Origin of the sequence: Dactylosporangium siamense (genome assembly GCF_016862795.1) — a bacterium.
Classification (GTDB): domain Bacteria; phylum Actinomycetota; class Actinomycetes; order Mycobacteriales; family Micromonosporaceae; genus Dactylosporangium; species Dactylosporangium siamense.
The window spans coordinates 1-56,241 of record NZ_BONQ01000155.1 but is presented as its reverse complement, the minus strand read 5'-3'; the positions used below and the strand labels follow the sequence as shown (position 1 = coordinate 56,241).

The window sequence follows — 56,241 nt, the reverse complement described above, 5'->3', positions numbered from 1 at the left end:
CTCGCCGAGCCGGTGCCCACCGAGGAGGTCATCGGCCTGCACGACTACTACGCCCGGGTGCACTGGATCGGATCGGACCTGGACGACCCGTTCAACGTCCTCATCCGCACCAGCGGCGAGGACGACGCCGCGGACGGGCCGGCCGACCTCGCCGCCCGGGTCGAGGCCACCGTCGCGTCCCTGCGCACGGCGCTGCCGGCCGCGCCGGACCGGCCGGTGCGCCGCCCCACCTGGGGTGCGTGGTCGATCGCCCTGGACGACTTCGTGGCGAGCCGGCTGCTGGAGGTCGTCGTGCACAGCGACGACCTGGCGCACAGCATCGGCGTCACGACGCCGGAGTTCCCGCCCGCCGCCGTGGAGACCGTCGTGGACATCCTGTCCCGCATCGCCCTGCGCCGCCACGGCCAGACCGACGTGCTGCGCGCGCTGAGCCGGGCGGAGCGGGCGCCGGCCTCGATCGCCGCGCTGTAGGCACCTTGCGGCCGTCCACCACGATGGACGGCCGGGGGTGCTGGCATGGAGTTCGGCGATACGGTGGCAGGGTTGGTGCGTACGGCGGCGTACGCCGCGGCGCGCAACGAACCGGCGAACCGGGTGGTGGACGCCTCGACGCTGCTCTGGCTGGCCGTGCCGGGTGAGTCCGGGCGCGTGCCCACGATCCGGCAGGTGGAACGCCAGGTGCACGCCGGCTCGGCCTGGCGGGTGCCGTTCAAGGCGTCGACGGACGGCCTGCTGGCGCAGGACCTCGCGGGCGCCGATCCGGTGTCGCAGCTGCTGCGCCAGGCACGACTCAGCGTGCCGCCGGACCGGTTCGACCGCGGCCCGGTGCGATGGCACGGGTCCGTGATGGCCGGGCTGCTGGCGACCCTGGACGAGGCCCGGGCGGCCGGGGTCGAGACGACCGGTCACCTCCACCTGGTGGCGGGGCTGCTGCGGGCGTGCACCGAGACGCTGAGCGGGCAGCCCGCGGACGAGCACCTCGCCGGGTTGCGGGCCGAGCCGGCGTGGCGGGAGCCCGGCCGGCCGTACACGCCAGTGGTGTCGCAGCTCGCCCCGGCCAGGGAGATGAGCGAACGGACCGGCCTCGGCGGCTGGTTGGACCGGAAGCTGCGCCGTGCCGAGGTCGGCGACAGCCGCTACGGCGGTGCGGTCACCCCCAGTGTCATCCGGGAGGCGATGCGCCAGACGGTCCGCCTCGACGACGGCCCGGTGACCGCCGCGCACCTGCTGCTCGGTATCGCCGGGCTGGGCGAGCAACTGCGGACCGCCGGGCGGCGCCTGCGCTCGCCCCTGCTGCCCTTCAACGGCGCGCCGGACCTCCTCGACGCGCACGGCGTGACCCTTGAGCGGGCGGTCGCGGCGCTGCCGGCCGCCCGCCCGGAGCACCCGGTGATCGCGCCCACGGGGCGTGTGCAGCTGGTCATCTGGACCCCCTGGCCGCAGTGGACCGCCGAGGCGGTCGACGCGGTCAACCGGGCGGTGGACCTGGCCCGCGAGGCGGGTCACCCCGAGACGGGCACGACGCACCTCGCCGTCGCCGCCCTCGAGCCGGAGGACGGCACCGCGGCCCGCCTGCTGCTGGCGCTCGGCGTCTCGCGGGCGGAACTGTTGCACCAGTTGCGGGAAGCCGCACCTCCGCCGGAGAGACGCGCCGATCGTTCCCCGGCGAAGGCGCGGCGGCTCAGCCCTTGACCGATCCGGTGAGGCCGCCGACGATGTGCCGTTCGGCGAACACGAAGAAACCGATCGCGGGGATCATCGACGCCGCCGTGTAGGCCAGGATCCGGGCGGTGTCCTGCGAGAACTGGGACTGGAACGCGGCGACGCCGAGCGGCAGGGTGAAGTTCGACGGGTCGCTGAGCACCAGCAGCGGCAGCAGGTAGGCGTTCCAGCTGGTGACGAACGCCAGGATCGCCACGGTCGTCAGCGCGGGCCGGCTCAGCGGGATCAGGATCCGCCAGAAGAACCCGAGCCGGCCGGCGCCGTCCATCGCCGCCGCGTCCTCCAGCTCGGCGGGGATCGCGGCCATGAACGGGCGCAGGATGACGATCGTGATCGGCAGGGCGAACGCGGCCTGCGGCAGCGCCACCCCGAGCGGGTTCTCCAGCAGGTCCAGCTCGCGCAGCAGCAGGTACAGCGGCAGGGCCGCGGCGGTGAGCGGGAACAGCAGGCCCAGGGTGAACAGGGTGTACAGCGACTCCCGCCCGGCGAACGTGTAGCGGGACAGCGCGAACGCCGCCATCGCGCCGACGCCGACGGCGAGGCCGGTGGTGATGACGGAGATGAGCGTGCTGTTGCCCATCGCCTGCCAGAAGACGTCGGAGCTGAGCACGTCGGTGTAGTTGCCCAGGTTCCACGGCGACGGCCAGCCGACCGGCTCGTTGTTGATCTGCGCGTTGGTGCGGAACCCGCCGAGGATGGTGAACAGCAGCGGCACGACCGTCACGCCGACGACGAGCAGCACGACGAGATACGTGAACGGCGTCCCCAAGGACAGGCGTCTCTTCATGCCGGTCACCCCTTGGTCCCGGTCAGTGCGCCCCGCAGGTCGCGGCGCAACGCGAAGCGCTGATACAGCAGGGCGAAGATGAAGCACACGACGAAGAGCACGACGGCGACGGCGCTGCCGAACCCGAACTCGTAGCGGCTGAAACCGTGGTCGAGCAGGTACGTGGCCATGGTCGCGGAGGCGCTCGCCGGACCGCCGAGCGTCATGATCCACACCAGGTCGAACAGTTGCAGCGAACCGATGACGGACAGGAAGATCCAGATCCGGATGGTGGGCCCGAGCAGCGGCAGCACGATGTGGCGGGTGGTGTCCCACGGCGACGCGCCGTCGGTGGAGGCGGCCTCCCGCAGCTCGGCCGGAATGCTCTGCAACCCGGCGAGGAGCAGGATGACGCCGAAGCCGATGTACTTCCAGGTGATGACCACGAAGAGCGTGTAGAGCACCAGGTCACCGTCGGCGAGCCAGTGCTGGATCAGGCCACCGAGCCCGGCCGCGTTGAACAACTGGTCGACCAGGCCGCCGGGCTGCAGCATCAGCAGCCAGACGACCGCGGTGATGGCCTCCGACAGCACGTACGGCGCGAACACCACCAGCCGCAGCACCGCCCGCCCGCGGATCTTGCGGTTGAGCAGCAGCGCCAGCGCGATCGACAGCGGCAGCTGGATGACGACGGACAGCGCGGCGATGATCAGGTTGTGCAGCAGCGCGGACCGGAAGACCTCGTCCTCCAGGACCCGCTGGTAGTTGCCCAGCCCGTACGGGGTGCGGGGGCTGAACCCGGTCCATTTGTAGAAGCTGTAGTAGACGGCGACCGCGATCGGCAGCAGCACGAACCCGACGAACAGCACGAGCGCCGGGGTGAGCAGCAGCGCGAGCTCCAGCCGGGTGCCGCGGCGCCCGGGCCGGCGGGCCGGCCGCGGGTCAACGCGGCCGGCCTCGCTCTGTGGTGCCGTGACTGCGGATGCGGTCACTTGTTCGCGACCGCCTTGTTGAAGGCGTCGACGATGCCCTGCGGGCTGCCCTTGCCGGCGAAGAAGTCGGCGATGGCGTCGTTGAGTGCCTGCCCGACGCTCGTGGGCAGCGCCTGGTCGAAGTACACCTGGATGTATGGCGCCTTGTTCAGGTACTCCTGCACGGTCTTGAGCGTGGGGTCCTGGATGGCGGAGATCGCCGCCGGGTTCGCCGGCAGGCTGATCGTGTTGCTCTGCACCAGTTTCTGCTGCACCGGGGCACTGGCGATGTACTTGAGGAAGTCGGCGCACGCCGCGCCGGCCTTGATGGCACAGGAGTAGCCGTCGCCGCCGCCGAGCGCGGTCCCGGGGGTGCCCTTGCCCCCGGCGACGGCCGGGAACTCGAACCAGCTGAGCTTCTTGGCGTATTCCTTGTCCTCGGTCAGCGGGATCATCGTGGGCAGCTCCCAGTCGCCCTGCAGCTCCATCGCCGCCTTGCCGTTGGCGAGCAGACCCGCCGAGCTGCCCGCGCCCTGCTGGGCGGGGGTGCCGAGGAAGGCGTCCTGGAACGGCTTGGTGTCGAGGAACGCCTTGAGGTCCTCACCGGCCTTGACCCAGCACGGGTCGTCCATCTTGAGGTTCTTCACGGTGTTCTTCACGGTGTCCAGGGCGCATTCGCGGATCGCGAAGTAGGACCACCAGAACGCGTCGGGCCACTTGTCCTTGCCGCCGACGGCGATCGGGGCGATGCCCTTGGCCTTCAGCTTGGTGACGGCGGCGTTGAGCTCTTCCATCGTTTTCGGGGGCGCGGTGATGCCGGCCTGGGTGAAGAGATCCGTGCGGTACCAGAAGCCGACGACGTGCAGGCCGAAGGGCACGCCGTACTGCTTGCCCTCGACCTGCCAGCCCTTGGCGCCGGCGCCGAGCTCCTGAATCCAGCTCGACGTCGCATCGGTGATGTCCAGGAGCTTGCCGGACTCCACCTGGGTGGCCAGGGCACCGCCACCCCACTGCTGGAAGATGCTCGGCGGTGTCGGCGACTGCAGCGCCACCGAGATCTTGGTCTTGAGCGCTTCGTTCTGTGCCGGTTCGACCTTGAACGACACATTCGGATGGTCGGCGTGGTACTGGTCTGCGATCGACTGCCAGACGCCCTTGGCGGGGTCCTGGGCGCCGTTGTGCCACCAGGTCAAGGTCGTGGCGGCGTTCGGGTCGCCGCCCGATCCGGTTTCGTCGTCGCCGCATGCGGTCAGGGAGGGCACGACCATCGCCAATGCGACGGTGATCGCGGCCAGCCTCCGTGGGGTGCTCAGGCGGACGTTCAAAGTGATCATCTCCTGACGGGGGCGAGCCGAGCCAAAGGGCTCGGCCCTCGATGACCGCAGAGTCTCCGCCTCAGGAACGAGGCTTGTCAATCGTTGTTGATATCGTTATCGGAAGTTACTCTGCCCTCGTGAAGCCCAGTTCTCGAATCACGATCCGGGACGTCGCCGCGACCGCGGGCGTCTCGGTGGCGACGGTGTCCAAGGTGCTCAACGCCCGTTACGGGGTGTCCGCCGCGACCAGCGCACACGTCCAGTCCGTCATCCGCGAGCTGGGCTACGAGGCGAGTCTCGTGGCGCAGAGCCTGCGCAACCACAAGACCAACGTCATCGGCATCCTCGTCGCCGACCTGGAGCCGTTCAGCACCGAGCTGCTCAAGGGCGCCGCGAAGGCGATCAAGGGCACCGGCTACGAGCTGGTCGTCTACTCCGCCGGCGGGCGCACCAGCGACCAGGCCGGCTGGGAGCAGCGCTACCTGTCGCGGCTGTCCGGCACGCTGATCGACGGCGCGGTCCTGGTCACGCCGACGGTGATCGACGTCGACTACGGCACCGCGGTGGTCGCCGTGGACCCGCACGCCGGCCCGTCCGGCCTGCCGACCGTCGACTCGGACAACCTCAACGGCGCCAGGCTGGGCACCCAGCACCTGCTCGACCTGGGACACCGCCGCATCGCGATGATCACCGGCCGGCCGGACCTGGAGTCGTCCCGGCAGCGCGAGCTGGGCTTCCGCGAGGCCATGGGCGACGCCGGTGTGCCCGTCGACCCCGACCTCATCCAGGTCGGCGACTACGACCCGGACTCCTCGGCCGCCGCGGCCCACCTGCTGCTCAGCGACCCGGACCGGCCCACCGCCATCTTCGGCGCCAACGACGTCTCGGCGATCGCCGCCGTCGAGGTCGCGGCGTCGATGGGGCTGCGGGTGCCCGACGACCTGTCCGTCGTCGGCTTCGACAACGTCCCCGAGGCGGCCCTGGCCAGCCCCGCCCTCACCACCGTCGAGCAGCCGATCCACGCGATGGGCCAGCACGCGATCGAGCTGCTGATCAAGCTCATGCACGGCGCGCCGGTCGACACGACCCACGTGCGGCTCACGACCCGGCTCGTCGTGCGCCGGTCGACCCGCGCGGTCTGAACGTCTGACCCGCGCGGTTTGAAAGTTTCACGGTGCCCCGCGACCGCGCCGTGCGCAACGGCGCACGCGGCGCGCGGTGCGACCCTGCCCAGCGCCACCCTGCACGAACATTGGAGCCCGAGCGTGACACTCGACAGCGGCGTCTCCTCGCCCACCACAGGCGGAACCTGGCGGGACACCACGGCGCCCGCGTCCGCACGCGTGGCCGACCTGATGACCCGGATGACCCTGCGCGAGAAGGTGGCGCAGATGTACGGCGCCTGGCTCGACGTCGACGACACCGCCGGCGAGGTCGCCCCGCACCAGCACGACCAGGCGCCCGACCCGATCGACTGGACCGCCCTCATCCCCCACGGCCTCGGCCAGGTGACCCGCGCCTACGGCACCACGCCGATCGCGCCCGCCGACGGCGCCCGGCGGGTCGCCCGCCTCCAGCGCGAGATCATCGCCGCCGGCCGCTTCGGCCTCCCGGCGATCGTGCACGAGGAGTGCCTGACCGGGCTGGCCGCCTGGCAGGCGACCATCTACCCGGCGCCGCTGTCGTGGGGCGCGAGCTTCGACCCGGACCTCGTGGAGCGGATGGGCGCGCAGATCGGCCGCACCATGCGCCGCCTCGGCATCCAGCAGGGCCTCGCCCCGGTCCTGGACGTGGTCCGGGACCTGCGCTGGGGACGCGTCGAGGAGACCATCGGCGAGGACCCGCACCTGGTCGGCACGATCGGCGCCGCCTACGTGCGCGGGCTGGAGTCCGCGGGCGTCATCGCCACCCTCAAACACTTCGCCGGCTACTCCGCCTCCCGCGCCGGGCGCAACCTCGCGCCGGTGTCGATCGGGCCGCGCGAGCTCGCCGACGTGCTGCTGCCACCGTTCGAGATGGCGCTGCGCGCCGGTGCCGGCTCGGTCATGAACAGCTACACCGACCTCGACGGCGTCCCGGTCGCCGCGGACCCGGCGCTGCTCACCGACCTGCTCCGGGACCGGCTGCGCTTCGACGGCACGGTCGTGTCCGACTACTTCTCCGTCGCGTTCCTGCAGACGCTGCACGGTGTCGCCGGCACCCGCGCCGACGCGGCCGCGCTCGCCCTGCGCGCCGGCATCGACGTCGAGCTGCCCGGCGCCAACTGCTACGGCGCACCGCTGCTGGACGCCGTCGAGGCCGGCGACGTCGACGAGGCCCTCATCGACCGGGCCGTCACCCGGATCCTGCTGCAGAAATGCGCCCTCGGGCTGCTGGACGAGGACTGGCAACCGTCGCCTCCCGCGCTGTCCGACGCCACTGTGGACATCGACCCGCCCGAGGCCCGGGACCTCGCCCGGCAGCTCGCGGAACGCTCGATCGTGCTGCTGCGCAACGAGTCCGCGCTGCCGTTGCGCCCCGGCGCCCGGCTCGCCGTCGTCGGTCCCGGTGCCGCGGAGTCCGGCGCGATGCTCGGCTGCTACTCGTTCCCCCGCCATGTCCTGGTGCACCACCCGGACGTGCCCGCGGGCGTGGCCGTGCCGTCGGTGCTGGACGCGCTGAAGGCCGGGCACGACGTCACCTACGCGCTGGGCTGCCCGGTCCTCGGCGGCGACGACGAGCAGATCGCCGCCGCGGTCGAGGCCGCCGCCGGGGCCGACGTGTGCGTCGCGGTCCTCGGCGACCTGTCCGGGCTGTTCGGCCGGGGCACGTCCGGGGAGGGCTGCGACGCGGTCGACCTCCGGCTGCCCGGGCGGCAGGAGGAGCTCCTCGAGGCGCTGCTGGCCACCGGTACGCCGGTCGTGCTGGTCCTGCTCGTCGGCCGCCCGTATGAGCTGTCCCGCCAGGTCGACCGGCTCGCCGCGGTGCTGTGCGGGTTCTTCCCCGGTGAGGAGGGCGCCACCGCGATCGAGGGTGTCCTCAGTGGACGGATCGACCCGTCGGGCCGGCTGCCGGTGAGCTTCCCCGGTGCCGGCGGCTCGCAGCCGTCGACCTACCTGGCCGCGCCGCTCGCCGGTCGCAGCGGCGTCAGCAACGTGGACCCGACGCCGCTGTTCGCGTTCGGCCACGGGCTGTCCTACACCGGCACGGCGTGGGGCGAGGTCACCCTCTCCCCCGCCGGCGGCTGGGCGACCGACGGCATCGTCGAGGTGGCGGTGCCGGTGCGCAACGACGGCGACCGCGCGACGAGCACCGTCGTCCAGGTGTACCTGCACGACCCCGTCGCCGAGGTGGCCCGGCCCGAGCGGCAGCTGATCGCCGCGGCCCGGGTGGACCTCGCGCCGGGACAGGACCGCACGGTCGTGTTCGGCCTGCACGCCGACCTGCTGTCGTACTCCGGCCGGGACGGGCGGCGCCTGGTCGAGCCGGGCGAGGTCGAGCTGCGCGTCGCACGGTCCAGTGTGGACGTCCACGCGGCGGTGCGGGTCCCGGTCGCCGGCCCGCGCCGCGTCGTCGGCCACGACCGGCAGCTGCACCCGGTGATTTCGTTGCACTGAGGCTTCGGCAAGCGCGAAGGGCGGGACCCCGGTTTCGGGTCCCGCCCTTCATCGTGCTGTCAGACGGCCGTGCAGGCGCTGCCGTTCAGGGTGAACGCGGCCGGCCCACCGGTGTTGCCGGAGTGGTTCGCCTGGAACCCGAACGACGTCGACCCGCCCGGCGGGATCGTCGCGTTGTAGCTCAGGTTCCGCGCCGTGACCGCGCCCGAGGTGGGCGTGACGGTGGCGTTCCACGCGGAGGTGACGGTCTGCCCCGACGGCAGCGTGAACCCGAGGGTCCAGCCGTTGACGGGGGTGGTGCCCGCGTTGGTGACCGTGACGGACGCGGTGAGCCCGGTGTTCCAGGGGTTCACCGTGTACGACACGCGGCACCCACCGGCCGGCGCCGGCGGCTGGCTCGACGGCGGCGTCGACGGCGAAGCCGGCGGCGAGCTGGGCGGAGTGCTCGTCGGGGTCGTACCCCCGGACAGGCCGAAGAACGCGATCACCATCGCGGCCTGCCCGGCCAGGGGCAGGTTGTGCCCGACGCCGGCCAGGCTGATCCCCTCGACGGGGGCCATGGTGCCCGCGTTGCCGTAGCGGGTGCGGGTCCAGCCGGACTGCGGCTGATCGGTGAGCACCGGGGTCTGGCTGACCCCGAGCACGTTCGTCCACTGCTCGATCTCCTCGCCGAAGTTCGGGTAGGCGAGGGTCGTGTCGTTGGTGCCGTGGAAGACCTGCATCCGCGGGCGGGCCCCGGTGTAGCCCGGGTAGGCGGCCCGGACCAGGTCACCCCACTGCTGCGGCGTCTTGTTCAGCTGGCCGCTGGAGCAGGTGCTGTTCCAGGACGAGCCGTCGGTGGTGGCGAAGCAGCCGAACGGGACGCCCATGAACGCCGCGCCGGCCTTGAAGACGTCCGGGTAGTCGCCGAGCAGGACGTTGGTCATCATGCCGCCGGACGAGGCGCCGGTGACGTAGATCCGGCCCGGGTCGGCGTTGTTGTGCTGCTGGACGTAGGTGACCATCGACATGATGCCGACCGGGTCGCTGCCACCGCCGCGCCGCAGGGCCGCCGGCGACGAGACGTCGAAGCAGTTGCCGCTGCGGGTGGCGGACGGGTACACCACGATGAACCCGTAGCGGTCGGCGAGCGACGCGAACTCGGTGCCGGAGTAGAACGCCGGGCCGGAACCGGTGCAGTAGTGCACGGCCACGACGACCGCCGGGCGGGCGGCCACCGTGTTGGGCACGTACAGGTGCATGCGCAGGTTGGTCGGGTTGGTGCCGAAGTTGGTGACCTCGGTCAGGGTGGCGGCGGCCGCCGGCGACGCGATCAGGGCGATGCCGGCGACGGCCAGGACCGCGGCGGCCAGGGCGGCTTTGATCAGACGCATCCGGCCCTCCTCAGCTCGCGGCGCAGGTCGGGCTCAGCGTGCCGGCGGTGCCGGTGGCCTGGAAGCCGAACTCGGTGTACTGCCCGGCGGCGATCCGGCCGTTGTAGGAGACGTTGCTCCACGTGTTGCCCGACCGGGTCGTGCTCCACGAGTTGGTGACGGTGGCCCCGGACGGCAGCGGTAGCGTGACCGCCCAGGCGTTGGTGCCGCTGGCGCCGGCGGTGACCCGGACGGTGGCGACGAACCCGCCCTGCCACTGGTTCACCGACACCGTCGCGGTGCAGCCACCCGACGGGATCGGCGGCTGCGAGCTCGGCGGCGCCGAGCTGCTGCTGCTCACCGGCGGGTTGCTCGTCGGGCTTCCGCCGCCCAGCGCCGCCAGGGTGCTGGTGTACGCGGCCTTCTTGTTGCCGTTGCCGTCGAACAGCAGCGGCGTGCCCGACGCCCGCCACGAGTCGCTGTCCCGGATGCCCCACACGGTGATGCCGGTGCAGCGGGTCACGTTCAGGCAGGCCTGGGTGACCTTGCGGAAGTTCTCCGCCTGGGTGCTGCCGGAGCCCTCGATGTCCAGTTCGGTGATCTGCACGTCGACGCCGAGGTTCGCGAAGCGCTGCAGATTCGCCTGGTAGTCACTCGGGACGGGGCTGGCGGAGTTGAAGTGCGACTGGAACCCCACGCAGTCGATCGGTACGCCGCGGGACTTGAAGTCCTGGACCATCGCGTAGACGGCGTTGGACTTCGCGTTCTGCCCGTCGGTGTTGTAGTCGTTGTAGCAGAGCTTCGCGCCCGGGTCGGCGGCCCGCGCGGTGCGGAACGCGACCTCGATCCAGTCGTTGCCGGTGCGCTGCAGGTTCGAGTCGCGGCGCCCGCCGCCACCACCGTCGGCGAACGCCTCGTTGACGACGTCCCACGCGTAGATCTTGCCCTGGTAGTGGGTGGCGACCTGCGTGACGTGGTTGACCATGGCGTTGCGCAGGGCGGTCCCGGACAGGTTCTGCACCCAGCCCGGCTGCTGCGAGTGCCACGCGAGGGCGTGCCCGCGCATCCGCTGGTTCTTCGACTGCGCGCGGGACACGATCTGGTCGGCGGATCCGTAGGAGAACGAGCCCTGCGACGGCTCGGTCGCGTCCCACTTCATCTCGTTCTCGGGCGTGACCATGGTGAACTCGCGGTCCAGGATGCCCGTGTAGACGGAGTCGCTGAGCTTGTACGCCGCGACCGCCGTGCCGAAGTATCGACCCTGCTCCGCGGCGGCCGCGCCGAGCGTGGACGCGGCGGCGTCCGCGGTCGACGCGATGCCCAGTGCCACGGCGACGGCGAGAGCACCGGCCCCGGCGGCGGCCAGCTTGCGTTTCTTGTCCATTGCGACAGACCCTTCGTTTCGAAACATTGTTCGGCGGGGACCCGATCAGCATCACGGAGTGGCCGTCTGACATCGCCTTTTCCGTTCCGGGCTTCCCTCCCTGGCCAGGGTTGCCCTGCTGACAGGGGCACGCCGCAGCATTTTCGAAAAACGAATACTGAAACTTTCATTGATCGGCGCCATAGTTTGTTGATTCGATGACGGTGCGCGACATTCGGCCGGAGTGGAAAGGACCTGAAAATGGTGCGATTACGGTTCGAGGGACACCGGTCCGGGGCCGGGCCGCTCACCGCCGGCCAGGGCAACATCGCGAAGTGGTTGCTCGACGTCCCGCACGCGCCCGCCGCGGTCCTCGACCACGCGTTCGCCGTCCCGCCCGGCACGACGGTCCGGGACGTCGCCGACTGCTTCGAGGTGCTGCTGTGCCGGCACGAGGGGTTGCGCAGCACGTACGAGCTCGGCGACCCCGGCGTCCAGCGGGTCCTCGCGTCCGGCACGCTGCCGCTGCGGGTCCACCCGGGACTCGACGCCGCACGGCTCGTCGCGCTGTGCCGGGCCGAGCCGTTCGATCCCGCCGCGGCGCCGCCGGTCCGGTTCGCGGTCGCCGTCAACGACGGCCGTGTGAGCGCCGCCGTTGTGGTCTGCTCGCACATCGTGGCCGACTTCCAGGCCCTGGCGGTGCTCGACGCCGAGTTCACCGAACTGATCCGCGACCCCACCGCCCGGGTGCCCGGCGAACCCCGGCCGCAGCCCCTCGACCGGGCCGCGCTGGAGGCCCGGCCGGCCCGGCGCCGGCGGATGGAGACGGCGCTGCGGCACTGGGAGCGCGCGCTGCGGGAGGCGCCCGCGCACCCGTACGCCGGGCCGCGCACCGGACCCGGCGGCGGCTCCGGCGCCTGCGGCATCTCCTCGACGGCCGCGGCAATGGCGCTGGAGCACGTCGCGGCCCGCACCGGCACGAGCCGCCCGGCGATCGTCCTGGCCGCGTTCTGTGCGCTGCTTTCCCGCCGTACCGGCGACGCCACCTGCAGTTTCGTCACGCTGTCGGCGAACCGGTTCGAGTCTGACCTGCTCCGCTACGTGGGCACCCTGGCCCAGTCCACGTTCCTGACCGTCGAGGTCGGCGACTCGGGCTTCGACGCCCTGGTGCGCCGCTGCTTTGGCGCGGTCCTGCAGGCGGGCCTGCACGGCGCCTACGACGTGTACCGCCAGCATGAGCACTCGACCCGCATCACCGCCGACCGTGGGGTGGCGCCGTCGTTCGAGCCGGTGTTCAACAGCGTCGTCATGGACACCCGCGCCCCGGACCCGCGGCCGCTGCGGGAGATCGAGCGGGCCGCGGCGACGGAGACCCAGTGGGTGGACCTGCCGGCGACCGACGTCCTGCTCCGCTTCGACCTCGGCAGCGTCGACGGCGCGCTGGTGGCCCGCCTGTGGAGCGGCGACACCGGCCGGGTCGGACCGGCCGAGGTCACGGCGCTGCTCCTGGCCCTGGAGCGGCTGCTCGTCGCCGCGGCGGCCGGCGACCTCGACCACGCCGGCATCGTCGCGGCGCTCGCCCTGCCACCGATCGAGCGGCCGGCGGGCTGGCTGCGCGTCGACCGCTGCTGGGTCGACCTCGCCGAGGTCCAGCGGCTTGTCGACGACGCCCTCGCGCCGGATGCCTGCCGGGTCTTCGCGTCCGTGGACGGCGCACCGCTGGTCGCGTTCGTCGCCGGCGGCCCGGGCACGGCCGAGGAGGCACACCGCCGGTGCCTGGCCGCGCTGCCGGGCCGGCACGCCGCGATGACCCCCGGGCGCTATGTCCTCTGTGGACAATCGCCGGTGGACCCGTCCTCGCTCGCGGACTGGCGGGCCGTGCCGGTCCTGTCCGAAGGCACCGGCCGGGCCGCCTTACTGGCACTGAGCCCGACCTGACCTGTTGTGGCGCTGCTGGCGCCTTTGCGGTCAGCCGTGCCGGTGCACGGGTGGCGCGTCCGGGTGGAGCCGGCGCAGGCCGGTGCGGGCGAGAGCGGTCGCGCTGCCGGCGGGGACCGCGAGGTCCCATTCGAGGTACACCTTGTCGCCGTCGTGACAGCCGTAGCTGGTGGAGACGCACAGCAGCGGCTCGTGCTCGACGAGGTGGCCCTCGCGGATCACGTCGTGGCCGAAGACCGCGACCCGGGCGGCGGGGTGCAGGGCACGCAGAAACGCGGTCGCCCGGTCCGCGCTCGTGGTCCGGGCCCACAGCAGCGCGCCGACCACGCTCCGCGACGCCATCTCGTGCAGCGCGACGTCCTCGTGACCGGCCAGCGGCGCCGCGTCGAGGTCGGCCGCCGCGCCGATGACCGCGTGCGGGGCGGCGTGCGTGAACACGATGCCCGCCGCCGGCGCGACGGCGGCGAGGGGCCAGCCGGCGAGCCAGTCCCTGACCTCGGCGAACCGTCCGGGCCCGTACGTGTCCTCGAGGTGGCGGGCCTCGTCGGGGTGGAACTTGGCCAGGCGGGGACCGCCGAGGTGCGCGTGCTCGTGGTTGCCGAGCAGGTAGTGGACCCGGCCCGGGAACCGCTGCCGCAGCCGCCGCGCCTCGTCGAGCAGTTCGACCGACGCGTCGGTGTAGTACGAGCCCAGGTGGTCCGGCCACTCGTGGGGTGCCAGCGCCGGCCCGTGCACCAGGTCGCCGCACAGCAGCAGGTGGCTCCCGGTGCCCAGCTCCACGAAGCGGCGCACGATCGCGTGGAAGTCGGCCAGGTTGCCATGCAGGTCGGTGCCCACCAGCAGCGTCCCGCGGTCCGGCAGGACGACGACGCGTGACATCCCGCCAGCGTAGCCGGGCCGCGCATCCGGCATGCTCGTGATGTGCGCGCAGACGACGTGGTCCCGCTGGGGCGGACCGGGCTGACGGTGAGCCGGCTGGGGCTGGGGCTGGCGTCGCTCGGCGGGCTGTTCACGCCGGTGAGCGACGAGGACGCGGCGGCGACCGTCGAGCGGGCCTGGAACCTCGGCGTCCGCCTGTTCGACACGGCGCCGGTGTACGGCTACGGCCGGTCCGAGGTCCGCACGGGACTCGCGCTGCGGACCCGTCCCCGCGACGGGTACGTCCTGTGCACCAAGGTCGGCCGCCTCATCGAACCCGGCGGCACCGACACCCAGGACATCTGGGCGGACCCGCCATCCGGGGTCGGGCCACGGCTCGACTACACCCGCCGGGCGGTGCGGCGTTCCCTCGAGGACAGCCTGGCGCGCCTCGGGCTGGACCGCGTCGACGTGCTGCACATCCACGACCCGGACCTGGACTACCCGGTGGCGCTCGCCGAGGCGTATCAGGCCCTGGCCGACCTGCGGGCCGCGGGCGTGATCGGGGCCGTATCGCTCGGGGTCAACCACGCCGACGTGGCGGCCCGGTTCCTGCGGGAGGCGCCCGCCCCCGGCCCCGACTGCGTGCTGCTCGCCGGGCGGTACACGCTGCTGGATCAGACCGGTCTCGCCGAGCTCCTGCCGTTGTGCGCGCGGCGGGGGGTGGCGGTGTTCGCGGCGGGCGTGTTCCAGGCGGGGCTGCTCGCCGAGCCGCGGTCCGGCGCCGCGTACGGCTATCCGGACGTGCCGGCGGCGCTGCTGGAGCGGGTGCGGGCGGTCCGCGCCGTCTGCGCCGAGCACCGCGTGCCGCCCCTGGCCGCGGCGATCCAGTTCGCGTTCGGTCATCCGGCGGTTGCCGCGGTCCTCGTCGGCGCCCGCACCCCGGACGAGGTCACCGCCAGCGCCGAGCTGCTCGCGCATCCGGTGCCGGCCGGGTTGTGGCGGTCGCTGAGGACGGCCGGCCTGCTGCCGGCGGAGGCGCCGGTCCCGGCGGAGTAGCGCCTCCGAGCATCCGGCCGGCGGTTCCGGCCCGCGGTTCAGGCGGGCTGCGGCACCGTCTCGGTGTTCGGCCCGTCCGGCGCGGCCGGGCCGGACGGAGTGGTCGGGCCGGACGGAGTGGTCGGGCCGGCTGGAGTGGCCGGGCCGGTCGGCCCGGGCGGGCCGGTCGGCGCGGGCGGAGTGGACGAGTCGGACGGCGCGGGCGGCAGCGGTGGGGCGAGGTTCACGACGTTGCGGCGGCGGGCCAGCCAGGCGATCGCCAGGGCGTACACCACCAGCATCGGCGCGTCGACGGCGAAGAGCTGCCACGGCGCGTCGACGGCGGTCTCCGTGTTCGCGAGGTCGCCGAAGGCCGCCGAGATGACCATCCCGACCAGGTTGTTGACCGCGTGCAGGGCGATGCCGGCCTCCAGGCCACCGGTGCGCACCGCCAGCCATCCCGTGACCGCGCCGAAGCAGATCACCTCCGCCAGCCCCCACGAGGTGCCGAGCCCGTGCATCGCGGCGAAGATGAGCGCCTGGATCCCGATCGGCAGCCACGGCGCACGCACGAACGCCCCGACGGCCTGCAGGAACCAGCCGCGGCACAGGTACTCCTCCGCGGCCGCCTGCAACGGAACCAGCAGGCACAGCATCAGCACCGCGACCGTGAACTCACCGGCGCCGACCCAGTCGCCGGCCTCCTCCTCGGCGCCACCGGGGTCCGTCACGACGAACAGCACGGTCGTCGCGGCCACCATCACCAGCACGACCGGCACCGACACCAGCAGGCACGCGCCGAGCCAGCGCAGGCGCAGCCGGCCCTGGACCGACGAGACGGTGCCCACGGTCCGGACCTTCCCCCACCAGACGGCGAACAGCACGCACGGGATGATCGCCGCCAGCACCAGCAGGTCCAGCGCGGTGTTGCCGATCGCCCCGAAGGGGAACACGCCGTCCTCGCCGACCGACCGGCCGCCGGCGCCGGCCACGACCGACGCGACGCTGTAGATGGCCATCATCATCCCGAACCCGGCCGCCAGCACGACCAGCGTGCCCGTGATCGGGCGCCACCAGCGGTGCGCGGGGGTGCGGGCAAGCCGATGGAACGGGATGCCGGGCGGGTCCACAATGGTCACGCCGCTCATTCTGCGGCAGGACCCGGCCTCTCCGCCGCCCCGGTGCGTACGAATCGAAGCGCCGAACAGCCGACCCGTTGCGGTCGTCGGTGAGGGTGATCCGCGCCGGCGGAACGGGATGTCGATCGCGGCGGTCATTCCGCGCCAGGAACCGGCGCCCCGATGCAGACCCCCTCCAGCATGAGGTCGATGGAGCGGGTCGCGGCGGAGGCGTCGGCGGACTCCACGACACCCTCGATCATCGTGCACAGCAGGGCCAGGTCGGCCGGGGCGAGGTCGGCGCGGACGTAACCGGCCTGCTGGGCCCGCCGCAACGGCGCGGTGAGCGTGGTGATCATGCGCTGCTGGTACCGGTCGCGCGTCTGGCGGTCCAGCCGGCGCACGTGCAGGACGAGCGGCCGCATCGCGATCTGGGTCCGCAGCAGTTCGGCGAGCAGGTCCCGGAACGCCGCCGGCCGGTCGGCGTTGGCGGCCACGTATGCCTCGAGCCGCGCCAGCTCGTGCGCGACCACGGCCGCGGTCAGCGCCTGCCGGTCCGGGAAGTGGCGGTAGATGGTCGCCTGCCCGACCCCGGCCCGCCGGGCGATCTCCGGCATCAGCACCGCGGTGTGCCGGCCCAGCATCAGTTCGGTGGCCGCCTCGACGATGGCCGAGCGGTTGCGCTGCGCGTCCCGGCGACGCGGCGTCTGGGCTCCGTACAGCACGACCACCTCCCTGAAACGCACTCATGTTACCGGCAAGTAACGATAATGTCATGAACTTCAAATTCTCGGTACGCACTCCTACGCTCCCGCCACCGAGGCACCCGCCCTGATGAACCCCCGGAGGAGTGCGCATGGCGAAGCGCCGAACACCCCTGTCCGCCGTCCTGCTGGCCGTGCTCGCCGCGGCCATCCTGACCGCCGCGAGCCCCAGCCCGGCAACCGCCGCCACGGAACGCACCGAAGCAGCAGCAGCCACCACCGGCTTCCGGTTCGTCGACATCACCGGCTCCGGCGGTGTCGTGCTCAAGGCCAACGTGATCGCCCCGTCCGCCGCCGGCCGCTACCCGGCGATCGTCTTCCCCGCCAGCTGGGGCCTCAACGACCTCGAGTACATCGCCCAGGCCAAGACCCTCGCCGGCCGCGGCTATGTGGTCGTGTCCTACACCCCGCGCGGCTGGTGGTCCTCCGGCGGCGAGATCGACACCGCCGGGCCGAAGGACATGGCCGACCTGTCGAAGGTCATCGACTGGACGATCGCGAACACCACCGCCGACCCGTCCCGCATCGGCGCGGCCGGCATCTCCTACGGCGCCGGCATCAGCCTGCTCGGCTCGGCGTTCGACCCGCGCATCCGGGCGGTCGTCATGATGAGCGGCTGGACGGACCTGGTGTATTCGCTGTACGGCGACCAGACCCGCCACCAGCAGTCGGCCGGGCTGCTGCAGCTCGCCGCCGCCCTGCTCGGCAACGCCGGGCCGGACCTGACCGGCAAGCTCGACGACTTCAACGCCAACCGCAACGTCGCGCAGATCATGGCGTGGGCCGGCGTCCGCTCCGCGGCGACCTACCTCGACGCGATCAACGCGAACCGCCCGGCGGTGCTCATCGCCAACTCGTGGGGCGACTCGATCTTCCCGCCCAACCAGCTGGTCGACTTCTACGGCCGGCTGGCCGGCCCGAAGCGCCTGGAGCTGCGGCCCGGTGACCACGCCATCGCCGAGCTCACCGGTGTCATCGGCCTGCCCAACGACGTGTGGAGCAGCGCCTACCGCTGGTTCGACCAGTACCTCGCGGGGGTCGAGACCGGGATCGGCGCGGAACCCCCGGTGCTCGTCAATCCGCACAACGCCGGCCAGGAGAGTTACCCGGCGTGGTCCTCGCTCAACGGGAGCGTCCGCCGGTACGGGCTGGGCCAGATCCGTTGGTATGACGGGACCGGGCTGCTCGGCGGCGCACCCTCCACGGGCTGGAGCAAGACGCTGCCGAGTGACCTGAACACGACCGCCGACGGCGGGGTGGTGCTGCTCACCAACGGCGCCGCCGCGCTCACCGGGATCCTGCCGCAGATCTGGCTGCCGACCGTGGACCGGCTCCGGGCCGGGGTCTGGGCCTCGGACCGCCCGTCGAGCGTCCAGCGCATCCGGGGCATCCCCAAGGTGCATCTGAACCTCACGGGCACCGCCGCCCAGGGCACCGTCGTGGCGTACCTCTACGACCTCGACAGCCTCGGCAACGCCAAGCTCATCACGCACGCCCCCGTCAGCTGGCTCGGCACCGCGGGCGGCAGCCGCAGCGTCGACGTGGCGTTGCAGGCGACCGCGTACGACGTGCCGGCCGGGCACTCGCTCACCCTCGTCGTGGACACGGTCGACCCGCTGTACTACGACGCGAACACCTTCGGCGGCTCGGTCACCGTCGCCGGCGGGTCCTACGTGGACGTGCCGCTGCGGTGATCCGAACCGCACGGTGATCCACACCGCACGGCAGATGTCGGCGGCCCGACGCACCAACGGGCCGCCGGCACCTACCGTGGCGGGCATGACGCGCAAGCTCGCCGTGACCGCCTGCCTCACCCTCGCGCTCGCCCTCACCGCCTGCATGGCCGAGCCGTTCGAGCACGGCGACGGCAAGCGCATCAAGGTGGCCGTCGAAGGGCTCTTCGGCGAGCTGGAGCGCGCCGACTACACCGCCGCCGCGGCGCACTGGTGCACCGCCGCCCGGCCCGCGAAGCCGCTGACCGCGGACCAGCTCAAGACGGACTTCGAGAGCCTGCAACGGCCGTGGAGGATCAAGCTCGTCTCGTCGCAGCACACCCCGGGCAGCACCGGCGTCGCCAACCTGACCCTCACCGACGGCGGCGGCGCCGAGCACCCGTACAACGTCGACTTCACCATGGCCGGCGGCACCACCGAGATCTGCACCGTGGACACCGGCACCATCTCGATCGACGTGGACATCTGACGGCCCTGAGCCGTCCCCTCAACCTGCACCGCCGCACGGGTGCGACGTCGTAGGCTCGGCTGCATGACGCAGACGCACACCCTCGCGCTGCCCGGTGTCGACCTGGTCTACGACGTGCGCGGCCCGCTCCCGCCGGCCGACGGGCAGCCGCCGCTGCTCATGATCGGCCAGCCGATGGCGGCGGACGGCTTCGCGACGCTCGCCGGGCTCTTCCCGGACCGCACGGTCGTCACCTACGACCCGCGCGGGCTCGGCCGCAGCGTCCGCACCGACGGCGGCACCGACAACACGCCGCAGCAGCAGGCCGCCGACCTGCACGCGCTGATCAAGGCGCTCGGCACCGGCCCGGTCGACGTGTTCGGCAGCAGCGGCGGCGCGGTCACCGCCCTGGAACTGGTCGCGACCCACCCGGCCGACGTCGCCACGCTGGTGGCGCACGAGCCGCCGATCAGCTCGGCGCTCCCCGACGCCGAGGGTGCCGACCGCGCCCGGGCGTTCTTCAACGACGCCTACGAGTCGAAGGGCTGGGGCGCGGGGATGGCCGCGTTCATCGCGATGACGTCCTGGCAGGGCGAGTTCACCGACGAGTTCTTCGCCCAGCCCGCGCCGGACCCGGCGATGTTCGGCATGCCCACCGGCGACGACGGCACCCGCGACGACCCGCTGCTGTCGAAGCGCTCCTGGGCGGTCACCGACTACCGCCCCGACCCGGCCGCACTCGCCGCGGCACCGACCCGGATCGTGATCGCGGTCGGCGAGGAGTCGGCGGGCACCTACACCGCGCGCACCGCCGTCGCCACCGCCGCGCTGCTCGGCCAGGACGCGAGGGTGTTCCCGAGCCACCACGGCGGCTTCCTCGGCGGCGAGCACGGCTATGCCGGCAAGCCCGAGGAGTTCGCCGCCAGGCTGCGCCAGGTCCTCACGAGCGCCTGACGTCGCTCGCCGGACTCCGCGACAGCTCCACCAGCCGCGCCGCGGACGTCGCGTGGCATGCCGCTGTTCGCGGACTCCCCCGAACGCCCGGTTCACCGCCGAGGAGGTGTTCGAGGCCGGTGACCGGGTCGTGGTGCTGTGGCACTACCGGTACACCGGCGGGCACGTGCGCGGCGTGGACCTCTGCACCGTCCGGGACAACCTGGTCGCCGAGCAACGCGCCTACGTCAAGGGTTAGTCAGAGATGCGGGCCGAGCAGGGTCAGGTCGGCGGGTGAGAGCCGGTCCCGGGCGGTCTTCGCCTGGTGCCAGTACGGATACAGCAGGTTGACGGCGCTGACGTCGTCCAGCCGGCGCCGCTCCTCGTCGCCGAGGACCAGGTCCGCGGCGGCGAGGTTGTCGGCCAGCTGCTCGCTCGTGCGGGCGCCGATGACCACCGACGTCACGGCGGGGCGGCCGAGGATGTAGGCGAGCGCGACCCGCGCGGCCGACACCCCGTGGCCCGCGCCGATCTCGACGAGCACCTCGACGGTGTCGTAGAGCTTCTCCTCGTCGTACACCGGCGGCTCGTCCCAATCGAAGAGGTGCCGGGAGCCGGCGGGCGGTTGGTGCCCGCGCCGGTACTTGCCCGACAGCAGCCCACCGGCCAGGGGGCTCCACACGAGGACGCCGAGGTGCTGGTCGACGGCGGCGGGGATCAGCTCGTACTCCGCGTCGCGCGCCTGCAGCGAGTAGTAGATCTGCTGGCTGACGGGGCGCGGCAGGCCGTGCAGGATCGCCGTGCCGACCGCCTTCATCAGCTGCCACCCGGCGTAGTTGGACAGCCCGACATAGCGGACCTTGCCCGAGCGCACCAGCAGGTCGAGCGCCTCGAACGTCTCCTGCAGCGGGGTGACGCCGTCCCACTCGTGCAGCTGGTACAGGTCGATGTGGTCGGTGCCGAGCCGGCGCAGGCTCGCCTCGCACCCGGCGATCACGTGCTGCCGGGACAGCCCGGCGTCGTTCGGGCCGGGCCCCATCGGCATCCGGACCTTCGTCGCGACCAGCACGTCGTCGCGGCGGCCCTGCAGGACCTCGCCGACGATGCGCTCCGACTCGCCGTCGGAGTAGACGTCGGCGGTGTCGATGAGGTTCACCCCGGCGTCGAGGCACTGGTCGACCTGCCGGCGCGCCCCGGGCACGTCGGTGGCGCCGACGGCCGCGAAGCCACCCTTGCCGCCGAACGTCATCGTGCCCATGGTGAGGACGGAGACCATCAGGCCGGACCGGCCGAGCGCGCGATATTCCACCCCGACACGATACCCAGCCGGGCACTAGGGTGTCGGGATCTGAGGGTCGGTTCGAGGAGGAGTCCGCCGGTGCGCAACGAGGATCTGCTGGTGCTCCCGTCGTCGTGGCTGCCGGGACTGTATCCGCGCCGGGGTGGCGTCGCCGTCCCGGCGCCGTTCCCGACGAAGGACGCGGTGAAGAAGCTCGAGCGCCTCGTCGCCGCGAAGGCCGGCAACCTCACCGGGTCCCTCGCCCACCCCGAGACCGACCCGGACCTGAGAGCGGCGGCGCAAGGGGTGGCGTCGCCGCTGGGCGCGGCGGTGGTCGCCGCGAAGGTCCTGCGCCACGTCGCCGGCACCCGCGTCGACACGACGGTGATCGCCGACGCCTGGATCGCCGCCCACGGGCTGGTGTTCGCCGCCGTCGCCGCGGCCGAACTGGTCGGGCTGCGGGTCGGTGAGCCGGGCGCCCGCTGGCTGCGCCCGAACGAGCCGATCGTCCGCCGCCTGCCGGCTGAGGACACCAACCTGGAGTGGTTGCCGATCCTCGGCCGGGTCCGGGCCCACCTCGTCGCGGCGAACGACGAGGATCACGCCGCCGTGCGCGACGTTTTGGCCACGGTACGCACAGCGCATGGCCTGCCCGCACGGGCCGTGACGTCGTTCCTGATGCCGGAGTGCAAGGACTGGGTCGACGAGGACATCGCGACCTGCACCGCGCGCACGGCGGGCCACTCGGTCGGGCTCGTCATGTTCGCGCTCGGCGACGCGGAGCAGCTGTCCCGGTTCACGGTGTCCCCGTGGCGGACCCAGCTCCTGGCGTCCGACGGCGCCCTGGCAACGGTCATGGACGGCGTGGGCACCGCGCTCGCCCCGGTTCTCGGCGAGCTGCTGGGGTCGCTGCTGCCGTACCACACCGAGGAACGCGAGCGGATCGCCACCGCGCTGGCGGCCCTGCCGGACGACGACGCGTTCCGGACGCTGATCGCGCACGCCGAGCAGCCGCAGGTGCGGCTCGCCCTGCTCGACGCGGGGCAGCGCTTTCCCGTCCGGGCGATCCGCCTGCTGGACGACGAGCTGTTCGAGGCGTACGCGACCGGCTATCCCGAGGCGCTCGAACTGGCCCGGCCGCACCTGGGCACCGACTGGGCCCCCGCCCGGGTGCCGGAGTGCGACCCCGGGGAGATCCCGGCGCCGCTGCTGGTCCACAGCCCGCTGCCGGAGCTGCCCGGCTGGGCCGACGCCGCGATCCTGCCGCGGGTGCGGCTGTCGACCGGCCGGGCCCTGCCGATCGACACGACCCGGCGGCTCGTCGTGCTGCTGCTCGGGTCCCGGGCCGGAAAGCCGCCGGCCGGCCTCGACGAGGTCGTCGCGGCCTGCGACCGGGCGTCCCTGGCCGCGTTCGGCTGGGCGTTGTTCCAGCGCTGGCAGTCGATCGGGATGCCGACGTCCGGCACCTGGGCGATGCTCGGGCTGGCCTGGATCGGCGACGACGACGTGGTCCGGCGGCTGACCCCGCTGATCAAGGTGTGGCCGGGCTCGGGTGGCCACCACCGCTCGGTCGCCGGGCTGTCGGTGCTGACCGGGCTGGGCACCGACGTGGCGCTCATCCACCTCAACGACGTCGCGGAGAAGGTGAAGTTCGCCGGGCTCGCCTCCTCCGCGCGGAGCATGCTGCACGCGGTCGCCGGGCGGCTCGGCCTGACCGGCGAGCAGCTCGCCGACCGGCTCGTGCCGGATCTCGGCCTGCGGGCCGACGGCGGTCTGGTGCTCGACTACGGCCCGCGCCGGTTCGTCGTCGGCTTCGACGACCAGCTGAGGCCCACGGTCGCCGACGAGGACGGCAAGCGGCTCAAGTCGCTGCCGAAGCCAGGCGCCCGCGACGACGCCACCCTCGGCCCGGCCGCGTACCAGCGGTTCAGCGCGCTCAAGAAGGACGTGCGGACCCTGGCCGGTGACCAGATCCGCCGGTTCGAGCGGGCGATGGTGACCGGGCGGCGCTGGACGGCACCCGAGTTCGCCACCTTCATCGTCGGTCATCCCCTGGTCAGCCATCTGGCCCGGCGGCTCGTCTGGTCGTTCGGGGCGGCGGCCGACGGCTCCACAGTGGACGGATCGTTCCGGGTGGCGGAGGACGGCTCGTACGCAGGCGTCGACGACGACACGCTCCCGCTGCCCGGCGGCGCGCTGGTGGGGGTCGCCCACCCGCTGCGGCTCGCCGCCGCGACGCGGTGGGCCGACGTCTTCGCCGACTACGAGCTGCTGCAGCCCTTCCCCCAACTGGGCCGCGAGACCTACGCGCTCACCCCGCAGGAGGCGAAGGCGACGCAGCTCGACACGTTCGACGGCCGGGTCGTGCCGTCCGGGCGGGTGCTCGGGCTCGAACGGTCCGGCTGGAGCCGCGCCACACCGCAGGACAACGGGCACCAGCCGTGGATCGAACGGCCGCTGCCGGACGGGCTGCGGGCCTACGTCCGGCTGAAGCCGGGCTTCACGATCGGCCGCCCCGGTGACGACCCGGAGCAGACCCTGAGCGCCCTGGTCGTGTCGCGCGGCCGGATCGGGTACCGGCGCAACGCCGCGGACGAGGTCCAGCTGGGCGCCGTCGACGAGGTGGCGCTGTCCGAGCTGCTGCGCGACCTGCACCAGCTGTGACGCCGGTCAGGCGCGGAGCCGGTCGAGGCCGTCCAGGAGCAGGTCGAGGGTGAACTCGAACTCGACCTGGCTGTCGCACCAGCCGAGGGTCGGGTCGGTCTCGGCGTGCAGCTCGGCGGCGACCATGGCGGTCAGGTGCGGCATCGCCTCGGCCATCGCGGCCAGGCTCTCCTCGGTGTCCTCGACGTCCATGCTGCCGCCGGCCGTGGCCGGGCTGAACACCTCCTGGGCGAAGCCGAGCGGCATGCTGCCGAACGCGTGCAGCGCCCGGTGCGCGAGGCGGTAGGTGAACCCGCCGCCGATCAGGGTGCCGAGGATCTGCTCGTAGTACAGGAACACGCCCGCCGGCACGCTCCGGCGGGTGCCGAGCAGCCCGGGTGCCCACGGGTGGCGCAGCATCACGTCGCGGGCGGTGAGGAACTGCCGGCGCAGAACCGCCTTCCAGTCCTCGCCGACCGGCGGGCCGACCGCCGCGACGACCTCGTCGACCACGGTCTCGGCGACGCCGTCGAGCAGCGTCTCCTTGTCGGGCAGGTGGTAGTAGAGCGACATCGCCTCGACGCCGAGGTCGACGGCGAGCCGGCGCATCGTCAGCGCCGCCAGGCCGTGCCCGTCGACCAGCGCGACCGCCGCGGCCAGGACCCGCTCGCGACTGAGCGGTGGTCGTGACGCCTTCGGTGCCAACCGTGCCCTCCTTCGCCCCTTGCCCTCACCTTACAACGTATGGTTACCTTACGAGGTAAGGTTGGCCCTACCAAGGAGCGTCATGCATCCGCTGGTCCGCACCGCCCGGGTCACCGGGCTGCTCTACCTGGGCCTCGCCATCACCGGCGGCCTCGGCTTCCTGCTCGTCAGGTCCCGGCTCTTCGTCGACGGCGACCCCGCCGCGACCCTCGCCAACCTCGTGGAACACGAGTCCCTCGCCCGCGCCGGCATCGCCCTCGAACTGCTCACCGTCCTCACCCAGGCCCTCGCCGCCGTGTGGTTCTACCGGCTCTTCCGCACCACCGACCAGGTCGCGGCCGGCGGCATCGCCGCGTTCGGGCTCGTCAACGCGGTCGTGATCCTCGGCAGCGCCGCGCTGCTGGGCACCGCGCTCGACCTGGCCACCCACCCGTTCGGCGACGCGGCGGCCGGCACCCAGCTGCTGTACGAGATCAGCGGCGCCCTGTGGAGCGTCGGCGGGATCTTCTTCGGCCTGTGGCTGCTGCCGATGGGCTGGTGCGTGCTCAGCTCGGGCTGGATGCCCCGCGCCCTCGGCTGGGTCCTCATCGCCGGCGGCGCCGGCTACGTGCTCGGCACGTTCGTCACGTACCTCGCCCCCGGCGCGGCCGGGGTCGCCGACGTCCTGGTGCTCCCGGCAACCGTCGGCGAGGTGTGGATGGTCGGCTACCTGCTCGTGCGCGGCGTCCGCCGGACCGCCTTGGACCCCGTGGCCGAACCGGTCGCCGCCGCCGCGTGACGGTGTTCAATGGCGGGCATGGAATGGATCCTGCCGTTCGTCGTGCTCCTGCCGTTCGTCCTGGTGGTGCTGGTCGCCGGCAGCGGCCGGCGCGCCGCCGCCGACCATCAGGCCCGCCGGCTCGCGGTGCTCGAGCGCAAGCTGGACCTCATCATGGACCACCTCGGCATCCGCGAGCCGGAGCCGGACGCGCCCGCCGTCGTCATACAGGAGCTGCTCGCCGGCCGCAAGATCCAGGCCATCAAAGGTGTACCGGGCGGCGACGGGCGCGAGCCTGCAGGAGGCCAAGGACGCCGTCGAGGCCCTGCAACGGCAGCACGGCCTGCGCTGACGGGTGCTCACGGCCCGCGGTTGGCCAGCCGGGCGTCGCCGCCGTAGTGCGCGAGCACGCGCGGGTCCATCACCCGGTGCCACAGCGGCGGGATGAGCGCCAGGACCAGCATCGTGGCGTACCCCGCCGGCAGTTGCGGTGAAACGTCGAAGGTGCGCAGCACCTGATACCGGCGCAACGGGTTGGCGTGGTGGTCGCTGTGGCGCTGCAGTTGGAACAGGAAGACGTTGGTGACGAGGCGGTCGCTGTTCCAGCTGTGCCGCGGGTCGACCTTCTCCGGGCGGCCGGTCCCGGTCGGCTGCCGCAGCAGCCCGTAGTGCTCCAGGTAGTTGACCGCCTCGAGGACCGAGAAGCCGACGACGGCCTGCAGCACCAGGAACGGCAGCACGCTCCAGCCAAGTGCCGCGGTCAGCGCGGCGAACAGCACCACGGTCATCGCCCACGCGGTCAGCACGTCGTTGCGCCACGTCCACGGGCTGCGGCCACGGATGCGGAACCTGGCGGACTCCAGGCGCCACGCCGAGCGCGCGCTGCCGACGACCGTGCGCGGCCAGAACCGCCAGAACGACTCGCCGAGCCGGGCGCTGGCCGGGTCCTGCGGGGTCGCGACCCGCACGTGGTGACCGCGGTTGTGCTCGACGTAGAAGTGGCCGTAGCCGGTCGGGGCGAGCGCGATCCGCGACAGCCGGCGCTCGACCCGCTCCCGCTTGTGGCCGAGCTCGTGCGCGGTGTTGATGGCGACGCCGTTGACGATCCCGGCCGTGAGCACCAGCCCGGCGCCCGCGACCGGTCCTACGCCATCCGCCCAGGCCCGGCAGGTCATGACCAGCGCGGCGTACTGCGCGGGCAGGTACAGGTAGGTGATCCAGCGGTAGTACGGCGAGCGCTGCAGTGCCGGGACCGCCTCCTCCGGCGGATTCTGCCGGTCGTCGCCGATGAGCAGGTCGACGAGCGGGATCAGGCCGAAGACGACCAGCGGGGTGAGCCACCAGCCCCACGCGCCGGCTCCGCTCAGTGCGAGTCCGGCGAACGGCAGGGCGGGCACGACGAGCGCGAGGGGCCAGAGCGGGAGCCGGCGGTCCCGCCAGGCATCGACAGCGATGTCCATGCCGCCATGCTTTACATCTCCGACTTTCGTGTCAAGAGACTGGACGCTTTTGGGTTCGGTGTCTACATTGGTGCCGGTGACGTACCGCGAGACCAACCGGGAGCGGCTGCGCGACGCGCTCGTGGCCGCCGCGCGGGACCTGACCATCGGCAACGGCTGGGACGGCGTGCGGATGGCCGACGTCGCCCGCGCCGCCGGGGTGAGCCGCCAGACGGTCTACAACGAGTTCGGCGACAAGTCCGGGCTCGCGGAGGCCCTCGCCGCCCGCGAGATCGACGCGTTCGTCGCCGACGTGCGCGGCGCGCTGCACCGGCACGGCCCCGACATCCGGGCCGCCGGCCGCGCCGCGATCGGGCACACGCTGCTCGAAGCGGCCGGCAACCCGCTGATCAAGGCGATCCTGACCAGTGCCAGGGGCAGCGCCGACGAGCTGCTGCCGTTCCTGACGACCCGCTCGGAGCTGCTCCTCGCGGCGGCGACCGCGGTCATCGGCGACTGGGCGGGCACCCACCTGCCGGACCACGACCCGCGGGTCGTGGCGGTGGCCGCGGAGTCGATCGTGCGGCTCGTGGTGAGCCACATCGTCCAGCCGTCGCAGGCGCCCGACCGCACCGCCGACGACCTCACCGACGTCCTGGTCCGCCTGCTCACACCGTGACCGCCGGGGCCACGGTCAGGGCCGCCGCCGGGACCGCGGTTTGGGCCGCCGCCGGGGCCACGGTCAGGGCCACGGTCGGGGCCGCCGCCGGGGCCACGGTCGGGGCCGCGGTTGGGGGCGCCGCCGGGACCAGGCGGCCGTCGATGAGGTCGTAGACGGCGTCGACGTGCTCCAGGCCGTCCCGGCGGTGGGTGAGCAGCAGCACCGAGCGCCCCGTCGCCGCGGTGAGGAGGTCGGTCATCAGCACGGCCGCCTCCTGCTCCTCCAGGCCCTCGGTGGGCTCGTCGAGCACCAGCAGCGCCGGGTCGGCCAGCAACGCCCGGGCCATCGCGAGGCGCCGCCGCTGACCACCGGAGATCGTGGTGCCGCCCTCGCCGAGCCAGGTGTCGAGGCCTTCCGGCAGCCGCTCCAGCCACGGCCCGAGCTGGGCTCCGGCGAGCGCGGCGCGCAGCTCGTCGTCGGTCGCCGCCGGCCGGGCCAGGCGCAGGTTCTCCCGGACCGTGGTCGCGAAGACGTGGTCCGCGGCGTCGCCGACCAGACCGACCATGCGGCGCAGCACCGGGTCGGGCAGGTCGCGCAGATCGGTGCCGCCGAGCCGGACCCCGCCGCCGCGCGGGTCGAGCATCCGCACCAGCACGGCCGCGAGCGTCGACTTGCCGCTGCCGGACGCCCCGAGCACCGCGACCCGCCGCCCCGGCGGGAGCTCGAGGTCCAGCCCACGCAACACCGGCGACCGATCCGGGTCCCAGCCCGCGGTGAGCCCGCCGACGGTCACCACCACGTCCTTGTCCATTGTGGATGCCGCAGCGGCACCGTCCACCGCAGCCGCAGTGATTGCGGGGCCGGCCGGACACGACTGAGCGGCGACACCATCCAGGCACGCAGGAGCACCGGCCACGGCGGAATCCGCGACAGCACCATCCACCGCAGCCACCGTGATTGCGGGGCCGGCCGGACACGACTGGACAGCGACACCATCAAGGCACGCACGAGCACCGGCCACGGCGGAATCCGCGGGGGCACCGTCCACCACGGCCGCCGCCACGACCGGGCCGGCCGGACACGGCTGGGCGGCGAGGCCGGCGAGGCGGGCGCGGGCACCGGCCGCGGCGCGACGGGCGACGGCCGCGCCGGGCAGCGTCAGCACCGGCTCGGCGAGGGCGACGGCGCCCAGGAGCAGGATCGCGGCGGTTTCGGCCGGGTGTCCCCCGGCGGCCGCGGCGACCGCGACGCCGACCACCGCGACGCCACACCCGAGCTGCGCCAGCGCCGACGCCGCGCCTTCCGTGCCCGCCGTGGCGGACTCCAGTCGCGACAGGGCTCGGCTGCGCCGGTCGGGGACGGCGAGCGCGGCGGCTGTGTCGCGGGTCGCCAGGTCCTCCACCCCCTCGACGGTCTCCACGACGGCGTCGCGTAGTTCCGCACGGGCCCGGCCGGTGGCCGCGTCGACCCGGGCCGCGTGCCGGGCGGCCAGCCACGGCGCCAGCCCGCCCGCGACGGTGACACCGGCGGCGAGCGCACCCGCGGCCGCGGGGTTCACGACCGCCGCGACGGCGATGGCGACCGTGATCGCGGCCCAGGCGGCGTACGCGGGCAGGCGCCCCCGCAGCAGCCCGTCGACCCGCCCGTCGACGTCGTCGACCACCCGGGTGAGCAGGTCACCGCGGCGGTGCAGGGCCGGGCCGGGGACCCTGGGCACCAGGTCGGCGTACACCTCCGCCCGCCACGTGCCGAGCCGGGCGAACGCCACCTCGTGCGAGACCAGGCGCTCCAGGTAGCGCAGCAGTGGCCGGGCGACGGCGCTGCCCCGCACGAGGACGACGGCCGTGGACAGCGTGAGGACCGGCGGCAGGTCGGCGGCGCGCACGAGCAGCCAGGTCGCCGCCCCGGTGAGGGTGATGCCGGCGAGCCAGGACGCCGCGCCGAGCCCGACCGCCGTCCCCGGCCGCCGCCACCACCGCCACCGCCCGCCGCCGGGCCGCGGCGAGGCCTCGGCCGCGACCGGCCGCCCGACCTCGGCGTCGAGCCCCGGCGCGGTCCCGGACGCACTCGCGGACACGCTCCCGGGCACGGTCCCGGGCGCACTCGCGGACACAGTCCCAGGCGCACTCGTGCGCACAACCGCAGCGTCGAGCCCCGCCGCGACCGCGGCCGGCAGCCCGATCGCAGGCGAAGGCTCGATCGCGGACGCAGGCTCGATCGCGGACGCAGGCCCGTTCGCGGACGCAGGCCCGATCGCGGACGCGGGTGTTGGGTGCGGGTGGGTGGGTGGTGTGATCCGCACGGTCCGGTCGGCGGCGGCGAGGACCGCCGGCCGGTGGGCGACGACGAGCACGGCGCAGCCACGGGCGGCCAGGGCCCGCAGTTCGGCGATGACGAGGCGTTCGGCGGTGGCGTCGAGGTGCGCGGTCGGCTCGTCGAGCAGGACGACGGCGGGGCCGGCGGCGGCCTCACGCAGCACCCGGGCGAGCGCGAGCCGCTGCCGCTGGCCCGAGGAGAGGCCCTGGCCGCGCTCGCCGAGCGGGGTACCGAGGCCGTCGGGCAGGGCCAGGATCTCCGCGTCGAGCCCGACGGTCCGCAGGGCGTCGAGGACCACAGGATGGTCGGGGTGGTCCTCCCCGTCCAGGGCGACCGCCTCCGCGACCGTCCGCGCGTGCGGCAGGCTCGGGTCCTGTGGCAGGTACAGCGGCCTGCCGCCGACCTCGACGGTGCCGGCCAGCACCGGCTGCAGCCCCGCCAGAACCCGCAGCGTGGTGGTCTTCCCGGCGCCCGACGGCCCGCGCAGCGCCACCAGCTCTCCACTGTGGACGAGGAGACCGGGCAGGTGCAGCGCGTCGACGGCGGTGCCCGGGTGCCGCACGCGCACGCCGGCCGCGGCCACCGCAGGGGCATCGACAGAGAGCGCCACCGCAGGGGCATCGAAGGAAGGGTTCAGGATCTCGTCGACGTCGGCGATGACGGCGCCCGCGTCGGCGCTGGCGTGGAAGCGGGCGGCGACCTCGCGCAGCGGCCGGTACGCCTCCGGCGCGAGGAGGATGACCAGCAGCGCGGGGCCGAGGTCGAGCCGGCCGGCGGCGACCCGGAGCCCGGCCTCGACCGCGACGAGGCCGACCGACAGCGTCCCGACCAGGTCCAGTGCGGTCGAGGAGAGGAACGCGATCCGCAGCACCCGCACCGTCGCGGCGCGGTGCCCGTCGGTCATCCGCCGGACCTCGGCGACCTGGCGGCCGGCCCGGCCGAACAGGCGCAGCGTGGCGATGCCGCGCACGGCGTCGAGGAAGTGCCCGGCGAGGCGGGCGCCGGCCTGCCAGCGGTCCTGGGCGCGGCGTTGGGTGGCCCAGCCGATGAGCGCGCCGAGCAGCGGCACGAGCGGCAGGGTGACCAGGACGATCGCCGCGGACGCGGGGTCGGCGAACAGCATCGTGACCACGACGAGGGGCGGCAGGACCACGCCGAGGACCAGTGCGGGCAGGTAGCCGCTGAACCAGGGCCGCAACGTGTCGAGGCCGCCGCTGAGCACGGCGACGAGCCGGCCGGTGCCGTACCCGGCGACCCAGGCCGGTCCCCGGCGCAGCGCGGCGTGCAGCACCGAGCGGCGCAGCTCGTCGGTGACCCGGGCCGCGGTGCGGTGCCCGACGACCTGTTCCGCCCAGGTCAGCGCGGCCCGGGCGGCGTACACCCCGGCAAGCGCGACCAGAGAGCCTGATCCGACCTGCGGAAGAGCGACGACGATGCCGGTGAGCACCACGGCGAGGACGACCGTCGCGGCGGCCTGCGCGGCGCCGATGACCGCGAGGGCGGCGATCCCGGCCCGGCTGGTCCGGGCGTGCCGCAGCAGCCGCGGGTCGACCGGCCCGGAGCCGGGACGCCGGGTCATGAGGCGATCCGTTCGCTGGCGACCCGCTGCCGGAACACGCGGTACGACCACGCCTGGTACACCAGCACCCCCGGAAGCACGACGACGTCCGCGGCGCTGATCAGCCGCAGCGCGGAGCCGGTGGCGGCCGCTTCGTCCATCGTCAGCGACCACGCCCCGGACAGCGTGCTCGGCAGGACGACGTCACCGTTGGCGGTGAGGACGGCGACGACGGCCGCGGCCACGGTGAGCGCGGTGAGCCCGAACGCGGCCGCCTCCCACCGCGTCCCCGACCGCCGGGACAGGCTGGCGAGCCCACCCAGCAGCAGCGCGACGGCGAGCGCCACCGCGGCGACAGCAGAAGAGCCAGCGAGCGCCGAGGCGGCCGCCACGACCAGGGCGACCACGCCGCCGCCGGTGGCGAGGCGGCGGGCCAGCAGCGCGGCCCGGCGGCGCACCGGGCCGGTGGTCCGCAGTGCCAGGAAGGTCGCGCCGAGCAGCACCGCGGCGGTCAGTGCCAGGAGGGCGCCGAGCGCGGCGGCCGGGGTGAGGACCGGCGCGAGGGTGCGACCGAGGCCGCCGCCGACGACCTCGCCACCGGCGTCGAGGGCGAGGCCGCGGACGAAGACGGTCAGCACGGCGCCCCACAGCAGCACCACCCCGGCGGAGCAGGCCGCGAGGGCGAGATCGCAGCGGCGGCGCCAGCGCGGGTCGTCGTGCTTGCCCCGGAACTCCAGGGCCACGCCGCGACCGGCGAGCAGCAGCAGGATCGCCACCATCGGCAGGTACAGGCCGGACAGCAGGGCCGCGTACCACGACGGGAAGGCGGCGAAGGTGACGCCGATCGCGGCGACCAGCCACACCTCGTTGCCGTCCCAGAACGGGCCGATGGTGCGCACGGCGGCGGCGCGTTCGTGCTCGTCGCGGCCGAGCAGCGGGGCGAGCAGCCCGACCCCGAAGTCGAAGCCCTCGAGCACGAAGAACAGGACCCAGCAGAGCACGACCAGGGCGTACCAGATGATGACGAGATTCATCGAAGTCTCCTCAGTAGCTCATGGCCGGTTCGGCGTCGGCCGGCTGCTCACCGGCCGGAAGAGGATCGAGCGGCCGGCGGACGAGGTGCCGGACCAGGCGCAGCCACACGACCGCGAGGACGCCGTAGACGGCGGCGAAGCCGAGCAGGGACGCGAGGACCTCGCCGCTGGTGAGGCCCGGGGAGATGCCGTCGGCGACCTTCGACAGGCCGAACGCGATCCACGGCTGCCGGGCGGTCTCGGTGAAGATCCAGCCGAGGCTGTTGGCGGCGGCGGGCAGCAGCGGCAGCAGCATCGCGGTGCGGACCAGCCAGGTGTCGGGGGTGCGGCCGCGACGGCCCCGCCACAGGTAGAGCAGCGCGAGCAGCATGGCGAGCATGCCGGCGCCGATCATCAGCCGGAACGTCCAGAACGCCACGGGGACCATCGGGATGTAGCTGCCGGGGCCGTAGGCGGCGGCGTACTGGGCCTGCAGGTCGTCGATGCCGGCGACGGTGGCGTTCGGGTCGCCGTAGGCGAGGATCGACAGCAGCCGCGGCACCTTGATGCTGAATCCGTCGGCGCCGACCGCGAAGATGGAGAACGGGGCGCCGGTCGTGGTGCTGTACAGCGCCTCGGCGGCCGCCATCTTCATCGGCTGCACCTGGGTGATGACCTTGCCGAGGTGGTCGCCGGTGACGGCGGTGAGGGCGCCGCCGGCCACGGTCATCCAGGCGCCGATGCGGGCCAGGGTGCCGAACGCGGGGGCGTCGGCGTCGTCCTGGCGGCCCCGGGCCCAGGCGCGCCAGGCACCGACGGCGAGGAGCAGCGCGCCGCCGACCATGACGGCGCCGGCCATGGTGTGCGGGAACGCGGCGAGGTTGACCTTGTTGAGCAGCAGCTCCCGGAAGCTGGTCAGGTGGGCGCGGCCGGTGACCGGGTCGAGCTCGTAGGCGACCGGGTGCTGCATGAAGGAGTTCGCGGCCAGGATGATGAACGCCGAGAGCAGGGTGCCGACGGCGACGACGACGATCGTGGCCAGGTGGACCCGGCGGGACAGCCGGTCCCAGCCGAAGTACCACAGGGCGAGGAACGTCGCCTCGAGGAAGAACGCCAGCATGCCCTCGATGGCGAGGGTGGGGCCGAAGACGTCGCCGTAGAAGCGGGCGAACCCGCTCCAGGCGAGCCCGAACTGGAACTCCTGGACCAGGCCGGTGACGACGCCGACGGCGAAGGTGACGATGAGCAGCTTGCCGACGAGCAGGGTCAGCTGCCGGTACCGGTCCTGGCCGGTGCGCATCCAGGCGATCTGCAGCCCGGCCGTGGTCGCCGACAGGCTGATCGACAGCGGCACGAACAGGTAGTGGTAGATCGTGACGACGGCGAACTGCAGCCGGGTCAGGTCGAGCACGTCCATGAGGCCCCCATCTACGACGGTACGTAGTACATACTACGACCTGTAGTACGACGCGCACCGTAATCCGCGTTACACTGGTCCAGAGCGGAAGCGGAGGCGAGCACGTGAGTGGACTCGGAGACCTGGAACGCGAGGTCATGGCGCAGTTGTGGGACGCCGGCGAGCCGCTGACCGTCCGGCAGGTGCACGAGCGGCTGGACCCGGCGCGGGGCCTGGCCTACACGACCGTGATGACCGTGCTGGACCGGCTCGCCAAGAAGGGCGTCGTCACCCAGCAGAAGGCCGACCGCGCCTACCGGTATGCCGCCACGCAGACCCGCGAGGAGATGACCGCGGCGCTCATGTTCGACGCGCTCAGCGCCGCCCCCGACGGCGCCGCCCGCGACGCGGCCCTCGCCCACTTCGTCGGGCGGGTCGGCCCCGACGGCGCCGCCGCCCTGGCCGCGGCACTCAAGGCCGCCGCCGGGGACCGGTGACCGCACTCCTGCTCGGGGCGCTCGGCCTGACCCTGTCGCTCATCGTGCCCGGCCCGCTCGCCCGGGCCCGGTGGACGGCGCGGGCGCCGGGCGCCACCGTCGTGCTGTGGCAGTCGGTCACCCTGGCCGCGGTGCTGTGCGCGCTGGGCGTGGTGCTCGCCGCTCCCGAGGAGTTGGTACGGGCCCACGGCGCCGACCAGACCTTCGGCGTGGCGGCACTGGTGGCGGCGCTCGGTGTGGCCGCTGTGATCGTCGTGCGGTTGCTCGTGTCGGTCGGCCTGGTGGCGTACCGGTCCCGCGTCCGCCGGGCCCGGCACCGGCTGCTCGCCGACCTGCTGGACGCGCATGCCGGCCTCGACGATGTGGTGCGGGTCCTCGACGGCGGGCTGCCGTTCGCGTACTGCGTGCCCGGCCGCTCCCCCCGCATCGTGCTGAGTCAGGGCACGCTGCGGGTCCTCGACACGCAGCAGGTCGCCGCGGTGCTCGCGCACGAGCGGGCGCACCTGAGCGCCCGGCACGACGTGGTGATGGAGTCCTTCACCGCCTTCTACCGGGCCGTGCCCGCCCCGCTGCGCAGCCGCGCCCCGCTGGATGCCGTGCACATCCTGCTCGAGGCCCTCGCCGACGACGCGGCCCGCCGGCGGCACGGCAACGGGCCGCTGCGGGAGGCGTTGCAGGCCCTCGGCGGGCCGGTCGGCGACCTCGAGCTCGAGCCGCACGACGCGGCGCGGGAGCGCCGGTGGCGGCTGGACCGGCTCGCGCCCGGCGCGCCCGGCACCGACGCGCGGCTCAGCGCCGCCATCTATGCCGTGGCCGCCGCGATCCTGGTGCTGCCGACGGTGCTGCTGGTCGTACCGTGGCTGGATCGGGCAATGCACACCTGGCCGTTGTAGACCGGGTCAGACGTCGACGGTGAGCCGGACCGTGACGGTGTCGCCGATGTCGATCTGCTCGGCCTTGCGCACCCGGTCCTTCAGCGGCACGAGATACCGGCCGTCCTTCGGAAACAGCGACGTCGTCCAGCCGGTGCCGCCGATCCGCGCCGCGACCGGGATCATGCCCCAGCCGTAGGTGACCAGCGCGGCCGCGTCGCGCAGGGCGGCGCAGTCGTCCTCGGGCACGGTGACGAAGTGGAACGGCGACGGGCCGCGCCAGAACCACACCTCGCCGCTGAACTCCAGATCCACCGGCCCAGCATAGAAGCCGGCCAGCGCGGAAGCCGGCCAGCGCGGAAGCCGGCCAGCGCGGAAGCCGGCCAGCGCGGAAGCCGGCCAGCGCGGAAGCCGGCCAGCGCAGAAGCCGGCCAGCGCAGAAGCCGGTCAGCGGCGGCGGCCGTGTTGCGCGCGGCGGGCCAGGGGCGCGTTGTCGAGGATGACCACGCACTTGTGCTCCAGGCGCAGCCAGCCGCGGGCGGCGTAGTCGGCGAGGACCTTGTTCACCGACTCCCGGGAGGCGCCGACGAACTGCGCCAGCTCCGTCTGGGTGAGGTCGTGCACCACGCGGGTAGCACCGTCCTCGACGACGCCGAAGCGGTGCGCGAGCTGGATGATCCGGCTGGCGACCCGCCCGGGCACGTCGCTGTAGAGGCGGTCGTCGACCGCGGCGCGGTGGCCGCGGATGCCGCGGGCGATGACGCGCAGCAGCTGCTCCGCAACGTACGGGTGGTACGCGATCCACCGGTCCAGGACCGGCTTGGGCAGCACGGCCAGGCGGGCGTCGGCGACGACGGTGGCGCCGACGACGCGCGGGCCGCCGTCGAGCAGCTCGAAGTCGCCGAAGTGGTCGGTCGGGCCGAGCAGCGCCATGACGCCCTCGCGGCCGTCCCGCGAGCTGCGGCTGAGCTTCACCTTGCCGGCCAGCACGATGTACAGCCGGTCGCCGGGGTCACCCTCGGCGAACAGCACCGTGCCGCGCTCCGCGCGGATCGTCTCGAACTCGGCCGCGAGCGCGGTCGCGGCGTCCGGGTCGATGCTGCGGAACAGGTCGGTGGAGCGCAGGACCGGGTCGGCGGTGACCGTCGCTGCGCTCGTGGTGCGGGATGGAAACGTCAGGACCATGAGCCCTCCCCAAGCCAGGTGGTACTCAGTACCATTGCGACGGTACTAGATACCGCGACCGGAAAGCAACAGGTCAGAGCGATGCGCAAGGATGGGACCGTGACCGGGATTCCTGTACGAGACCGTCTTGTCGATGCCGCCCTCGAGCTGTTCGACGAGCGCGGCTACGAACAGACGACCGCCGACGACATCGCCGACCGGGCGGGCGTCGGCCGGACCACGCTGTTTCGCCACTACCGGTCCAAGGAGGACGTGATCTTCCCGGATCACGACCGGCTCCTCGCGACCGTCAAGGAACGCCTCGCCACGTCGACCGCCGACACCGCGATCGTGGCCGTCACCGAGGCGGTGCGGCTGGTGCTGCTGCGCTACGTCGAGGAGGACGACCGGGCCCGCCGCCGCTATGCGCTCACCAGCCGGATCGCCACCCTGCGGGACCGCGAGATCGCCAGCGTCGCGCGGTATCAGCGGCTGTTCCGCGAGTTCATCGCCGAGTGGATGGGCCCGGCGCCCGGGGCGGCGCTGCGCGCGGAGCTGATGGCCGCCGCCGTCGTCTCGGCGCACAACCACGTGCTGCGGCGGTGGCTGCGGCGCGACACCGTCGAGCCGGCCGCCGAGCTCGACGCCGCCATGGCCCAGGTGGTGGCGCTCTTCGCGACGCCCGAGCCGGCCCCCAACGGCAACGGCACCGCCGTCATCGTCCTGCACGACCAGCGCGATCCCGACACCGTCGCCGCCACCATCCGCCGGGCGCTGCAGCAGGCCTGAGCGCAGCGCGGGAGCCGCGAATCAGGGGCTCGGCCGAGCGCCCGGCGGACGGTGCTCAGGGGGCGGTGCAGCCGGTCGTGGCCAGCCCGGTCGCCGAGCCGGTGCCCTGGAAGCCGAACTCCGTCGAGGCACCCGCGCCCAGGGATCCGTTGTACGTCTCGTTCGACACCGTCGTGCCGTTGCGCCGGCCGTTCCACAGGCTGGTGATCGTGCCGTTGGGGACGCTGAGCCGGACGGTCCAGCCGGTGATCGCGGCGGCGCCGGCGGTGACCCGCACCGAGGCCACGAAGCCGCCGTCCCAGACGTTCTGGACGGTGAGGGCGGCCGAGCACCCCTGGCCCGCGGGCGGCGACGCGCTCGCCGACGGCGAGGCGGACGGCGAGACCGACGCCGACGCCGACACGGACCGGCTCGGGGTCGGGGACTGGGTGTCGCCGAGGACCGGGGTCTGCCAGTCGCTCCAGTCCGACAACCGGCCCAGGGCCTTGGCGGCGATCCTGATCGTGCCGGGTTCGTTGCCGGTCCGCAGCAGGTACTTCGCGATGTGCTGCTGCAACGGGACCCGCCACTCGGCCCGGTTGGCGCAGTGGTTGCCGTCCTGGACGTCCGACCAGTAGGTGATGTTCGCCCCCGCGCCGAGCGCCTTGTACACCTCGGCGCCGCCGAGCGCGGCCACGCTCGCGGACCTCGGGCCGAGGTTGGCGATGTGCGGGTTGTCCATGATGAACAGCCCCCGCGGCGCGACCATCGCGACCATCTCGTGCGTGTCGACCGGCAGCCGGTTCGGGCTGCCGGTGAACGTGCCGAACGCGTCGCCGAGCCAGGGCTGCTCCCCGTAGGCGCTGCTGAGGCTCTGCGCACCCTCCCCCGGGATGCCCCGGAAGATGGGCGCGCCGGCGCTGCCCGACTCGATCGGCATGGTCAGCGCGATGCGCTGGTCGAACGCGCCGATGACGAACGCGCCCTTGCCGAAACGCGAGCACCCGGTGACGCCCATCGCGTCCGCCTTGAGGATCCGCCCGTCGGACTGGGCGACGACGTCGATGATGCGGCTCACGCCCCAGGCCCACGCCATCAGCAGGCCGGTGCTGCTGGTGGCGCCGTAGATGCTGTAGAACGCGCCCTGCTTGTTGGTGCGCGGGGTGCCTTCCTTGCCGACCGCGTAGGGGTCGTAGCTGATCACGGCGGCGCCGGCGGCCTTGATGGCGGCGGTGTCCGCGCCGAAGCCGCCCAGGACCACGACGGCCGGGAAGGGCCCGGAGCCGCCGGGCAGCTCGACCCGCGCGGAGAAGCTCGAGCTCCTGCCGTTGTGGGTGACGTTCACGGTGACGCCGGTGCTGGACACCGTGCCGGTGACGCTCTGCGGCTTCGCGGGCTTCTCGCCGTAGACGAACTTCTCCGCCAGCTTCTTGACCTCCTCCCGCCGGCACCGCCAGTCGGACCTCGTGGCGATGCGGGTGCCGTCGAGGCGTTTGAACGGGTCGGGCAGCTTCGCGTTGGTCGGCAGCGCACCGGCGTCGGGCAGCGCCGGCACCGGGCAGTCGGCGCCCTCGTCCTCCACCGCGGACGCGGTGACGGCGGCACCGGCGGTGACCGTCACCACGGCGGCGCCGAGGGCGAGGGCCAGGGCGACCGTGATGACGACGATCCAGGGTCTTCTCATCGACACTCCTAACTGGATGGTGGCAGGCAGCGTCGCAGAACGAATCGGCGTCGGTACAGCAATGTTTCCAACCGGCCAGGAAACATCGTGAAGCTTGCATCGCGGCCGGCAACGATCAGTGGATGCGGCGGCCGTGCGCGTCACGGACGCCGGACTTGCGGAAGAAGTACGCGTTGATCTGGTCCCGCCACTCGACGGCGCTGCGCAGCTGCTCGTCCAGGCGCTCGGCGACCCGCGCGGCGAGCGCCGGGTCGACCAGCCCGGCCGGCAGCGCCGACCAGCGATCCCGCATCGCCCCGACCGCCTCGACACCCTCGAAGTGTGTGTCGTAGATGTGCTGGATGACGGTGCCGCCGTCGTGCAGGACGTGCCCGTAGGGCACATGGTGGAAGAACAGCAGCAGCTCGTCCGGGCAGTCGTGGACCGACTCGTACACCCGGGACCACGCCGGCGGGTACTGACCGGCGAAGCCGGTGCCGGTGGCGCGGGTGCGGTCCACGCCGACGCCGTCGCGGTCGGCGAAGTGGTAGGTGCCCCACGGCGTGTACTCGTAGCCGTCGACGTCTGGGCCGTAGTGGTGCCCGGGCCGGACCATGAAGCCGACGCCGAGCGGGGCGGTGTAGCGCTCGTAGGTCCGCCACGAGTCGTCCATGACGGCGTGCAGCGTGGCCCGTAGCAGGCGCGGGTCGGCCGTCGCGCCGGGGCCGAACGTCAGGTCGATCCACTCGTCGAGCACGGCGACGGGATCGAGGCGCGGGTCCCAGGCGAGCCGGCCGAACGCGTACAGGTTCGCCTGGGCGAGGGGATGCCCGGTCCAGAACGGGTCGTCGCCGACGTTCGACACCGCGACGAGACCGGCCGCGAGACCGGCCACGGGCGGGCCCTCGGAGCCCCAGGGGGCGAAGCCGAGCACCTCGCTCCACATCGGACCGAGGTAGCACACGTGCCGCTGCTGGCCGGTGTACTCCTGGGTCGCCTGCACCTCGACCGCGACGCGGGTGGCGGGCATGGCGGCGATGAGCGGCGACACCGGCTCCCGGGTCTGGAAGTCGATCGGGCCGTGCTTCACCTGCAGGATCACGTTGTCACCGAAGGCGCCGTCGAGCGGGACGAAGTGGTCGTGGGCGGCGCGGGCCCGGTCGGTGCCGCGGTCGCGCCAGTCCTGCCGGTGGTTGTAGACGAACGCCCGCCAGTGCACGACGCCGCCGTGCGGGGCGAGCGCGGCGGCGAGGGCGTTGGCGCCGTCGGCGTGGCTGCGGCCGTCCGCGAACGGGCCGGGCTGCCCCTCGGAGTCGGCCTTCACGACGTAGCCACCGAAGTCGGGGATCGTCGCGTAGACCCGCCGGGTGGTGTCCGCCCACCAGGCCGCCACCCGCGGGTCGAGGGGGTCGGCGGTGCCGAGGTCCACGGCCGGCGCGGCGAAGCTCACCGACAGGTGGACGCGGATCCCGTACGGGCGCAGGAGATCCGCGATCGCGGCGACGTCGCCGAGCCGGCCGGTCAGCAGCCGCGCCTCGGTCGCGTGCACGTTGACGTTGTTCACGCACAGGGCGTTGACACCGCAGGACGCCAGGAGGCGGGCGTAGGCGGTGACCCTGGACAGGTCGGCGCGCAGCGCCCCGTCGTGCCAGAACACGGACCCGCCGGCGTAGCCGCGCTCGACCTGGCCCATGACGGGGTGCACGTCGACGTTGTCCCAGTGCTGGACCATCCGCCGGCGGATGGCGGGCCGGTGCGGCCGGGGCGGGAACGCGCCGTCGAAGGCCGCCTCGCCGAGCCGCACCACGTGGAAGAACCCGTAGAGCAGCCCGGCCGGTTCGTCGGCGCGCACGACGGTGACGCCGGCGTCGCGGGACAGGACGAAGACGTCCGGGTCGGGCGGCCGCCGCCCGTTGGACAGCTTGAGCACCAGGTCGAACGGACCGTCGCCGCCGACCGTCCCGCCGAACCGTCCGCAGGCCCGGGACAGCTCGGCCCGCACCGTGTCCACGAGCAGCCCGCCGCCTTGGATCAGCACCCGGCGCGAACCGACGGCCCGCAGCGCCTCCGGCGGCAGCCATGCCGGATGGACGTCGCCGGTCACGGCCGCGCCCCGGTCACGGCCACCCCCAGCGGTCCGAGCGTGACGGCACCGTCCACTGAGGCCCCGGTGAGCGGGTCGACGCCGGGCCGGGCCCGGAAGGCGTCCCTGCTGGGATTCACGCCGTGTACCGTGCCGTGATCCCGCTGATCATCGGGCGGGTGACCGCCAGGAGCGCGGCGGCGAAGGCGGAGCCGAGCAGCAGGAGCACCGCCTCCGAGGCCAGCAGCGTGACCGCGACCGCCGCCAGGAGCAGCCCGGCGGTGCCGAGGGAGACCAGCGGGAAGCGCAAGGCCAGGCGCAGCACGTCCAGCGGCCGGAACTCGAAGAGGGAGACGATGACCAGGGCGGTGACCGCCAGGACGGCCGCCGCCGCCGCGACCACGACCAGCAGCGCCGACCACCAGGTGGGCACCCCGGCCGCGGCGCGATGAGTGAGGCTGACGGCGACGACGCCCAGCACGGCGACGAGCGGCACCCAGATCCGCAGCGCCGCCCCGGCGTTGAGCCGGTAGCCGCGCCAGAACGCGGCGGCCGGCCGCAGGTCGGTGAGGTCGGCGGGCTGGCGGTGCAGCGCGTAGAGCGCCGCCGACAGCGCCGGCCCGACCGGCAGGACCCCGACGATCGAGACGAGGCTCCGGTCGAGCAGGACCAGCGGGACGAGACCGGGTGCGGTGGTGGCGACGAAGAGCGCCTCCACCGCCAGGAGCGTGTAGGTCCGCGCCGCCAGACGCGAGACGGGACCGGTGCCGAACCGCCGTCGGGCACCGGTCCCGTCAGTCATCGCGACCCCCGGAGCCGCTGCCGGCCGCCCGTCCGGGGCCGCCGAGCAGCCGGGCGTCGTCCCACCACGGCGGCGTCTCGTCGTGGACGGCGGTGACCTCGACCAGGGTCACCTCGTGGGCGGCGAGGGTCAGGTCCAGCTCGGCCCGCCCTTGCGCGACGGGCGCGGCGTGGTGCCGCCGGGCCGGCTCCGCCGCCTCGTGCAACGCGTCGAGCTGCCGTGCGCTGGGAGAGCGGGGGCTGCCCAGCTCGCGCCACGCCGCCCACGCGTTGCCCGCCTCCTCCGACACCGACGACCGGGCCACATACGCGGTGCCGGCGTGCTGTCCGATGGGGACGGACAGCCGCACACGGTGCCCCGCGACCGCCGGGCCGCGACCGGTGTGGTCGACCGGCGCCCAGGCGAGCACGGTGACCCGGCCGGTGCCGTCCCGGGTCACCAGGTGGTCCTCGCCGCGGGCCAGGACCTGGTCGCCCATCCGGGCCAGGAACGCGTACAGGTGGAAGGTGGGCTTTCGGATCTGGCGGTGGGTGAGCAGCCCGAAGCCGCCGTGGAACAGCGCCGCCGGGATCCCGTTCTCCTCGAACACGTCGCAGAACGTCCAGTATGCGAACGAGTCGACCAGGTCGCCCGCGCCGGCGACGACCGGCGCGAGGTAGGCGGCGTGCAACGCGGTGTCGTGGACCGGGTTGTCGGGGCGGTAGGAGGAGTTGAACTCGGTGATGTGCACCGGCAGCCCCGCCAGGGCGGTGCCGGCGAGCTGCCGCCGCGGCGCCGCGAACTGCTCCAGCAGTGTCGCCGCCGGGGCGAGGGTCTGGTGCACGCCGAAGGGCACGTGCTGGGCGGCGCCGGAGGTGTACGCGTGCCGGCTCACGAAGTCGATCGGGACGTCCCGCGCGGCGACGAACTCGGCGAACCGCGGCAGCCAGCCGTCGTCCGCACCCGGCGACAGGGCCGGGCCGCCGACCTGCAGCGACGCGTCGACGTCCTTCACCGCGTTCGCGGCGGCCTCGTACAGGTCGTGATAGGCGTCCTGGTCCGCGTGCTGCCAGAAGTCCTTGAGGTCCGGCTCGTTCCACACCTCGATCGGCCAGCCGCGCACCTCGTCGAGCCCGTAGCGGTCGACGAGGTGCGCGACGGTGCCGCGGACCAGCGCCGCCCACTCGGCGCGGTCGCTGGGCGGGGTCACGTTGCCCCGCCACCAGAACACGGTCTGATCCCCGGACGCGAGCCCGGGCGGCATGAACCCGAGCTCCACGAACGGCCTGACGCCGAGCGCCAGGTAGGCGTCCACGACCTGGTCGACGTAGGTGAACGAGTGCAGCACCCGCCGCTCGCCGCCGTGCCCATAAGGTCGGTGCACGCCCATCCCGTCGCTGAACAGCCCGTGCTGGCGGATGTGCCGGAAACCGATCTCCCGCTGGAGCAGCGCGAGCGACTCCTGATAGTCGCGGCGCAGCGCGAGCTCGAGCCGACCGGCGCCGACGCAGTGCCGCCATGCGGTCATCCGTGTGCTTTCTTGTACCGGTTGTAGGCGGCGTTCACGACCTCGACGTACCGGGTCATGTTCTTGCCCTTGAGCTCGGTGACGTAGGCGTCCCACTCGCTCAGCGGCCGTTGTCCCAGGATGAACTTCAGCGTCTGCTGGTTCACGTGGTCCTTCAGCGTGGTCTCCCACAGCGTCGCCTGCTCGCGCTCCTCGGCGTTGAGCGGGCGCGGCGGGGGCAGCGGCTGGTTCTTGCGGGCGTTCATCACGTCCTGGAACGCGAGCTCCTCCTTGGGGAACTGCGAGTTGAGCAGCTTGGTGGTGCCGCCGTAGACGAAGACGCCGTTGAGGAAGCCGTATTCGACCTGGAGATTCTTCGTCCCGGAGGGGTTCAGCCCGCCCCAGTTGACGTCGGCGGCGAGCTTGAACGTGCCGTCCTCGACGTTGCCGGTGTACGTGGTGCCCTCGACGCCCCACTTGGCGAACAGTTTGCCCTGCGGCGAGTAGTACAGCCAGTCCATGAACTGCATGAGGGCGACGAAGTTCTTGCTGTCCCGGGCCTTCGCCGAGATCATGACGCCGCCCTCGAGGCGGGTGCCGGCCTTCGTGTCGCCCATCGGGCCGGTCGGCGTGGGGATCTTCAGCACGGTCGCGCCGGGGATCTTCGCGATGCTGGGCCGCAGCTCGTTGACGAGGGTCTGGGCGTTGCAGCTGATCACGAACGACTTGCCGTTGGCGAACTTCTGCTTGGCGATGTCGTCGGACTGGGTGAAGCTCTCCGGGTCGACGAGTTTCTCGGTCACCAGGGAGTTGAGGTACTCGACCATCTGCCGGTACTGCGGGGTCGTGCCGGTGTAGACGAACGCCTTCGCCGTGGCGTCCCAGGTGGCGTGCTGGTAGGTCCAACCGGCCTGGACGCCGTAGGCGGTGCCGACGATCGACAGCAGGTTGTTGCCGCCGGGGTTGGGCGGGGTGCTCCACCGGTCCGACAGCGGGTACACGTCGGGGTGGGCGGCCCTCATGGCCCGCAGCACGGTGCGCAGCTCCTCCCACGTCTTGGGGATCTGCAGGTTGAGCTGCTGCAGCACGTCGGTGCGCACGGCCAGGGAGTAGTCGGCCCAGACGTCCTCGTGCAGGCCCGGCAGCAGGTAGAACTTGCCGTCCTCCTGCCGGAACCCGTCGAGGTCGGACTGCAGGTTCCACTTGGCGACCTGGTCGCGGAAGTTCGGCAGCAGGTCGAGGTGGTCGCTGATGGGCAGGATCGCCCCGCCGGCGATGTAGGCCTCCTCGTCGGGGTGGTACGTCTTCGGGATGATCATCGGGGCGTCCCCGGCCGCGACCACGACGCTGCGCTTCTGGTTGTAGTCGCTGCCGGGCACGACCGTCGCCTGCAGCGTCACGTTGGTGCGCTTGGTGAGCTCCTTGAAGAACAGCCAGTCGGCCTTGTACGGGTAGCCCGCGTTGCTGAGCATCATGATGGAGAAGTTCAGCGGCTGGGTGGCGGTGAACTGCTGGCCGGCGCCGTAGCCGTCCATGGCGCCGTCGCGGCGCCCGGTGTAGTCCTGGCCCTTGTCGGGTTCGTCGTCATCGCCGCAGCCGGCCAGCACGACCGCCGCGGCCGCGCCGCACGCACCGAGCAGGGCGCGCCTGGAAATCTGATGCATGAAAGCTCCTTTGGTCTGCGGCGTCATCCCTTGACGGCGCCGAGGGTGATCCCGGAGACGAAGTACCGCTGGATGAAGGGGTAGCCGAGCATGATCGGCAGGGCCGTGAGCACGATCGTCACGGCCTGGATGTTCGCCGCGATCTGCAGTGCCGTGTCCGAGGGCGTGGAGATGTCGGACCCGCCGGTGGACCCGGCGATGAGGTTGCGCAGGTAGATGGTGACCGGGAACAGGTCGGCGTCGTCCAGGTAGAGGAACGCCGGGAACCACGAGTTCCAGAAGAACACCGCGTAGAACAGGACCATCGTGGCGATGACGGCCTTCGACAGCGGCAGCACGATCCGCCACAGGATGCCGTAGGTGCCGAGCCCGTCGACCGCGGCGGCCTCCTCCAGCTCCGTCGGCAGGCCCTCGAAGAACGCCTTCATGACGAGGAGGTTGAACACGCTGATGGCGTTGGGCAGCACCACCGCCCAGATCGTGTTGCGCAGGCCGAGCCCGCTGACCAGGACGTAGTTGGGGATCAGGCCGCCGTTGAAGAACATGGTGAAGACCGCGATCCCGACCAGCGGCGCGCGGCCCTTCAGGTGGCGTTTGGACAGCACGTAGGCGAAGCAGGTGGTGAGCACGATCGAGATGGCGGTGGCCACGACGGTGTAGACGACGGTGTTGCGGTAGTTGGTCCAGAACACGGGGTCGGACATGACGACCTCGTAGGTGGTCGTGTTGAACCCGCGCGGCAGCAGGTTCACCTTCCCGGCCTGGATCGCCTGCTCCTCGCTGAACGAGCGGGCGACGACGTTGAGGAACGGGTACAGCGTCAGCACCACGACGCCGGTGAGGATCAGCCCGAGGACGGCGCGCTTCACCACAGGCTCGCCCCGACCGTTCGTTTGGACACGAAGTTCGCCGTGAGCACCAGGGTCAGGCCGATCACCGACTCGAACAACCCGATCGCGGCGGCGTAGCTGAAGCTGCCGGACACCACGCCGACCCGGTACAGGTAGGTGGAGATGACGTCGGCGGTCGGGAAGGTCAGCGGGTTGTACAGCAGCAGGACCTTCTCGAACCCGACCGACAGGAACGTGCCGATGTTGAGGATCAGCAGCGTCACCATCGTCGGGCGGATGCCGGGCAGCGTCACGTGCCAGGTCTGCCGCCAACGGCTCGCGCCGTCGATGCGGGCCGCCTCGTAGAGCTCGTCGTCGATGGTGGTCAGGGCGGCGAGGTAGAGGATCGTGCCCCAGCCGACGGTCTGCCACATCTCGGAGGAGATGTAGATGGCGCGGAACCAGCCGGGCTGCTGCAGGAACGGCACGGCGTCGGCGCCGACCGCGCGCAGGCCCGCGTTGACCGCGCCGTCGAGGGCGAGCAGCTGCATGACGATGCCGGCGACGACGACGATCGACAGGAAGTGCGGCAGGTACGAGATCGTCTGGACGAGCCGCTTGAGCCAGCGGGTGCGCACCTCGTTGAGCAGCAGGGCGAGCACGATCGGCAGCGGGAAGACGAGCAGCAGGGTGAGCGCGCCGAGGACGAGCGTGTTGGTGAAGACGTGCCAGAACGTCGGGTCCTGCCAGAACATCCGGAAGTAGCGCAGACCCACCCAGGTCTCGCCGAAGAGGTCGCCACCGGGCCGGTACCGGCGGAAGGCGATGACGTTGCCGGCCATCGGCAGGTACCGGAAGACGACGAAGAACAGCAGCGGCAGCACGACGAGGGAGTACAGCTGCCAGTCGCGGCGCAGTGCGGCTCGCCAGGTGCGGCGTTTCATGCCCGCCCTCCCTTCCGCTCTTCGAAACTTTCGGCAATCATTCGGCAAGCATCGGGTAATGTAGATTCATCACTACCTGCTGTCAAGGACTCGATATTTGCGGCATGAGCTGCGCACACTTGACCAGCGGGCGACGCCAGCGCCCTTGGAAACTTTCGGTCGAGGATCCTCATGCCACAGTTCGACCTCGCCCTGCCGGAGCTCCGCCGGTACGCCCCCGCACTGGCCGAACCCACCGACCTCGACGCGTTCTGGGCCTCGACGCTCGACGCGGCGCGCGCCTCGCCGCCGGTCGTCTCCGCCGCGCCGGTGGCGACCGGGCTGCGGCTCGTCGACACCTGGGACGTCACCTTCGCCGGGTTCGGCGGCGACCCGGTCCGGGCCTGGTTCAGCCGGCCCGCCGGCACGACCCGGGCGTTACCGGCCGTCGTGGAGTTCGCCGGATACGGGCGCGGGCGCGGACTGCCGCACGAGCGCCTCACCTGGGTCGCGGCCGGCTACGCGCACCTGCTGATGGACAACCGCGACCAGGGCGACCTGAGCGGGCTCGGCGGCGGCACCCCCGACCCGTACGCCGGCGGCCTCCAGCCGGTCACCCGGGGCATCCTGTCCCCCCACGACTACTACTACCGGCGGCTGATCACCGACGCGGTGCGCGCCGTCGACGCGGTGCGGGCGCTGCCCGGCGTCGATCCGGCGCGGGTCACGGCCCTGGGCAACAGCCAGGGCGGCGGGCTCGCCCTCGCGGTCGCGGGCCTCGTCCCCGACCTGGCCGCGCTGCTCACCACCGCGCCGTTCCTGTGCCACGTCGAGCGGGCCGTCGCGCTCACCGACGCCTCGCCCTACGGGGAGATCGCGCGGTACCTGGCGGTGCACCGCGACGCCCCGGAACAGGTGTGGCGCACGCTGTCCTATGTGGATGGCGTGCACCTGGCCCGGCGGGCGGTCGCCCCCGGCCACTTCGGCACCGGGCTGCGCGACACGGTGTGCCCGCCGAGCACCGTGTTCGCCGCGTACAACGCCTACGGCGGCGCGGACCGCACCATGCACACGTATCCGTTCAACGGGCACGAGGGCGGCGACGCGGTCCACGTCCGCCGCCAGCTGGACTGGCTGGCCGCGAAACTTTCGGCGTAGACTCGCGGGCCATGGCGTCGCACAGCAGGGCCACCATGGCCGAGATCGCCGCCGAGGCGGGTGTCTCGGTCCCGACCGTCTCCAAGGTGCTCAACGGCCGGCACGACGTCGCTCCCGCGACCCGGGAGCGGGTCGAGGAGCTGTTGCGCGCCCGCAGCTACCTGCCCCGCCGCAACCCGCCGGCCCGCACCGCCCGTCTCATCGACGTCGTCTTCGTCGACCTCGGCAGCGCCTGGGCGATGCAGATCCTGGCCGGCGTCGAGGAGGTCGCGCACCGCGCCGGGACCGGCGTCGTCGTCTCCGCCGTGCACGGCCGCACCCGCACCGCGCCCGACCGGCGCTGGCTGGAGAGCCTGGCGGCCCGCCGGTCCGACGGGGTCCTGCTCGTGCTGTCGGAGCTCGCCGCCGACCAGCGGGCCCGCCTCGCCCAGCTCGGCATCCCGGTCGTGGTCGTCGACCCGGCCGGGCAACCCGACCCGAGCGTGCCGTCGGTCGGCGCCACCAACTGGACCGGGGCGCTGACCGCCACCGAGCACCTGATCGGCCTCGGCCACCGGCGGATCGCCGTCATCGGCGGCCCCGGCGACGTGCTGTGCTCCCGGGCCCGGGTCGACGGCTACCGGGCGGCGATGGCCGCCGCCGGGCTCCAGGTCCCCGCCGGCTACGAGCGCACCGGCGACTTCACCAGCCCGACCGGGCACCGGGAGACCCTCGCGCTGCTGGACCTGCCGACGCCGCCGACCGCGATCTTCGCCTGCGCCGACGAGATGGCCCGCGGCGCCTACGAGGCCCTGTACGAGCGCGGGCTGCGGGTCCCCGACGACCTGAGCGTCGTCGGGTTCGACGACCTCGAGCAGGCCCGCTGGTCCATCCCGCCGCTGACGACGGTGCGGCAGCCGCTGACCGAGATGGCCGGCCTCGCCACCCGGATGCTGCTGACGCTGATCGCCGGCGACAGCCTGGACTCGACCCGCCTGGAGCTCGCCACGCCGCTCGTCGTGCGGGCCAGCACCGCCCCGGTTGGAAATATTTCCATGTCTGAGGAACGGCCCTAGACTGGCGCGGTGGAGTCCGGGAAGCCGCAGGGTCGCCGTCGCCGTGGCGAGGTCACCGTCGCGACCATCGCCCAGCTCGCCGGCGTGTCCCCGCCGACGGTTTCGAAAGTTCTGAACGGTCGGTCCGGCATCGCCGTGGAGACCCGGGACCGAGTCGAGGCGCTGCTGCGCGAGCACGGCTACCGGCGCGGCGAGTCCGCGGTCGCGTCGCCGAGCGTCGAGGTCGCGTTCTACGGCCTGGAGAGCCACCTCGCGATGGAGATCCTGCGCGGCGTCGAGCAGGTGGTGCGCGACCGCGGGCTCGCGGTCGGGTTCACCGACCTGCAGGGCCCCGCCCCCGGTGGGCGCCGCACCGCCGACCGGCTCCTCGCCCGCCGCCCCACCGGCGTCATCGCGGTCAACTCGGCGTTCCGCGCCCGGCAGTACGAGCAGCTCACCGCCAGTGGCGTGCCGATGGTCGTGCTCGACCCGACCGGCGAGCCGATGCACTCGATCCCGTCGGTCGGCGCGACGAACTGGAGCGGCGGCATCGCCGCGACCCGCCACCTGCTCGACCTCGGACACCGGCGGGTCGGCGTGATCACCGGCCCGATGGAGTACCTGTGCGCGCGGGCCCGCCTCGAGGCGTGCCGCGGCACCCTGGACGCCGCCGGCCTGCCCCTCGACCCGCGGCTGGTCCGGCACGGCCGGTTCCACTTCGACGACGGCGCCCTGCTCGGCCGGCAGCTGCTCACCCTGCCCGACCCGCCGACCGCCATCGTGTGCGGCGACGACCTGCAGGCCCTCGGCGTCTACGAGGCCGCCCGCCTGCTCGGCGTGCGCATCCCCGACGAGGTCAGCGTCGTCGGCTTCGACGACATCGAGGTGACCCGGTGGTGCGGGCCGCCGATGACCACCGTGCGGCAGCCGTTCGCCGAGATGGGCGCCACCGCGGCCCGGATGGTGCTGCAGCTGGTGGTCGGCGAGCCGGTCGAGCCGGCCAGGGTCGAGCTGGCCACCCAGCTCGTCGTGCGCGCCAGCACCGCACCGCCCGCTCCGGCTCGCCCGTGATCTCGCCGCCGGACGAGACCAAGCCGGCCATGGACCGCTCGGCGAAGGCGGTCATCTCCGAGCTGCTGGCCCGGGACGTGACGCCGGTGCTCAGGCGGCAGGGCTTCGCGGGCCGGGGCCGCAACTACCGGCGCACCCTGCCCGACCGGCAGGAGCTGCTCACCGTCGAGCCGCACCGGTGGAACTCGCGCCACGGCGGCGCGTTCACCATCCACCTGGGTGTCTTCCTGCACGACCTGGACGCGTTCGTGGCATTGGTACCGCCATCGGAACCGCCGGACGAGCACCAGTGCCATCTGCGGCGCCCCGGCTCGCACTGGTGGACGTTCGACGCGGCCACCGATCTGCGGTCGCTCGGCGCGGACGCCGGCCGGGCGGTCCAGGACCTCTCGTGGTTCGACGAGCTGCGCACCGACGCCGGCGTCCTCGCCTGGGTGCGCGGCACCCCACTGCCGTACGGCGTCCTGGGACTGCGGCATGTGTACCTGGCGGCGACCGCGGGCGCACCGGATCTCGCCCAGGAGTGGCTGTCCGGCATCGTCGCGGACGCACCGCCCGGCCCGCTGCCCCGCGAGGCCGCCCGGTTCGCGGCGCGGCTCGGCCTGGACTGCCCGCCGCCGGTCGACGCGCCGGCGCTGACCGCGATGTTCCGGACCGCCCCGGACCAGGACGGCGTCAGCGCGGTCCGGCACCTGGTGGACAAGCTGGAGCAGCACCTGAGGGAGCTGCGGCTGGAGCACCCGGCCGCGTACCACACGCTCGCCCGCGACGGTCACACGTGCACCGCCGGCTTCTACGGCGCCACCACGGAGGAGTTCCTGCGCCCGTTGCTCCGCGCGTTCGCCAAGCTGGCGCCTTCGTTCGCCGACGTCACGTGGCGGTAGCGGGTTCAGAAGTCGCGGGCGTCGTCGAACCAGTCCTGGGCGTCCTCGGTGAGGTCGCCGAACGGGGTGTCCTCGGCCAGCTGGGCCACCGCATCGCCGGCGTCCTCCCGTTCGGTCGTCTCGATGCCCGGCATCGCGTTGACCACCGCGACGAACGCGCGGATCGCCGCCTCGACGCCGTCCGGCCCGGTCGCGGTCGCGATCGCGCGCTGGGCGGTGCGGTACGCCGTCGTCGCCTTCTTCGCCTTCGCGGCCGGCCAGCCCGAGAACGGCAGGCCGTACTCGGTGGCGAACCACTCGGGCCGGCGCAGCTGGGAGACGCCGCTGCGCTCCCATTCCCGGCCGGGCCGGCGCAGCTCGCCGCGCAGCCGCTTGCCGGTGGCCTCCTCCACGTTGAACGCGATCAGGTGGGTCAGCTCGGGCCAGCTGTCCAGCGCGGGCAGCCCGGTCAGGTCCGGGCAGAACCGCAGCTGCAGGCCGCGCAGGTGCCGCAGCTGCGCCAGGGCGGCGACGTTGACCAGCTGCCCACCGAGCGAGAGGTGGCGGGTGTCGGGGAACTGCAGCAGGCTGGCGCAGTCGAACGCCTGGCGCAACGGCCGCACGGTCACGGTGACGTGCTGCGCACCGGCGAACGCCGGCAGGTCCGGCAGGCGCAGCGGCACTGCGTCCGCGGCGGGCAGCGTGTCGGGTTGGAAGTCCACCGCCGGGCAGGCGCCGCCGTCGGCGAGCACGGCCGTGAGCAGGCTCAGGTCCCCGTTGACGGTCAGGACCCCGTGCGGCATCGACGGCACGGTCAGGTGCAGCGGCGCGGTTCGCAACCCGATCCAGAGGCGGTTGATGTTCGCCCCGGTCGCGTCGACCACATGTGCCGAGCTCGGCCGCCACTCGAAGGTCCCGATCGGGCGGCGCCGCGCCCAGTCGAAGAAGCCGGTGTCGTCGCCCTCGTAGACGATGATGCGTGGCCACGGATATCCGGCCGGCACCGTGAGCCCGTCGAACACCGTCCAGTCGATCGCGTCGTCCGCGGCGACGACCAGGTCCGGGCGGCGTGACCCATCGGCCGCCGGTCCGATGACGACACTGCCGACACCGGGGCTGCGCACCAGCCGGTGGCTGTCGGGGCCGGTCAATGAAAGTTCCACGGCGGCAACGGTACCAACGACGACTCCCGCCGCCGCGCGTTGACACCACCGGCGGCGGGCCGCACGCTCGCGGCGTTTGGTGAGCGCGGTCGTCGCTGTACGGGAGTCGTTGGTGGGCAACAGCACGAGTCACGTCGTCGTCGCGTTCGAGGGCGAAGGATCCGGGGTCGAGGAGCTGACCTGGGGCCAGCGCGACGTCTGGGACCTCATGCGGCGCACCGGCCGGACGATGAACATCGGCGGCACCGTGCGCGCCGCCGCCGGCGAGACCGTCGAAGGGGTCGCGGCGGTGCTGCGCCGTCTGGTCAGCCGGCATCAGGCGTTGCGCACCAGGCTGTCCCTTGTGGACGGAGGACCGCCGCGGCAGGTCGTGTCCGGCTCCGGCGAGATCGTCCTCGAGATCCTCGACGCCACCGGCGATCCGGACCTCGCGGCGGAGCGGCTCCGGGTGCGATACCAGACGACCAGGTTCGACCCGGTCACGGAGTGGCCCCTGCGGATGGCCGTGGTCCGCTCCGGCGGGACGCTCACGCACGTCGTGGTGATGTACTACCACGTCGTCGTCGACGGGTTCGGCATCAACGCCGTGGTGCGCGACCTGGCCGACCTGAACGCGGCTCCCCGGGGCATCCAGCCTCTGGAGCTGTCCCGGCAGCAGCGGACCCCGGCGGCGCTGCGGCAGAGTCAGCAGTCGTTGCGGTACTGGCAACGCCAGCTGCGGCGGGTCCCGCACGCGCCGGTCCCGGTCGTGCCGTTCGACCCGGACGAGCCGCGGTTCTGGGAGGTCGTCTGCGACTCCCCGGCGCTGGCCCTCGCCATGCGGCGGGTCGCGGCCCGGACCCGGGTCGCGACCGGTCCGATCCTGCTCGCCGCGTACGCCGTCGCGACCGCCCGCCTCACCGGCGCGGACACGGCCGTCGTGCAGGTGGTCGTCAGCAACCGGTTCCGGCCCGGCTTCGCCGAGGCGGTCGGCAGCCTCCGGCAGTTCGGGCTGTGCGTGATCGACGTGACCGGCCCGTTCGACGACGTGGTCGCGCGGGCGTTCAGCGCGGCGATGGGCGCCTACAAGCACGGCTACTACGACCCGGCCGCCCACCAGGACCTCGTCGCCGGCCACGATCTGACCTGCTACCTCAACGACCGGCGGACGGAGACCCGCGACGAGGACCCCGGGCCGGTCCCGGCGATCGACACCGTCCGCGCCGCCCTCGCCGGCACCACCGTGCACTGGGGCGTCCGTGAGGACACCTACGACGGGTCGCTGTATCTGCACGTCGAGGACGCCATGAGCTACTCGCTGTGGGGCGACACCCACCGGTTCACCCCGGACGCGATCCAGCGGTGCGCCCGCGACATCGAGGCCGCGGTGGTCCACGCGGCCGAGGACCTGGTCACGGCGCCTCGATGAACGCCTCCCCCGCGTTGAGGTCCCGGTAGTCGTCGATGCCGAGCAGCGCGACCGCCGGCGCGACCTGCGTGTGCATGGCGAGCAGCGCGGCGATCTTGCGGTCCAGCGCGACACCGGTGAGCCGCAGGTCCAGCGCCAGGTCCTCGGGCGTCACCCCGACCGGGCGCTCGTCGGTCATGAAGACCCGCCACTGCTCGTAGCGCTCGCCCCAGGTCTCCAGGTGCTCCGCGGTCATCGTCGCGTGGAGCAGCCGCCCGGGCCGGCCCGCCCGCTCCCACGCCGCCCCGACCCACGCGGAGATGGTCTGGTGGTCGGGGTGGAACGTCCCGCCGTCCGGCCCGAACGTCAGCACCGTGTCCGGAGCCACGTCGACGAGCAGCGCCGCGATCCGCGCCACCGGCTCCTCGGGGTCCAGGGCGGCCATCCCGCCGTCGGGGTAGCCCAGGAAGCGGTGGTCGGTGACGCCGAGCACGGCCATCGCCGCGGCCGCCTCCCAGCGCCGGGTGCGCCCGAGCCGCTCCGGCGGCCACGCGACCGGGTCGTCGGTGCCGTGCTCACCTTCGGTGGCGCTGACACACACGACCCGCTGCCCGAGCTCGGCGGCGGCCGCCATGATCCCGCCCGCCAGATACGTCTCGTCGTCGGGGTGCGCCCAGATCGACACGATCGTGCCGAGCTTCTCGATCTGCTCTTCCACCCCTCATGGATACAGCACCCCGCGCCGCTGCCGCCGCGTGCTGTCGGGTCACGGACGAGCGGGCGTCATGCGAAGATCACCGGATGTCGGCGGGGTGGCGGGCGCGGGTGGGCTGGACCGGCTGGCGGCGGGAGCTGGGCTGGTCCCTGATCCCCCTCGGGATGGCGGTGCCGTGCGGGCTCACCGCGCTCGGCCCGGCGCAGTTCATCCCGAGCCAGGACGCCACGTCGGAGATGATGGCGCAGGAGGCCCGGGACGGGGACGTCACCCTCCTGCTGGCGGCTGTCGGTTGCGCCGCCGGGACGCTCGTCGTGGCCACCGGGATCTGGCTCATCTGGCGGGCCCGCCGCCTGGACCGCCGCCACCCGGACGATGGCCCGGCGGTGGGCCTGACCGATGCGGGACAATACGAACCGTGAGCCGCATCCTCATCGTGGACGACGACGAGCCGCTGCTGCGTGCGTTGCGGGTCAACCTCGCCGCCCGCGGCTACCAGGTCGACACCGCCGTCACCGCGACCGCCGGCCTCATCTCGGCCGGCAACCACCACCCTGATCTCGCCATCGTCGACCTCGGCCTGCCCGACCTCGACGGGATCGAGGTCGTGAAGGGCCTGCGGGGCTGGAGCGCCGTGCCGATCATCGTGCTGTCCGCCCGGCACTCGGAGCCGTCGAAGGTGGCCGCCCTGGACGCCGGCGCCGACGACTACGTCACCAAGCCGTTCGGCATCGACGAGCTCCTCGCCAGGATCCGGGCCGCACTGCGCCGCGGGTCCCCGGCCCCGGACGCACCGGTCATCACCACCGAGTCCTTCACCCTCGACCTGGCGACCAAGCGCGCCGTCGGCCCCGCCGGCGAGGTCGGCCTCACCCCGACGGAGTGGCACCTCCTGGAAGTCCTCGCCCGCAACCCCGGCACCGTCGTGGAACACCGCCAGCTGCTGCGCGAGGTGTGGGGGCCCCGGTACGAGACGGAGACGAACTACCTGCGCGTGCACTTCGCCAACCTGCGCCGCAAGCTCGAACGCGACCCGGCCCACCCGCGCCACATCGTCACCCGCCCAGGCCTCGGCTACCGCCTGGACCTGTGACCCCCGAAACGCGGTAGCGTGCCGTTGTGCCTCGCCGCAAGGGTGCCCGTGTGCTGGTCGTCGATCGGGTGACGTACCGGTGGTCCCTGTCGCACCGGCACCGCGTCGAGCACGACGGCGGCCCACCGCACTACCACGGCTGCACCGAACGGCTCGCGGTGCGCCGCGACGGTGCACCGGGCCGGCTGGAGATGCTGTTCGAGGCCGGACCCGGACGGCTGGTCCCGGACGGCCTCCTCCACTCGGGCGGCGTGATCCACGGCGAGGACTACCTGAACCTGCACCAGCCACGCGTGGTGCGGGCGCTGCTGGACGAGGCGCTCGCCCGCGGCTGGCGCCCCACCGACCCCGCACACGTCACGCTTGACGGCTGGATGCTGTGCACCGCGGTGGTGCTCCGGCTCCGCGCCGCGCGACGGAATTCGGTCGCTCCCCCTGGCCTCCGGCCGCAGACCAGGCCGATGACATCGGTGCGCGTCCAGGTGGCCGGGCACGGTGAGCACCTCGACGAGGCGGCCACGATCTGGGCCGAGGCGACGGCGGCCCGGGACGGCACCACCGAGGTCGCGCCGCTGTCGCTGGCCCGCCCCGTCATCGAGCAGGTGACCGACCGTTCGCCGAGGTCGATGCTGCTCGTCGCGCTCGACCCGGACGGTGTGGTCCTCGGCTTCGCGGCGGTCGAGCCGATGCCCGCGGACGGGTCGACCGCCGACGTCCGATACCTGGCGGTGCACCCCGGCAGCTGGGGCAGCGGCGTCGGCCGGCAGCTGATGCTGGCGCTGCCGGCCCACCTGGCAGTGGCCGGCTTCACCCACGGCGAGCTGGACGTCTACCTGGACAATCCCCGGGCCGTCGACCTCTACGAGCGGCACGGCTGGCTCCCGTCCGGCGACCCCACCCCGCACCCGCGCAGCGGGCGCCTCGAGCAGCGGTTCCGCCTTGAGCTGCAGCCTGCCTAGACTGCCCATCATCCCGTGGAATCCGAAACCTCCAACGGTCCCGAAGCTCCCCCGGGCCAAGGAGACGCGATGCGAATAGCACTGGCAGTGGTGTGCGCCGTGCTGTTCGTCGGTGCCATGGCGTGGCTCCACCACATCACCGGAAGGTCGGTATTCCTCGTGCTGGCCGGGGTGACGACCGGTGTGCTCATCAGGTTGGAGCCCCGTCGCGCCCACGACGTCGCCGCGGACCAGGCGTCCGCCGCCAAGAAGCGAGACGCACCCGGCGCACCATGACGGCCCGGCGGCACACGGCAGGCCGCGAGAACGGGGCTTGGTCACAGATCGAAGGAGCCGGGTGGCCGCGTGGGCGACCACAACGCT

At 73.1% G+C, this 56,241-nt stretch carries 52 protein-coding genes (1 of these 52 only partly in view); 26 read left to right on the top strand and 26 right to left on the bottom strand.

Annotated elements, in window-relative coordinates:
• Positions 1–471, top strand: partial view of a maleylpyruvate isomerase N-terminal domain-containing protein gene (locus tag Dsi01nite_RS47490; RefSeq protein WP_203853079.1) — the 3' portion only. 168 nt of this gene lie to the left of the window's left edge; 471 of the gene's 639 nt are visible here — the last part of the coding sequence; its start codon lies off the left edge, out of view; the stop codon is at positions 469–471.
• Positions 472–516: 45 nt separating this feature from the next.
• Positions 517–1,692, top strand: a complete 1,176-nt coding sequence (locus Dsi01nite_RS47485; protein ID WP_203853078.1) for a Clp protease N-terminal domain-containing protein — start codon at positions 517–519, stop codon at positions 1,690–1,692.
• Here Dsi01nite_RS47485 and Dsi01nite_RS47480 read toward each other — a convergent pair.
• From Dsi01nite_RS47480 to Dsi01nite_RS47470, 3 genes are read right to left on the bottom strand one after another with little or no spacing between them, the layout of a single operon-like run.
• On the bottom strand, positions 1,682–2,509 hold the full coding sequence (locus tag Dsi01nite_RS47480) for a carbohydrate ABC transporter permease (protein ID WP_203853077.1): 828 nt from the start codon (positions 2,507–2,509) through the stop codon (positions 1,682–1,684). The genes Dsi01nite_RS47485 and Dsi01nite_RS47480 overlap by 11 nt on opposite strands.
• A 5-nt stretch (positions 2,510–2,514) precedes the next feature.
• Positions 2,515–3,480 carry a carbohydrate ABC transporter permease gene (locus tag Dsi01nite_RS47475; protein ID WP_203853076.1) on the bottom strand — a complete coding sequence of 322 codons (966 nt, stop codon included), beginning with the start codon at positions 3,478–3,480 and terminating at the stop codon, positions 2,515–2,517.
• The gene (locus Dsi01nite_RS47470; protein ID WP_203853075.1) at positions 3,477–4,793 is read right to left on the bottom strand and encodes an ABC transporter substrate-binding protein; all 1,317 of its coding nucleotides are present in this window, start codon (positions 4,791–4,793) and stop codon (positions 3,477–3,479) included. The genes Dsi01nite_RS47475 and Dsi01nite_RS47470 overlap by 4 nt, the downstream gene beginning before the upstream one ends.
• 119 nt (positions 4,794–4,912) lie before the next feature.
• Between Dsi01nite_RS47470 and Dsi01nite_RS47465 the strand changes: the two genes are divergently transcribed.
• A complete protein-coding gene (locus Dsi01nite_RS47465) occupies positions 4,913–5,917 on the top strand; it encodes a LacI family DNA-binding transcriptional regulator (RefSeq protein ID WP_239136810.1) in 1,005 nt (334 codons plus the stop codon).
• A gap of 123 nt (positions 5,918–6,040) precedes the next feature.
• Entirely contained in the window at positions 6,041–8,371 is a 2,331-nt protein-coding gene (locus Dsi01nite_RS47460) for a beta-xylosidase/alpha-l-arabinosidase (RefSeq protein WP_239136808.1), read from the top strand.
• A gap of 59 nt (positions 8,372–8,430) precedes the next feature.
• Here Dsi01nite_RS47460 and Dsi01nite_RS47455 read toward each other — a convergent pair whose 3' ends face one another.
• Together Dsi01nite_RS47455 and Dsi01nite_RS47450 are read right to left on the bottom strand one after the other, a co-directional pair.
• Positions 8,431–9,744: an extracellular catalytic domain type 1 short-chain-length polyhydroxyalkanoate depolymerase gene (locus Dsi01nite_RS47455; RefSeq protein WP_203853073.1), complete on the bottom strand. Its 1,314-nt coding sequence runs from the start codon at positions 9,742–9,744 to the stop codon at positions 8,431–8,433.
• A 10-nt stretch (positions 9,745–9,754) separates the two neighbouring features.
• The gene (locus tag Dsi01nite_RS47450; RefSeq protein ID WP_203853072.1) at positions 9,755–11,107 is read right to left on the bottom strand and encodes a glycoside hydrolase family 10 protein; all 1,353 of its coding nucleotides are present in this window, start codon (positions 11,105–11,107) and stop codon (positions 9,755–9,757) included.
• Positions 11,108–11,347: 240 nt separating this feature from the next.
• On the opposite strand from Dsi01nite_RS47450, the gene Dsi01nite_RS47445 reads away from it, so the two are divergent.
• A complete protein-coding gene (locus tag Dsi01nite_RS47445; RefSeq protein WP_203853071.1) occupies positions 11,348–13,024 on the top strand; it encodes a condensation domain-containing protein in 1,677 nt (558 codons plus the stop codon).
• A 30-nt stretch (positions 13,025–13,054) separates the two neighbouring features.
• On the opposite strand, the gene Dsi01nite_RS47440 is transcribed toward Dsi01nite_RS47445, so the two are convergent.
• The gene (locus Dsi01nite_RS47440) at positions 13,055–13,903 is read right to left on the bottom strand and encodes a metallophosphoesterase (RefSeq protein ID WP_203853070.1); all 849 of its coding nucleotides are present in this window, start codon (positions 13,901–13,903) and stop codon (positions 13,055–13,057) included.
• 42 nt (positions 13,904–13,945) lie between these two features.
• On the opposite strand from Dsi01nite_RS47440, the gene Dsi01nite_RS47435 reads away from it, so the two are divergent.
• Positions 13,946–14,941, top strand: coding sequence for an aldo/keto reductase (locus Dsi01nite_RS47435; protein ID WP_203853069.1), 996 nt, complete (start codon positions 13,946–13,948; stop codon positions 14,939–14,941).
• A gap of 38 nt (positions 14,942–14,979) precedes the next feature.
• On the opposite strand, the gene Dsi01nite_RS47430 is transcribed toward Dsi01nite_RS47435, so the two are convergent.
• Together Dsi01nite_RS47430 and Dsi01nite_RS47425 are read right to left on the bottom strand one after the other, a co-directional pair.
• Positions 14,980–16,059: a CPBP family intramembrane glutamic endopeptidase gene (locus Dsi01nite_RS47430; protein ID WP_203853068.1), complete on the bottom strand. Its 1,080-nt coding sequence runs from the start codon at positions 16,057–16,059 to the stop codon at positions 14,980–14,982.
• A 134-nt stretch (positions 16,060–16,193) separates the two neighbouring features.
• Positions 16,194–16,763, bottom strand: coding sequence for a TetR/AcrR family transcriptional regulator (locus Dsi01nite_RS47425; protein ID WP_203853067.1), 570 nt, complete (start codon positions 16,761–16,763; stop codon positions 16,194–16,196).
• A 131-nt stretch (positions 16,764–16,894) separates the two neighbouring features.
• Here Dsi01nite_RS47425 and Dsi01nite_RS47420 point away from each other — a divergent pair, with 131 nt between their 5' ends.
• The 4 genes from Dsi01nite_RS47420 to Dsi01nite_RS59035 all read left to right on the top strand — a co-directional run bounded on the left by Dsi01nite_RS47420 (position 16,895) and on the right by Dsi01nite_RS59035 (position 20,175).
• Entirely contained in the window at positions 16,895–18,496 is a 1,602-nt protein-coding gene (locus tag Dsi01nite_RS47420; protein WP_203853066.1) for a CocE/NonD family hydrolase, read from the top strand.
• An 85-nt stretch (positions 18,497–18,581) separates the two neighbouring features.
• On the top strand, positions 18,582–19,004 hold the full coding sequence (locus Dsi01nite_RS47415) for a hypothetical protein (RefSeq protein WP_203853065.1): 423 nt from the start codon (positions 18,582–18,584) through the stop codon (positions 19,002–19,004).
• A gap of 63 nt (positions 19,005–19,067) precedes the next feature.
• Entirely contained in the window at positions 19,068–19,937 is an 870-nt protein-coding gene (locus Dsi01nite_RS47410) for an alpha/beta fold hydrolase (RefSeq protein WP_203853064.1), read from the top strand.
• Entirely contained in the window at positions 19,879–20,175 is a 297-nt protein-coding gene (locus Dsi01nite_RS59035; RefSeq protein ID WP_203853063.1) for a nuclear transport factor 2 family protein, read from the top strand. The genes Dsi01nite_RS47410 and Dsi01nite_RS59035 overlap by 59 nt, the downstream gene beginning before the upstream one ends.
• Here Dsi01nite_RS59035 and Dsi01nite_RS47400 read toward each other — a convergent pair whose 3' ends face one another.
• On the bottom strand, positions 20,176–21,225 hold the full coding sequence (locus Dsi01nite_RS47400; protein ID WP_203853062.1) for an aldo/keto reductase: 1,050 nt from the start codon (positions 21,223–21,225) through the stop codon (positions 20,176–20,178).
• A gap of 69 nt (positions 21,226–21,294) precedes the next feature.
• Here Dsi01nite_RS47400 and Dsi01nite_RS47395 point away from each other — a divergent pair, with 69 nt between their 5' ends.
• On the top strand, positions 21,295–23,859 hold the full coding sequence (locus tag Dsi01nite_RS47395; RefSeq protein WP_203853061.1) for a DUF4132 domain-containing protein: 2,565 nt from the start codon (positions 21,295–21,297) through the stop codon (positions 23,857–23,859).
• A gap of 6 nt (positions 23,860–23,865) precedes the next feature.
• On the opposite strand, the gene Dsi01nite_RS47390 is transcribed toward Dsi01nite_RS47395, so the two are convergent.
• The gene (locus tag Dsi01nite_RS47390; RefSeq protein WP_203853060.1) at positions 23,866–24,543 is read right to left on the bottom strand and encodes a TetR/AcrR family transcriptional regulator C-terminal domain-containing protein; all 678 of its coding nucleotides are present in this window, start codon (positions 24,541–24,543) and stop codon (positions 23,866–23,868) included.
• A gap of 82 nt (positions 24,544–24,625) precedes the next feature.
• On the opposite strand from Dsi01nite_RS47390, the gene Dsi01nite_RS47385 reads away from it, so the two are divergent.
• Together Dsi01nite_RS47385 and Dsi01nite_RS47380 are read left to right on the top strand one after the other, a co-directional pair.
• A complete protein-coding gene (locus Dsi01nite_RS47385; protein WP_203853059.1) occupies positions 24,626–25,321 on the top strand; it encodes a DUF4386 domain-containing protein in 696 nt (231 codons plus the stop codon).
• 18 nt (positions 25,322–25,339) lie between these two features.
• On the top strand, positions 25,340–25,699 hold the full coding sequence (locus Dsi01nite_RS47380; protein WP_203853058.1) for a hypothetical protein: 360 nt from the start codon (positions 25,340–25,342) through the stop codon (positions 25,697–25,699).
• Here Dsi01nite_RS47380 and Dsi01nite_RS47375 read toward each other — a convergent pair.
• Positions 25,660–26,760 (bottom strand): alkane 1-monooxygenase, encoded by a 1,101-nt coding sequence (locus tag Dsi01nite_RS47375; protein WP_203853057.1) that lies wholly within the window; start codon positions 26,758–26,760, stop codon positions 25,660–25,662. The genes Dsi01nite_RS47380 and Dsi01nite_RS47375 overlap by 40 nt on opposite strands.
• Positions 26,761–26,836: 76 nt before the next feature.
• Here Dsi01nite_RS47375 and Dsi01nite_RS47370 point away from each other — a divergent pair, with 76 nt between their 5' ends.
• Complete coding sequence (locus tag Dsi01nite_RS47370; protein ID WP_239136804.1) at positions 26,837–27,418, top strand: TetR/AcrR family transcriptional regulator; 582 nt, start codon at positions 26,837–26,839, stop codon at positions 27,416–27,418.
• Here the strand turns inward: Dsi01nite_RS47370 and cydD are convergent.
• Genes cydD through Dsi01nite_RS47355 form a run of 3 tightly spaced genes read right to left on the bottom strand, consistent with a single transcriptional unit; the run spans position 27,408 to position 33,704 of the window.
• Positions 27,408–31,295 (bottom strand): thiol reductant ABC exporter subunit CydD, encoded by a 3,888-nt coding sequence (gene cydD / locus Dsi01nite_RS47365; protein WP_203853056.1) that lies wholly within the window; start codon positions 31,293–31,295, stop codon positions 27,408–27,410. The genes Dsi01nite_RS47370 and cydD overlap by 11 nt on opposite strands.
• Entirely contained in the window at positions 31,292–32,308 is a 1,017-nt protein-coding gene (gene cydB, locus Dsi01nite_RS47360) for a cytochrome d ubiquinol oxidase subunit II (RefSeq protein ID WP_203853055.1), read from the bottom strand. Before cydB ends, cydD begins: the two co-directional genes overlap by 4 nt.
• A 10-nt stretch (positions 32,309–32,318) precedes the next feature.
• Positions 32,319–33,704: a cytochrome ubiquinol oxidase subunit I gene (locus Dsi01nite_RS47355; RefSeq protein WP_203853054.1), complete on the bottom strand. Its 1,386-nt coding sequence runs from the start codon at positions 33,702–33,704 to the stop codon at positions 32,319–32,321.
• Between the two features lie 104 nt (positions 33,705–33,808).
• Between Dsi01nite_RS47355 and Dsi01nite_RS47350 the strand changes: the two genes are divergently transcribed.
• Complete coding sequence (locus tag Dsi01nite_RS47350; RefSeq protein ID WP_203853053.1) at positions 33,809–34,180, top strand: BlaI/MecI/CopY family transcriptional regulator; 372 nt, start codon at positions 33,809–33,811, stop codon at positions 34,178–34,180.
• On the top strand, positions 34,177–35,073 hold the full coding sequence (locus tag Dsi01nite_RS47345; RefSeq protein WP_203853052.1) for a M56 family metallopeptidase: 897 nt from the start codon (positions 34,177–34,179) through the stop codon (positions 35,071–35,073). The genes Dsi01nite_RS47350 and Dsi01nite_RS47345 overlap by 4 nt, the downstream gene beginning before the upstream one ends.
• A gap of 6 nt (positions 35,074–35,079) precedes the next feature.
• On the opposite strand, the gene Dsi01nite_RS47340 is transcribed toward Dsi01nite_RS47345, so the two are convergent.
• Positions 35,080–35,367 (bottom strand): DUF1905 domain-containing protein, encoded by a 288-nt coding sequence (locus Dsi01nite_RS47340; RefSeq protein ID WP_203853051.1) that lies wholly within the window; start codon positions 35,365–35,367, stop codon positions 35,080–35,082.
• 132 nt (positions 35,368–35,499) lie between these two features.
• Complete coding sequence (locus Dsi01nite_RS47335) at positions 35,500–36,237, bottom strand: Crp/Fnr family transcriptional regulator (protein ID WP_203853050.1); 738 nt, start codon at positions 36,235–36,237, stop codon at positions 35,500–35,502.
• 99 nt (positions 36,238–36,336) lie between these two features.
• Between Dsi01nite_RS47335 and Dsi01nite_RS47330 the strand changes: the two genes are divergently transcribed.
• Positions 36,337–37,005: a TetR/AcrR family transcriptional regulator gene (locus tag Dsi01nite_RS47330; RefSeq protein WP_239136802.1), complete on the top strand. Its 669-nt coding sequence runs from the start codon at positions 36,337–36,339 to the stop codon at positions 37,003–37,005.
• Positions 37,006–37,060: 55 nt separating this feature from the next.
• Here Dsi01nite_RS47330 and Dsi01nite_RS47325 read toward each other — a convergent pair whose 3' ends face one another.
• The 8 genes from Dsi01nite_RS47325 to Dsi01nite_RS47295 form a co-directional block, all read right to left on the bottom strand.
• Positions 37,061–38,668, bottom strand: coding sequence for a glucuronyl esterase domain-containing protein (locus tag Dsi01nite_RS47325; RefSeq protein ID WP_203853048.1), 1,608 nt, complete (start codon positions 38,666–38,668; stop codon positions 37,061–37,063).
• Positions 38,669–38,783: 115 nt separating this feature from the next.
• A complete protein-coding gene (locus Dsi01nite_RS47320) occupies positions 38,784–40,751 on the bottom strand; it encodes an alpha-glucuronidase (protein ID WP_203853047.1) in 1,968 nt (655 codons plus the stop codon).
• Positions 40,748–40,870: a hypothetical protein gene (locus Dsi01nite_RS58580; RefSeq protein WP_275423471.1), complete on the bottom strand. Its 123-nt coding sequence runs from the start codon at positions 40,868–40,870 to the stop codon at positions 40,748–40,750. Before Dsi01nite_RS58580 ends, Dsi01nite_RS47320 begins: the two co-directional genes overlap by 4 nt.
• Positions 40,867–41,532 carry a DUF624 domain-containing protein gene (locus tag Dsi01nite_RS47315; RefSeq protein ID WP_203853046.1) on the bottom strand — a complete coding sequence of 222 codons (666 nt, stop codon included), beginning with the start codon at positions 41,530–41,532 and terminating at the stop codon, positions 40,867–40,869. The genes Dsi01nite_RS58580 and Dsi01nite_RS47315 overlap by 4 nt, the downstream gene beginning before the upstream one ends.
• Complete coding sequence (locus tag Dsi01nite_RS47310; protein ID WP_203853045.1) at positions 41,525–43,039, bottom strand: GH39 family glycosyl hydrolase; 1,515 nt, start codon at positions 43,037–43,039, stop codon at positions 41,525–41,527. The genes Dsi01nite_RS47315 and Dsi01nite_RS47310 overlap by 8 nt, the downstream gene beginning before the upstream one ends.
• Positions 43,036–44,682 carry an ABC transporter substrate-binding protein gene (locus Dsi01nite_RS47305; RefSeq protein WP_203853044.1) on the bottom strand — a complete coding sequence of 549 codons (1,647 nt, stop codon included), beginning with the start codon at positions 44,680–44,682 and terminating at the stop codon, positions 43,036–43,038. Before Dsi01nite_RS47305 ends, Dsi01nite_RS47310 begins: the two co-directional genes overlap by 4 nt.
• 23 nt (positions 44,683–44,705) lie before the next feature.
• Positions 44,706–45,551, bottom strand: a complete 846-nt coding sequence (locus tag Dsi01nite_RS47300; protein ID WP_239136800.1) for a carbohydrate ABC transporter permease — start codon at positions 45,549–45,551, stop codon at positions 44,706–44,708.
• Positions 45,548–46,456, bottom strand: coding sequence for an ABC transporter permease (locus Dsi01nite_RS47295; protein ID WP_203853042.1), 909 nt, complete (start codon positions 46,454–46,456; stop codon positions 45,548–45,550). The genes Dsi01nite_RS47300 and Dsi01nite_RS47295 overlap by 4 nt, the downstream gene beginning before the upstream one ends.
• Positions 46,457–46,627: 171 nt before the next feature.
• Here Dsi01nite_RS47295 and Dsi01nite_RS47290 point away from each other — a divergent pair, with 171 nt between their 5' ends.
• The 4 genes from Dsi01nite_RS47290 to Dsi01nite_RS47275 are packed head-to-tail and all read left to right on the top strand — an operon-like array spanning position 46,628 to position 50,582.
• Positions 46,628–47,593: an acetylxylan esterase gene (locus tag Dsi01nite_RS47290; RefSeq protein WP_203853041.1), complete on the top strand. Its 966-nt coding sequence runs from the start codon at positions 46,628–46,630 to the stop codon at positions 47,591–47,593.
• Between the two features lie 11 nt (positions 47,594–47,604).
• Entirely contained in the window at positions 47,605–48,648 is a 1,044-nt protein-coding gene (locus Dsi01nite_RS47285; protein WP_203853040.1) for a LacI family DNA-binding transcriptional regulator, read from the top strand.
• Between the two features lie 9 nt (positions 48,649–48,657).
• A complete protein-coding gene (locus tag Dsi01nite_RS47280) occupies positions 48,658–49,698 on the top strand; it encodes a LacI family DNA-binding transcriptional regulator (protein WP_203853039.1) in 1,041 nt (346 codons plus the stop codon).
• Complete coding sequence (locus Dsi01nite_RS47275; protein ID WP_203853038.1) at positions 49,695–50,582, top strand: DUF4304 domain-containing protein; 888 nt, start codon at positions 49,695–49,697, stop codon at positions 50,580–50,582. Before Dsi01nite_RS47280 ends, Dsi01nite_RS47275 begins: the two co-directional genes overlap by 4 nt.
• Before the next feature lie 5 nt (positions 50,583–50,587).
• Here the strand turns inward: Dsi01nite_RS47275 and Dsi01nite_RS47270 are convergent, their stop codons facing one another.
• Positions 50,588–51,724: a hypothetical protein gene (locus Dsi01nite_RS47270; RefSeq protein ID WP_203853037.1), complete on the bottom strand. Its 1,137-nt coding sequence runs from the start codon at positions 51,722–51,724 to the stop codon at positions 50,588–50,590.
• A gap of 112 nt (positions 51,725–51,836) precedes the next feature.
• Between Dsi01nite_RS47270 and Dsi01nite_RS47265 the strand changes: the two genes are divergently transcribed.
• Positions 51,837–53,132, top strand: a complete 1,296-nt coding sequence (locus Dsi01nite_RS47265) for a condensation domain-containing protein (protein ID WP_239136798.1) — start codon at positions 51,837–51,839, stop codon at positions 53,130–53,132.
• Here Dsi01nite_RS47265 and Dsi01nite_RS47260 read toward each other — a convergent pair.
• The gene (locus tag Dsi01nite_RS47260; protein WP_203853036.1) at positions 53,116–53,829 is read right to left on the bottom strand and encodes a PIG-L deacetylase family protein; all 714 of its coding nucleotides are present in this window, start codon (positions 53,827–53,829) and stop codon (positions 53,116–53,118) included. The two genes, Dsi01nite_RS47265 and Dsi01nite_RS47260, sit on opposite strands and share 17 nt — an antisense overlap.
• A gap of 83 nt (positions 53,830–53,912) precedes the next feature.
• Between Dsi01nite_RS47260 and Dsi01nite_RS47255 the strand changes: the two genes are divergently transcribed.
• The 4 genes from Dsi01nite_RS47255 (at position 53,913) to Dsi01nite_RS47240 (ending at position 56,154) form a co-directional block, all read left to right on the top strand.
• Complete coding sequence (locus Dsi01nite_RS47255) at positions 53,913–54,248, top strand: hypothetical protein (RefSeq protein ID WP_203853035.1); 336 nt, start codon at positions 53,913–53,915, stop codon at positions 54,246–54,248.
• Positions 54,245–54,919: a response regulator gene (locus Dsi01nite_RS47250; RefSeq protein WP_203853034.1), complete on the top strand. Its 675-nt coding sequence runs from the start codon at positions 54,245–54,247 to the stop codon at positions 54,917–54,919. The genes Dsi01nite_RS47255 and Dsi01nite_RS47250 overlap by 4 nt, the downstream gene beginning before the upstream one ends.
• A gap of 50 nt (positions 54,920–54,969) precedes the next feature.
• Positions 54,970–55,878 (top strand): GNAT family N-acetyltransferase, encoded by a 909-nt coding sequence (locus Dsi01nite_RS47245; protein WP_203853033.1) that lies wholly within the window; start codon positions 54,970–54,972, stop codon positions 55,876–55,878.
• A gap of 69 nt (positions 55,879–55,947) precedes the next feature.
• Positions 55,948–56,154 carry a hypothetical protein gene (locus Dsi01nite_RS47240; protein WP_203853032.1) on the top strand — a complete coding sequence of 69 codons (207 nt, stop codon included), beginning with the start codon at positions 55,948–55,950 and terminating at the stop codon, positions 56,152–56,154.
• Positions 56,155–56,241 lie beyond the last annotated feature (87 nt).

Excerpts from the sequence above, each read along its gene's own strand:
- Dsi01nite_RS47485 (WP_203853078.1), top strand. The coding sequence starts at position 517 with ATGGAGTTCGGCGATACGGTGGCAGGGTTGGTGCGTACGGCGGCGTAC.
- Dsi01nite_RS47480 (WP_203853077.1), bottom strand. The coding sequence starts at position 2,509 with ATGAAGAGACGCCTGTCCTTGGGGACGCCGTTCACGTATCTCGTCGTG.
- Dsi01nite_RS47470 (WP_203853075.1), bottom strand. The coding sequence starts at position 4,793 with ATGATCACTTTGAACGTCCGCCTGAGCACCCCACGGAGGCTGGCCGCG.
- Dsi01nite_RS47455 (WP_203853073.1), bottom strand. The coding sequence starts at position 9,744 with ATGCGTCTGATCAAAGCCGCCCTGGCCGCCGCGGTCCTGGCCGTCGCC.
- Dsi01nite_RS47450 (WP_203853072.1), bottom strand. The coding sequence starts at position 11,107 with ATGGACAAGAAACGCAAGCTGGCCGCCGCCGGGGCCGGTGCTCTCGCC.
- Dsi01nite_RS47445 (WP_203853071.1), top strand. The coding sequence starts at position 11,348 with ATGGTGCGATTACGGTTCGAGGGACACCGGTCCGGGGCCGGGCCGCTC.
- Dsi01nite_RS47440 (WP_203853070.1), bottom strand. The coding sequence starts at position 13,903 with ATGTCACGCGTCGTCGTCCTGCCGGACCGCGGGACGCTGCTGGTGGGC.
- Dsi01nite_RS47420 (WP_203853066.1), top strand. The coding sequence starts at position 16,895 with ATGGCGAAGCGCCGAACACCCCTGTCCGCCGTCCTGCTGGCCGTGCTC.
- Dsi01nite_RS47415 (WP_203853065.1), top strand. The coding sequence starts at position 18,582 with ATGACGCGCAAGCTCGCCGTGACCGCCTGCCTCACCCTCGCGCTCGCC.
- Dsi01nite_RS47410 (WP_203853064.1), top strand. The coding sequence starts at position 19,068 with ATGACGCAGACGCACACCCTCGCGCTGCCCGGTGTCGACCTGGTCTAC.
- Dsi01nite_RS59035 (WP_203853063.1), top strand. The coding sequence starts at position 19,879 with ATGCCGGCAAGCCCGAGGAGTTCGCCGCCAGGCTGCGCCAGGTCCTCA.
- Dsi01nite_RS47385 (WP_203853059.1), top strand. The coding sequence starts at position 24,626 with ATGCATCCGCTGGTCCGCACCGCCCGGGTCACCGGGCTGCTCTACCTG.
- Dsi01nite_RS47380 (WP_203853058.1), top strand. The coding sequence starts at position 25,340 with ATGGAATGGATCCTGCCGTTCGTCGTGCTCCTGCCGTTCGTCCTGGTG.
- Dsi01nite_RS47375 (WP_203853057.1), bottom strand. The coding sequence starts at position 26,760 with ATGGACATCGCTGTCGATGCCTGGCGGGACCGCCGGCTCCCGCTCTGG.
- cydD (WP_203853056.1), bottom strand. The coding sequence starts at position 31,295 with ATGACCCGGCGTCCCGGCTCCGGGCCGGTCGACCCGCGGCTGCTGCGG.
- cydB (WP_203853055.1), bottom strand. The coding sequence starts at position 32,308 with ATGAATCTCGTCATCATCTGGTACGCCCTGGTCGTGCTCTGCTGGGTC.
- Dsi01nite_RS47355 (WP_203853054.1), bottom strand. The coding sequence starts at position 33,704 with ATGGACGTGCTCGACCTGACCCGGCTGCAGTTCGCCGTCGTCACGATC.
- Dsi01nite_RS47335 (WP_203853050.1), bottom strand. The coding sequence starts at position 36,237 with ATGGTCCTGACGTTTCCATCCCGCACCACGAGCGCAGCGACGGTCACC.
- Dsi01nite_RS47325 (WP_203853048.1), bottom strand. The coding sequence starts at position 38,668 with ATGAGAAGACCCTGGATCGTCGTCATCACGGTCGCCCTGGCCCTCGCC.
- Dsi01nite_RS47315 (WP_203853046.1), bottom strand. The coding sequence starts at position 41,532 with ATGACTGACGGGACCGGTGCCCGACGGCGGTTCGGCACCGGTCCCGTC.
- Dsi01nite_RS47310 (WP_203853045.1), bottom strand. The coding sequence starts at position 43,039 with ATGACCGCATGGCGGCACTGCGTCGGCGCCGGTCGGCTCGAGCTCGCG.
- Dsi01nite_RS47305 (WP_203853044.1), bottom strand. The coding sequence starts at position 44,682 with ATGCATCAGATTTCCAGGCGCGCCCTGCTCGGTGCGTGCGGCGCGGCC.
- Dsi01nite_RS47295 (WP_203853042.1), bottom strand. The coding sequence starts at position 46,456 with ATGAAACGCCGCACCTGGCGAGCCGCACTGCGCCGCGACTGGCAGCTG.
- Dsi01nite_RS47290 (WP_203853041.1), top strand. The coding sequence starts at position 46,628 with ATGCCACAGTTCGACCTCGCCCTGCCGGAGCTCCGCCGGTACGCCCCC.
- Dsi01nite_RS47285 (WP_203853040.1), top strand. The coding sequence starts at position 47,605 with ATGGCGTCGCACAGCAGGGCCACCATGGCCGAGATCGCCGCCGAGGCG.
- Dsi01nite_RS47255 (WP_203853035.1), top strand. The coding sequence starts at position 53,913 with ATGTCGGCGGGGTGGCGGGCGCGGGTGGGCTGGACCGGCTGGCGGCGG.
- Dsi01nite_RS47240 (WP_203853032.1), top strand. The coding sequence starts at position 55,948 with ATGCGAATAGCACTGGCAGTGGTGTGCGCCGTGCTGTTCGTCGGTGCC.